Source organism: Comamonas trifloxystrobinivorans, assembly GCF_043359985.1.
Taxonomy (GTDB): Bacteria; Pseudomonadota; Gammaproteobacteria; order Burkholderiales; family Burkholderiaceae_C; genus Comamonas; species Comamonas trifloxystrobinivorans.
Window position 1 is genome coordinate 238,869 of the sequence record NZ_JBHZGV010000007.1, and the last position, 45,665, is coordinate 284,533.

Sequence of the window (45,665 nt, forward strand, 5' to 3'; positions counted from 1 at the left end):
GTCATCAGCGGGTTCAGCGCCGTCATCGGCTCCTGAAAGATGACGGCAATCTCATCGCCGCGCACCGCCTGTATCTCCTTCTCGGAGATTTGCAGCAGATTGCGCCCGCCCATCAAGGCTTCGCCGCGCAACTGGGCATCGCCCACCAGGCGCAGCAGCGACAGCGCTGTGACGGTTTTGCCCGAGCCCGATTCGCCCACCAGGGCGAGCTTTTCGCCGGGCTGGATGCAAAAGCCCACGCCTTTGACCACATCTTTGCCGCCAAAGCCCACATGCAGATCGCTCACCTGCAACAGCGGCGCTGGCACGCCTTGCGAAATTTCAGCCATGGTGCACCTCCGGGCCGGCAGCTGCCGTGCTGGCCGTGTGGGGCACAGCGGCCGCGGCTTTTTTGTCTGTGGAGGGCGGCGTGCTCAGCTGTTTGCGCGGGTCCAGCGCGTCGCGCAGCGCATCGCCCATGAAGGTGAGCAGCAGCAAGGTGATCACCAGCACGGCAAAGGTGGACAGCGAAATCCACCACGCATCGATATTGTTCTTGCCCTGGCTCAGCAGCTCGCCCAGGCTCGGTGTGCCGGGCGGCACGCCGAGGCCGAGAAAATCGAGCGAGGTGAGCGTGAGAATGGCCGAGCTCATCTGGAAAGGCAAAAACGTGACCACCGGCGTCATGCTGTTGGGCAAGATGTGGCGCCACATGATCGAGCGGCTCGAGACGCCCAGCGCCTGCGCGGATTTGACGTAATCCATCTGCCGGTTGCGCAAAAACTCCACGCGCACATAATCGGCCAGCGCCATCCAGCCAAACAGGCTCAGCAGCACCAGCAGCAAGGCCGTGCTGGGCGCCAGCACCGCGCTGAAAATGATCAGCAGGTACAAGGTGGGCATGGCGCTCCAGATTTCGGTCAGGCGCTGGAAGACCAGATCCACCTTGCCGCCAAAAAAGCCCTGGATCGCGCCGGCCAGAATGCCGATGGCGGTGCCTATCGCCGTCAGCGCCAGGCCAAACAGCACGCTGACACGAAAGCCGTACAGCAGCTGCGCTAGCAGATCGCGCCCACGGTCGTCGGTGCCCAGCCAGTTGGCGCGCGAGGGCGCAGAAGGGTTGGGCGCCTTGGCAAAATAATTGATGGTGTTTTTGCCGTAACGGTTAGGCGGGAAGATGGCCCAGTTGCCGTCTTTGGCCAGTTGCTGCTCGATGAAGGGATCGAGGTAATCGGTGGTGGTGTGGAAATCGCCGCCAAACGTGGTTTCCGGGTAATCCTTGAACAGCGGGAAATAGGTTTCGCCCTGGTAGCGCACCACCAGCGGCCGGTCGTTGGAGAGCAAATCGGCCAACAGGCTCAGCACCACCAGCACGGCGAACAGCACCAGGCTCCAATAGCCCAGGCGGTTGGCACGAAAACGCCGCCAGGCGCGGGCGGCGGGTGACTGGGCGCTGGCTCGGCGGGCCGTGGCGGCGGGGGCGACAGGCGTAAGACTCATGGCGGGCACTCAGTCAAATTTGACGCGCGGATCCACCCACACGTAGCACAGGTCGCTGACCAGCTTGGTGAGCAGGCCGATCAGCGTGAACAGATACAAGGTGCCGAGCACCACCGGGTAATCGCGCCGGATCACGCTTTCGTAGCTGAGCAGGCCCAAACCGTCGAGCGAGAACAGCGTCTCGATCAGCAGCGCGCCGGTAAAGAAAGCGCCAATAAAGGCCGCCGGGAAGCCCGTCACGATCGGCAGCAGCGCATTGCGGAACACATGGCCCCACAGCACCTGGCGCTCGCCCAGGCCTTTGGCGCGGGCCGTCACCACATATTGCTTGCGGATTTCTTCGAGAAAAGCATTCTTGGTGAGCATGGCCGTGACGGCAAAACTGCCCGCCACCATGGCCGTCACCGGCAAGGTGATGTGCCAGAGGTAATCCACAATGCGTGCGCCCCAACCCATCTCTTCCCAGCCCGACGAAGTCAGCCCGCGCAGCGGAAACCAGGCCAGCTGGCCACCAAACACCACCAGCAGCGCCACGCCGAGCACGAAACCGGGAATCGCATAACCGACCAGGATGATGATGGTAGTGACCAGATCAAAGCGCGAGCCGGCGCGCACCGCCTTGGCAATGCCCAACGGCACCGCTATCAGGTAGCTGATGAAAAAAGTCCACAGCCCCAGGCTGATGGAGACCGGCAGCTTGTCCTTGATGAGCTGCCAGACGCTTTTGTTCTGGAAAAAACTGCGCCCCAGATCGAACTGGGCAAACTGGCCGAGCATCTGCACAAAGCGCTCAATGGGCGGCTTGTCAAAGCCGTACAAGGCCTTGATCTCGTCGAGCCGCTTCTGGTCTATGCCCTGCGCGCCGCGGTAGCTCATGCCGCCGCCCTCGGCACCGCCGCCAGCGCCGGCCTTGGCCTCGGCCAGGTACTGCTCGACCGGGCCACCGGGCACAAACTGGATCACCACAAAAGTCAGCAGCAGCACCCCGAACAAGGTCGGGATCATCAGCAACAGGCGTTTGAGAATATAGGCAAACATGCGGTGCGGGCTCCGGCATCAGGCGACTGGCTGGCCGCCGCTAAAACTATGAAAAACATAGCTGTCAGCGCTGGTTGCACCATGGCAAACGGCTTTTTTGATCATAGCATCAACGCTTGGCGGTAGCGGCGGTGAGCGGCGGCAGTTGCGCCCACCACTGGTTGATGACCCAGGTTTCGCCCGGCACATAGGGCGGCGTCTGGGCCGGCATGGCCAGGCGCCAGGCGTCGTACACCATGCGGTGGTTGCCCGCGTAGTACTGCGGGATCAGGTAATTGCCTGCAACGATGATGCGTTCGAGTGCGTGGCAAGCGGGCAGCAATTGCGCTTCGGTCTTGGCGCTGGCCATCTGGGCAATCATGGCATCGACGGCCGGGTTTTTCAGGCCAATGAAGTTGCCCGAACTCTCGATATCGGCCGCGGCACTGCCAAACAGATCGGCGTATTCCTGCCCCGGGTTGTGCGTGCCGGGGATATTGAGCGTGATGATGTCGAAATCGAACTTGTCCAGCCGCTGCTGGTAGAGCGCAAAATCCACCACCCGCAGCTTGAGCGTGATGCCCAGTTTTTCGAGGTTGCGCGCCCAGGAGCTGATGAGCTTGGTGCCGCCTTCACTGCTGTCCAGATACTCCAGCACCAAGGCCTCGCCCTTGGCATTGCGCAGTACGCCATCGGCGCCCACTTTCCAGCCAGCCTCATCCAGCAGTTTTTGCGCCTTGCGCAAATTGGCGCGCAAGCTGCTGTCGCCATCGGTGCGCGGCGGGTCTTGCATCGGGCCCAGCGTGCCTTCGGGCAAATCCTTCTCAAACGGCTTGAGCAGCGCCAGCTCGGCCTCGCTCGGCGAGCCATGGGTTTCGCAAGCGGTATTGCCAAACAAACCATGCACGCGTTGGTAGGCGCCATAGAACATTTGGCGGTTCATCCACTCGTAATCGTAGGCCAGGCCCAGCGCCTCGCGCACGCGCTCGTCTTGCAACAAGGGGCGGCGCGTGTTCAAGAAATAGCTTTGAAAGCCCGAGGGCAGCTTGTGCGCAAACTCGCCTTTGCGCAGCTCGCCGCTGTCAAAGCGCTTGCCGTAAAGGCGGCGCGCCCAATCGCCAGCGCTGAAAAAACGCATCAGATCGAACTCGCCGGCCTTGAGCGCCTCCAGCTTGGCGGTGTTGTCGCGGTAGATCTTGACGGTGACCTTGTCAAAATTGTTGCTGCCCACGCGCACCGGCAGGTTCTTGCCCCAGTAGCCCGGGTCGCGCACATAGGTGATGTCCTTGCCAAAGTTCACCGGCCCGATCTTGTATGGCCCGCTGCCAATCGGGATGTCGGTCACTATCTGGTCGAACTGCTTGGTCTTGCCGTCCTCGCCCTTGCCCCAATCACGGCTGAACACCGGCAGGCCGCCCACGGTCAGCGGCAGATCGCGGTTAGGCTTTTTGAAGCGAAAGCGCAGCGTGCGCTCGTCCAGCACATCGCAGCCGTCCACCTCGGCCAGCAGGGTTTTGAAGCCGGGCGACGCGTATTTGCTGATCAGTGTTTCGTAGCTGTATTGCACATCGGCCGCCAGCACCGGCTTGCCGTTGTGAAAACGCGCCTCCGGCCGCAGCCGGAAGGTGGCCGACAGGCCGTCTGGCGCGACCGTCACATCTTCGGCCAAGAGCCCGTAGCCGGTGGCGGTTTCGTCCAGGCTGCCGGTGAGCAGGCTCTCGAACAGCATGTCGCTCAGGTAGGCCGGCGGGGAGCCCTTGATGGTGAACGGGTTGTATTTGTCGAAGGTGGAATAGCGCAAACCGCTCACCAGCCGCAGCTCGCCCCCTTTGGGGGCCGCCGGGTTGGCATAGGCGAAATGCTTGAAATCCGCCGCATAACGCGGCTCGCCCCACAGGGCATAAGCGTGGCCCGCCCAGGCCGGTGCAGCCAGGGCGGCAGACAAAATCAGCGGGAGACAAAAGCGCATGCGACAATTCTGCCCTAGCCGGGCGCCTGCGCCACCGTTTTGTCCGACAGCACGGTGGCAGATTGGCGCTCGCCGCCCTTTGTATTGTTGTTTCGCAAGCAGCGGAACCTACCAGGAGAATAAAGAATGGGATTTCTGACCGGCAAGAAGCTGTTGATCACGGGTGTGCTCTCCAACCGCTCCATCGCTTACGGCATCGCCAAGGCCTGCCACGAGCAAGGCGCCGAGCTGGCTTTCAGCTACGTGGGTGAGCGTTTCAAAGACCGCATCACCGAATTTGCCGCCGAGTTCAACTCCACGCTGGTGTTCGACTGCGACGTCGCCGACGATGCCCAGATCGAAGCCATGTTCAAGGGCCTGGGCGATGCCTGGGGCAAGTTCGACGGCTTTGTGCACTCGATCGGCTTTGCACCGCGTGAAGCGATTGCCGGCAACTTCCTCGAAGGCCTGAGCCGCGAATCCTTCAAGATCGCCCACGACATCAGCGCCTACAGCTTCCCGGCCATGGCCAAGGCAGCCCTGCCCTACCTCAACGACAAATCCTCGCTGCTGACCCTGTCGTACCTGGGCGCGCTGCGCTCCATCCCCAACTACAACACCATGGGCCTGGCCAAGGCATCGCTCGAAGCCTCGGTGCGCTACCTGGCTGAAGCCGTCGGCCGCACCGCTGATGGCCGCGCCATCCGCGCCAACGGCATCTCGGCCGGCCCGATCAAGACCCTGGCTGCCTCGGGCATCAAGGATTTCGGCAAGCTGCTCGGCCGCATGGCCGACGCCGCCCCGCTGCGCCGCAACGTCACCATCGAAGACGTGGGCAATGTGGCCGCCTTCCTGCTGAGCGACCTGGCCTCGGGCGTCACCGCCGAGATCACCTACGTGGACGGCGGCTTCAGCCAGACCGCCGGCCTGTCGGCTGACCAGGTGTAAAAACCCCGCGCGCAAAAAACAAGCCCGCCGGCTTTGCAGTCGGCGGGCTTTTTTGTATTCAAACGCAGTGCTGGGCAGCGGCTTGCGAACAACTCATGCGCCAAATAGCTCGGCATGCGTGCCTGCTCGCACAAAGCAGATGGCGTTGCCTTGCACGCGGTAAATCAGCAAAAAGTCGCCGCCAATGTGGCATTCCCGATGGTCTGCCCACTCGCCTTTGAGCGCATGGTCCAGCCACTCAGGGCCCAACGGTGCATCGTTGGCAATCAACAGCAACATGGCCGCTTTGAGGGCGTGCAGATCGTAGCGGCCCGAGTGCGCCAGCCGCTCCCAGTCCTTGACAAAAGTTTTGGTGAAGTCTGACTGCCGCGGCAGCGGCGCACGCTTAGCGGCGGCTGTTTTTTTCGAGGGCATCGAACAGCTCAGCGCTGGAGCCAAAGCGCGCCTGACGCTCGGCCATCATGGCGCGAGCCTCGGCCATGGCAGCCTGGGTTTCGGCATTGGGCACTTTCAGCTCCAACGGAAAAGCCTGCTCTGCCACCACCCGGTGCAAAAAGAGGCGCACTGCATCCGACATGGTCAAACCCATGGCGGCCAAAGTATCGGCGGCTTGCGTTTTGATGGCGTCGTCGACACGCACATGGAGCATGGAGGAAGAGCTTGTCATGACGCCATTTTGTATCTCAAATGAGATATTGTCAATTTTTTCGCACTTTTCCGTGCCTTCAAGCAGCCACTGCATGTGCCAGCCCAGAGCACACTGCGGTCCGCCCTTAACCCTTGAAGCTCCGCAGCCGCAGCGCATTGCCCAACACAAACACGCTCGACATGGCCATGGCGCCGGCCGCGAACACCGGCGACAGCAGCGTGCCATTGATCGGGTACAGCAGCCCAGCGGCCACCGGGATCAGTGCCACGTTGTAGGCAAAGGCCCAGAACAGGTTTTGCTGGATGTTGCGCATGGTGGCGCGCGAGAGGCCGATGGCGGTGACCACGCCGCGCATGTCGCCCCCCATCAGCACCACGTCGGCCGACTCGATGGCAATGTCGGTGCCCGTGCCAATGGCTACGCCCACTTCGGCCTCGGCCAGGGCCGGTGCGTCGTTGATGCCGTCGCCCACATAGGCCAAGGCGCCATGCTCGGCGCGCAGGCGTTTGACGGCTTCGACCTTGCCGTCGGGCAGCACTTCGGCCACCACTTCGTCAATACCCAGTTGCTTGGCAATGGCCTCACCCGTGCGGCGGTTGTCGCCAGTAATCATGGCCACCTTCAAGCCCATGGCGTGCAGACCGTCGATGGCAGCGCGCGTAGTGGCTTTGATCGGGTCGGCCACGGCAATCATGGCGGCGAGCTGGCCGTTGATGGCGGCGTACAGCGGCGTTTTACCTTCGCTGCCGAAACGGGCGGCTTCGTCGGCAAACACGGCTACATCGGCACCCAATTGCGCCATCATGCGGTCTGCGCCCACTTCTACCTTGTCGCCGCCCACCATGGCACGCACGCCATAGCCGGTAACGGATTCAAACTGGCTCAGCGCTGCCGGCTGCAAGCCTTCGGCCTTGGCCGCTTGCACAATGGCCTGGGCAATCGGGTGTTCGGATTGGCTCTCCACCGCTGCCACAGCGGCCAATACGAGCGCACGCTCAAAGCCCGGCGCCAGCACCAAATCGGTCAAGGCAGGCTTGCCTTCGGTCAGCGTGCCGGTCTTGTCCACGGCCACCACCTTGGCATCGCGCAGCGACTGCAGCGCCTCGCCCTTGCGGAACAGCACGCCCAACTGCGCAGCGCGGCCCGTAGCCACCATGATCGAGGTTGGCGTTGCCAAACCCATGGCGCAAGGGCAAGCGATGATCAGCACGGCCACCGCGTTCACCAGCGCAAAGCTCAAAGCGGGCGAAGGGCCAAATACCAGCCACACCAGGAAAGTCAGCAGCGCAGCGGCCATCACAGCCGGCACAAACCACATGGTTACCTTGTCGACCACAGCCTGGATCGGCAGCTTGCCGCCCTGCGCCTGCTCCACCATGCGGATGATCTGCGCCAGCACCGTGTCGCCGCCCACCTTGGTGGCCTCCAGCGTGAGCGCGCCCTTTTGGTTGACGGTGCCGCCCACCACTTCGGCGCCAACGGTTTTCTGCACGGGCACGGGCTCGCCGCTGATCATCGACTCATCAACAAAGCTGTCGCCTGCCGTCACCCGGCCATCGACCGGAATACGCTCGCCCGGCCGCACTTGCACGGCATCGCCTTGCAGCACTTCGGCAATCGCCACTTCTGTCCATTCGCCGCCACGCTGCACCAGCGCCGTTTTGGCCTGCAATTGCACCAGGCGCTTGATGGCCGCCGAGGTATTGCCTTTGGCCCGCGCCTCCATATAGCGGCCCAGCAAAATCAGCGCAATGATGACGGCTGCCGCCTCAAAGTACACGTTGACCGTGCCCGCAGGCAGCAAATTGGGCGCAAACGTAGCCACCACCGAGTACAGATATGCGGCCGATGTACCCACCGCCACAAGCGAATTCATATCTGGCGCGCCGCGCAGCAGCGCCGGAATGCCCTTGATGAAAAAGCGCCGCCCCGGCCCGGCCAGCACCAGCGTGGTCAGCACAAACTGCAACAGCCAGCTGGCGTGCTGCGGCAGCCACTGGCTGACCCAATGGTGAAAACCGGGCACCATGTGGCCGCCCATCTCCAGCACAAACACCGGGCCGGCCAGCGCGGTGGCAATGGCCAGATCGCGCTTCAAGGTTTGCAGCTCTTGCTGCTGGCGTTCGCTGTGCTGATCGGCGGCCTGCGCGCCATCCGCCACCAAGCGCGACTCATAACCCGCTTTGGCCACGGCAGCGCGCAAGGCTTCGGCGCTGACGCCAGCGCTGGCACTGACAGTGGCGCGCTCGGTCGCCAGGTTGACGGCTGCGCTCTGCACGCCAGGCACGTTCTTCAAGGCGCGCTCTACCCGGCCTACGCAAGAGGCGCAGGTCATGCCGTCTACCGCCAGTTCTATCTGCTGGCTGGGCACGTTGTAGCCCGCCTTGGTGATGGCGGCCACGGCGCTGTCGTTCACCGTGGTGGCCTGAGCATCGTCTGCCAATTGCAGGCTTGCGCGCTCGGTGGCCAGGTTCACCGTGGCATTGGCAACGCCGGGCACCGCCTTCAAGGCGCGCTCTACGCGGCCCACGCAAGAGGCGCAGGTCATGCCCTCAATAGGCAGTTCCAGCAATGTATGGGAGTTGGGCAAATGGCTTGCTGCAGTGCTCATGGCTTTGTTCTCTTTCTAGGTTTGCATTGTGTTTGCCAAGACTGTAAAGATTGCCATGGTGTGAAGGTCAAGCGCAAGGCTTCTTGATGCACCGCAGAGCGCTGACAAATGCACGCACCGCCTGCATGAGCGGCCACTACGATGCTTTTCAGCGCTGCATTCCTGCTGCGACGAAAGGCAAACATGCGCCGCATTCTGCACAATTGGGCACGCGCCAGCTGGCTCGCATTCTGGCTGCTGATGGTAGCCGCCACCGGCCACGCAGCCGACAAACCCGCGCTGTGGTTGGCGCAAAGCTATCCCGGTGGCCTGGATTTGTCGCAATACTGGGTGAGCGAAAAATACGATGGCGTGCGCGGCTACTGGGACGGCCAAGCCTTGTGGACGCGCCAGGGCGAGCCCATCAACGCGCCCGCCTGGTTCAATGCCGGCTGGCCCGCCACTCCCATAGAAGGTGAGCTCTGGGCCGGGCGCGGCCAGTTCGCGCAAGCGCAATCCACCACCCGCAAGCAGCAGCCTGTCGATGCCGAATGGCGACAAATTCGCTTCATGCTTTTTGATGCGCCCACTGCGCCCGGCTCTTTCGACGCACGCTTGCCCGTCATTGAGCAATTTGCCCGCGCTGCGCGCCAGCCCTGGGTGCAAGCGGCCCCACAATGGAAAGAGCCCGACGAAGCCGCCTTGCTGCGCCGCATGCAGCAAATTGTCAAACAAGGCGGCGAAGGCCTGGTGCTGCACAAAGCCAGCGCGCCCTACCGCAGCGGCCGGGGCGACGATGTGCTCAAACTCAAACCCCAGGAAGACGCAGAAGCCCAGGTGATCGGCTACCTGCCCGGCAAAGGCAAGTACGAAGGCCTGACCGGCGCTTTGCTGGTGCGCACGCCCGCCGGCCTGCAGTTCAAACTGGGCAGCGGCCTGAAAGACGCCGACCGCCGCCACCCGCCGCCCATAGGCAGCTGGGTCACCTACCGCTACCGGGGCCTGCACGCCAGCGGCTTGCCGCGTTTTGCCACTTACTGGCGTGTGCGGGAGGAAGGTGTGCCGTGATTTTTCTGAGCGCAGAAAACTTCTTCGGCCTTCCATATTTTTTTGCTGACAGCGCAGGCTTGCAATAGCAACAGCCGAAATCCCCAGCGCACCACGTAATCAAGCCGCATGCAACGCCCCAGCAGCTGCATCTACAACGCAAATCTGCTGCATCTGCCATTTTTTGCCGATTTGGCACAGCTGCGTAGCGCTTTTTGAACCTGGTCCAAAGACAATCAAAACGCAACACAAGTACAGCGCTGTCCAATGTAGCGGCAGCCCCAAGCGTCTCAGCTACAGCCGAAACTGTTCCAGCAGGCGGCTTTTCTAACCGGCGTTGAACTGATTCGCTTGCAATGGCTGGTCGGTTTGGCAACAGATGCTGCAAACAATAAAAAAGCAGCACCGCAGCGCTGCTTTTGCTTCAAGCCAGCCAAGCCAGAGCTTGGCTCAACCCAATCACACCTTCGGCGTACGAGGCTTGGTGCTCTTGCGCGCCTTAGGCGCGGCCTCGGGCGTTTTGGCCACGGGCGAGACGATGCCGGCGCTGGCATCGCCCACAGGCTTTTCGGCCTTCAGGGCTTTTTTCATGCCGGCTTCGGTCTTGATCTTGCTCGACTTGGGCGGGGCCTTGCTGGCCAGCAGCGGCGCCGCTTTTTTGGCAGCGGCCACGGGCGCAGACACCACCTGGGTTTGCACCGCCTTGTCGTCCGAGCTCAGCGCCACGCAATCGGCGTAGTAGCGCACTTCGCCGTCTTCGTCGACCAGCTCCACCAGGCCGTGGATGTCGGTTTCAAAGCCGGGGCAGAGCTTGGAGAACTCGCGGGCGAAAATCAGGTAATCCACAATCTTCTTGTTGAAGACTTCGCCCGGAATCAGCAGCGGAATGCCGGGTGGGTAAGGCGTGACCAGGCCCACGGTGACGCGGCCTTCGAGCTTGTCGATCTCCACGCGCTCGGTCTTGCGGCGAGCGATGTGGGCGTAGGCGTCCGAAGGCTTCATGGCCGGCGTCAGATCCGACAGGTACATGTCGGTCGTCAGGCGGGCAATGTCGTACTTGGCGTAGAGCTGGTGCACGTGCTGGCACAGGTCGCGCAGGCCCATGCGTTCATACACTTTGTGCTGCTTGCTGAACTCCGGCAAGATGCGCCACATCGGCTGGTTCTTCTCGTAATCGTCCTTGAACTGTTGCAAGGCGGTCAGCATGGTGTTCCAGCGGCCCTTGGTGATGCCGATGGTGAACATGATGAAGAACGAGTACAGACCCGTCTTCTCCACCACCACGCCGTGCTCGGCCAGGTATTTGGTGACGATGGACGCGGGAATACCGGTCTTGTCGAACTTGCCGTCGAGGTTGAGGCCGGGCGTGACGATGGTCGACTTGATCGGGTCGAGCATGTTGAAGCCGTCGGCCAGCTCGCCAAAGCCGTGCCAGCTGTTGGAGCTGGCCTTGCCGCTCTTGCTCTTCTTGCCGCGGATGATCCAGTCATCGGCGCGGCCAATGCCTTCGTCGGCCAGCTCTTCGGGGCCCCAGACCTTGAACCACCAATCGTTCTTGCCGAACTCGTCTTCCACCTTGCGCATGGCTCGGCGGAAGTCGAGCGCCTCGACAATCGACTCTTCCACCAGCGCGGTGCCGCCGGGCGGCTCCATCATTGCGGCAGCCACGTCGCAGCTGGCGATGATGCTGTACTGCGGGCTGGTCGAGGTGTGCATCAGGTACGCCTCGTTGAACAGGTTGAAGTCGAGCTTCTGGGTCTGGCTGTCTTGCACCAGCACGTGCGAAGCCTGGCTGATACCGGCGAGCAGCTTGTGGATCGACTGCGTGGCATACACCACCGAATGCTTGGGGCGCGCGCGCTTCTTGCCCATGGCGTGGTAGCTGCCATAGAAGGGGTGGAAGGCGGCGTGCGGCAACCAGGCTTCGTCAAAGTGCAGGTTGTCGACATAGCCATCGAGCTTTTGCTTGATGGTTTCGGTGTTGTAGAGCACGCCGTCGTAGGTGGACTGCGTCAGCGTCAGCACGCGAGGCTTGACGGTCTTGGGGTCCACGCCCTTGAGCAGCGGATTGGCGGCAATCTTGGCCTCGATCGTCTTGGGCGAGAACTCGCTCTCGTGGATCGGGCCGATGATGCCGAAGTGGTTGCGCGTAGGCTTCAGGAACACCGGAATCGCACCCGTCATGATGATCGAGTGCAGGATCGACTTGTGGCAGTTGCGGTCCACCACCACCACATCGCCCGGAGCAACGGTGTGGTGCCACACCATCTTGTTCGAGGTGGAGGTGCCGTTGGTCACGAAGAAGCAGTGGTCGGCATTGAAGATGCGGGCCGCATTGCGCTCGCTCTCGCCAATGGCGCCGTTGTGGTCGAGCAGCTGGCCGAGCTCTTCGACCGCGTTGCACACGTCGGCGCGCAGCATGTTCTCACCGTAGAACTGGTGGTACATCTGGCCGATGGGGCTCTTCAAGAAAGCCACGCCACCGCTGTGGCCGGGGCAGTGCCAGCTGTAGGAGCCGTCTTCGGCGTAATCGAGCAAGGCCTTGAAGAAAGGCGGCTGAATGCCTTCGAGGTAGTTCTTGGCCTCGCGGATGATGTGCTTGGCCACGAACTCGGGCGTGTCCTCGAACATGTGGATGAAGCCATGGAGCTCGCGCAGAATGTCGTTGGGCAGGTGGCGGCTGGTCTTGGTCTCACCGTAGATGTAGATCGGCACATCGGGGTTCTTGCGGCGCACTTCGGTGATGAAGTCGCGCAGGTCGTGCACGATCGGATCGTCGCCGCCGCCGAGCTGGAACTCTTCGTCGTCGATCGACAAAATAAAGGCGCTGGCCCGGCTTTGCTGCTGCGCAAACTGGCTCAGATCGCCGTAGCTGGTAACGCCCAGCACTTCAAAGCCTTCCTCCTCGATCGCATGGGCCAGATCGCGGATGCTCAGACCGGAAGTGTTTTCCGAACGGAAATCCTCGTCAATGATGACGATGGGAAAGCGAAATTTCATGGGCGGTGCCTCACAATGAACAAAGCTAACAACAGACGAAACAGGCGCGAAGTGTACGGAATTTCAAAGGGCGCTTGATGTATCCGGCGTCAATTGCCGCAAAATTGATCGAGATATTGCACAATCAAGCAACAATGCCTGGTTGATAGGGGGAAGCAAGATGGCACTTTCAAGCATTTGGTGGTTGATGGCGGGGGTTGCCGTGATCGCAGAACTGGTCACCGGCACCTTGTATTTGCTGATGGTCGCCATCGGCCTGGCCGCCGCGGCGGTGGCCGCCCACCTGGGTGCGGGCGAAGCCGTGCAGTTTGTGGTGGCAGCCGTCGTGAGCGCGGCCACCGTGCTGGCCTGCTACATCCGGCAAAAACGCCGCGGCGTGCCTCACAACACCCAGGGCGACCGCAGTATTCACCTCGATATTGGCGAGCAAGTAAGCATCGAAGCCTGGCAAGCCGACGGCACCGCACCTATTCGCTACCGCGGCGCGCAATGGACGGCCGTGCTGCAACCGGGCGCTGAACCAGCCGCCCATGGCCGCTACCAGGTGGTGCGCATGGATGGCAACCGCCTGATGGTCACGCCACTCGTCAGCTGAAACTGCAGGCGCAAGCCTGCATGGTTTAATCAAAGGCCCGTCGGCGCCGCCTGCCCCAGCCGCGCCAGCACCCGGATACCCAAAAACGAGGAGAAAGCATGGAAGTTGCCATCATTATTTTTGTCATCGTCGTGATCTTTGTCGCCATGGCGGTCAAGATCGTGCCGCAACAGCACGCCTGGGTGAAAGAGCGCCTGGGCCGCTACGCCGGCACGCTGGCACCGGGCCCGCGCTTCATCATTCCCTTCATCGACAAGGTGGCCTACAAGCACAGCCTGAAAGAGATCCCGCTCGATGTGCCCAGCCAGGTCTGCATCACGCGCGACAACACGCAGCTGCAGGTAGACGGCATTCTGTATTTCCAGGTGACCGACCCGATGCGCGCCAGCTACGGCTCGTCCAACTACATCATGGCCGTCACGCAGCTGGCCCAGACCTCGCTGCGCAGCGTGATCGGCAAGCTGGAGCTGGATAAAACCTTTGAAGAGCGCGACATGATCAACGCGCAAGTGGTCTCGGCCATCGACGAAGCCGCGCTGAACTGGGGCGTGAAGGTGCTGCGCTACGAGATCAAGGATTTGACGCCGCCCGCCGAAATTCTGCGCTCCATGCAAGCCCAAATCACCGCCGAGCGCGAAAAGCGCGCCCTGATCGCCGCCTCCGAAGGCCGCCGCCAAGAGCAGATCAACATCGCCACCGGCGAGCGCGAAGCCTTCATCGCCCGCTCCGAAGGTGAAAAACAAGCCGCCATCAACAAGGCGCAAGGCGAAGCCGCCTCCATCACCGCCGTGGCAGACGCCACCGCACAGGCGCTGGAACGCATCGCCAGCGCCATCCGCCAACCCGGCGGAGAGCAAGCCGTGCAGCTGAAAGTCGCCGAACAAGCCGTCAGCGCCTACGGCAAGCTGGCCAGCGACGCCACCACCACCTTGGTGGTGCCCAGCAACATGACCGAAGTCTCCAGCCTGATCACCTCCGCCATGAAGATGATCCAGACCACGCAGCGCAATCCCTGAGCGCCCTGCTTCCCCCATCCCGCCAAGCAGCTATTTTCAATAGCTGCTTTTTTTCGCCTTCTCTGCGCATGAGCCGACGCAAATGGGCAAATTCTCCGCGCCATCGGTCAAGCGCTCTTGCCGCTTCGGCTTCTACAGTCGCTCTCCATGACACTGGCGCAACCGCGCCGCCGCACCCGTGGCAAAGCTGGATCGGCCAGTGTCTTTTCGCTTACCAGGAGACACGACATGAACTTTCTCGACGGCCACTTGTTCCCCGAAAACCAGCAACCGCTGATCATCACCGCCGCGCCTTACGCGCCCGGCTGGCTGCCCTCCGACTTTCCCGAAGACATTCCGGTGACCATGGAAGCGCAGATCCAAAAGGCAGTGGACTGCTACAACGCCGGCGCCACCGTGCTGCACCTGCATGTGCGCGAGCTCGACGGCAAGGGCAGCAAGCGCCTGTCCAAGTTCAACGAGCTGGTAGCCGGCGTGCGCAAGGCCGTGCCCGAGATGATCATCCAGGTAGGAGGATCGATCAGCTTCGCGCCCGAAAACGAAGGCCAGGCCGCCAAGTGGCTGAGCGACGACACGCGCCACATGCTGGCCGATCTCGACCCCGTGCCCGACCAGGTAACGGTCACCGTCAACACTTCGCAAATGAACGTGACCGACCAGGCCGAAGATGCCGATTTTGCCGGTACCTCGCGCGCCAACCCCACACTGTTCAACGCCTATAAGGAAATGACCGTGCCCGCGCAGCCCGGCTGGGTGGAAGAGCACGTGCGCCGCCTCACCAAGGCCGGCATCCAGAGCGCTTTCCAGTGCTACAACCTCAACAGCTTTGAATCGGTGGAGCGCCTGATGCGCCGCGGCCACTACATGGGCCCGCTGGTGATGAACTGGGTGGCGATTGCCGGCGGCATGGACACGCCCAGCCTCTACAGCCTGGCTAATTTTGTGCGCGCCGTGCCCGATGGCGCCGTGCTCACCGTTGAGAGCAATGTGCGCAACGTGCTGCCCGTCAACATGTGGGGCATTGCCGCCGGCCTGCATGTGCGCTGCGGCACCGAAGACTGCCTGTGGAACCAGACACGCACCGAAAAAGCCAGCACCGTGTCGCAGATCGAGCAGCTGGTTCGCATCTCGCGCGAGTTCGGCCGCCCCATCGCCACCGCCCAAGAAGCGCGCGACATCAGCAAGATCGGCGTGTTCTACGACAGCGTCGAAGAAAGCTTGGCCGCCAACGGCTTCGCCCCCAACCGCAACGGCGGTAACCAGGGCTTCTTGCGCAAGAGTATGTGATGCGGCACTGAGCTGATACGCCCAAATAAGAACAGCTGGCAGTGGATCGCTCCACGCCAGCTGTTTTTTTGCCTCTGTCGTTGCTAGAGGCAAGTGCTACCCATCACCCCAAACGCGCCAGCAACCCATGCGCCTGCGCCCAAGGGCCGTAGCCGGCGGCTGGGTTGAGGTGGCCGACATTCCCTATGTCTACCAGCTCGCTGCCCCAATCTTGGGCGTATTCGCGCACGCGCTCGAAGCTGGCCAGCGCGTCGTTGCGGCTCGCCGCCAGCAGGCTGCGGAAAGGCAGGCGCGTGCGCGGCACGGGCAGCCAGCCGCCCTGCTCCAGCGCTTCCAGGCTCGGGTAGCCTGCGGGCAGCGGCCGCTCCATGTCGGAAGGCGTTGCCAGCAAGGCCGCGTGGATGCGCTGCGCATGCTGCGGGTATTGCAGCGCCCAGTGGACCAGCGTTATACAGCCGGCGCTATGCGCCACCACGATGATGGGGCCGTCGATGGCGTCTACGGCCCGCTGCAAGGCCTCCACACGGGCGGCGCGGCTGAGTTTGTCTTGCTCCAGCGGTGGCACGGTTTGCGCGCCCGGCAGCTCGGCTTGCAGCAAGGTTTGCCAGTGCTCGGCTACATGGTCACGCAGGCCGGGCAAGATCAGGTAAGTGGCTGCTGTTGTCTCATTCATTGCATTCCTCCAAAGAAAAATGCCACGCAAAGCGCGTGGCGCTGGTGCCGGCCAGCAGCGCCAGCCTTTGCTCAGGCAGCGCGGCTGGTTCGGCGCAGTGGGCCGCTGTCAAAAGTTGTGGCGAATGCCCAAGTCGAAGCCCGAGGCCGCGCCGCCGGGTACTGGCGTAGGCCCCATTTCGGCGCTGGAGCTGACCGGCAGCTGCAGCGAGCCGCCGTTGTGGATGTACGCCAGGTTGCCGTACAAGGCGGTGCGGCGCGAGAGCGCGTGCACAAAGCCGATGGACAATTTGTGCGCGGTGCTGCCCAGGGCGTCGTTGCGTTTGAGGTAGGTGTAGCTGGTGGGGATGTAGTCGCCACCGCTGCCCACCTTGATCCAGCCGCCCACTTGCGCAAAGCGCACGCGGTTGGCACCACCCAGGCTGGTTTGGGCCTGGCCACTGCGGTTTTCGCCGGCCAGCAGCATCAGGCGGTGGCCTTGCCACAGGTAGGAGGCGCCAATATTGGTCTGCGTGAAGCTGCCCGCCACGCGGCTTTTGGTTTTGCCGCTGGCCAGCGCCACATCCCAGTTCTGCGCGCCGTAGCCGGCGCGGAAGCCCCAGTAATTGCCGTCGCCACTTTTCTCGCTGCCGCTGGCGTTTTCGCCAGAAGCAGCCATCAACTGCAAGAACGGCCCTTTGCAACTGAAGCTGCTGCAGCCCGGCGTGTAGTAGCCGACGCTGTTGGAGGCTCGGATGCCGGTGCTCGTAGTGCCATGCATGCTGAGGCCGCTGATGCCTACGCCTACGCGGTACGGGTCGTAAACAAAGGTGTTCCAGAAGCTGGGCGTGTAGTCGCGCCCCAGGCGCAGTTCGCCAAAAGCGCCGCGCCAAAACAGGTAGGACTTGCGGTTGAAGGTGAGCCCGCCGCCACCAACCGCACCACTGGGCTGGTTGTTGGTGTTGGTGCCCAGGCCGGCACCGGTGTCGACATTGAGGCCTGCCTCCAGATCAAAACCGGCCTGCATGCCGCCGCCCAGGTCTTCCAGGCCGCGAAAACCGACCCGGCTGGCCTGGTTGCCGCTGGAGGTGATCATGCTGCGCGTGCCCGCGCCTTCGCCGTGGTAGGCCGACAAGGCCATGTCGACAATGCCGTAGATCTGCAGTTGCGAGCTGCTGGCAGGCTGGGCCTGCGCCACGGCCCAGGGGCTGAGCAAGGCGGCAGCGGCCAGCCAGCGTTGTGGTGCGTTCATTTTTGTCTCCTTCTTGGTGGTGGTATCCGGGCCTGCAGGCACGCTGGCGCGCAGCAGCCCACCGGCCAGGTCGTCGCCTGGCTTGTGCTTTGTGCTGTTGGTTTTTGGTGGGTGCGGCCGTGCAGCCGCGCTCAGCCGCCTGGGCTGCGGCTTGCGCCTGCGATGGTGTTCAGCGCGGGTTATTCAGCGCTGGTTGTTCCGCACCTTATTGCGGCTGGTAGTTGATGCTTTTGAGCACCTCGGCCTGGGCCTGGTAGGCCACTTTCAGCTCGGCGCTGAGCTCGTCGGGCGTGGCTTTGCCTGCGGGCTCCATGCCCATGTCGCGCACTTTTTTCTGAACCTCCGGCTGCGCAAAGAATTGCAGCGAGACATCGCGCACCACTTGCTGCGCTTCGGCCGGCGCGTCAGGCCGCGCCCATACGCCAAACCAGCTGGTCTCAGCCAGACGTGGGTAGCCCAGTTCCTTGAAGGTGGGCACATCGGGCAGCTCGGTAATGCGCGTCGGGTAGTTCACCGCCAGCGCCTTGATCTTGCCGTTCTTGATCAACGGCAGCGAGGTCGTCAGCCCGTCAATCATCAGCGGCACATGGCCGCCCATCAGATCGGTGAGCGCCGGGGGTGAGCCTTTGTAGGCCACATGGTTCATCTCCAGCCCCAGCAATTGGCCCAGCACAATGCCCGAGGTGTGGCCGCGCATGCCGGGCGCATAGGTGGCAAACATGACGCCGTCTTTTTGCGCCTTGCCCCAGCTGGTGAGCTGCTGCAGGTTGTTGACCGGCACCTCCTTGTTGGCCACCAGCACCAGGCCGGTGCGGCTCAGCTGGGCCAGCGGCTTGAGGTCTTTGAACGGCTGGTAGTGCACCTTGTAGGCCAGCGGGGTTTCGCTGACGATGCCCGCCTGGATGACGAGGAAGGTCGAGCCGTCCTTGCCGTTCTGGGCCAGGTCGTTCACCGCCAGCGCACCGGCAGCGCCGGCCTTGGATTCCACGATCACCGGCTTGCCCAGCTTCTGGTGCAGGCCTTCGGCCAGCAGGCGGGCCAAAGAGTCGGCATTGCCGCCGGCCGGGCCGCCCACCACCAGGCGGATGGGTTTGTTCGTCCAGCTTTGCTGGGCCTGAGCGGCGGGCGCGGCCAGGGCCAGCAAGGCGGTGCCGAGCGCGGCAGCCATGCCGGTGCAGAGCTGGCGGCGCAGAGGTTGAGGCAGGGAGTTGCGGCGTGGGTCGGGGGTCATGTTTGTCTCCTGTTGTCGGGTCGCTGGGGCTGGGCGCGGCTTAGAACGGGCGGTCACCCACGATGGCGGCGCGCTCCATCTTGCGCGGCGCGGGCCAGTAGTCCTGCACGGCGTAGTGCTGGGTGCTGCGGTTGTCCCACATGGCCACGCTGTTGGGGCGCCAGCGAAAGCGCACCTGGTACTCGGGGATCGCGGCCTGGCTGATCAGGTAGTTCAGCAGCAGGCTGGCACCAGGCGTTTTGTCCTGGCCATAACGCACGTTCTCGGGCGTGTGGTAGTTGGCAAAGTGCGTGGCAAAGCTGCAGACGTAGAGAATTTTCTCGCCCGTCTCGGGGTGGGTGCGCACCACCGGGTGCTCAACCATCGGGTTCTTGCGGCCCAGCTCCAGGCGCTGCGCCTCGGGCATGACCGCGCCAAAACCGTGCTCGATGCTGCACTTGACCTTGAGCCCGTCGATTTTCTGCTTGATCTCATCGGGCAGGTTGCGGTAGGCCTCGACCATGTTCACCCAGATCGTGTCGCCGCCCACCTCGGGCGCTTCCACACAACGCAACACACAGCCCATGGCCGGCGTCTCGCGCCACTGGCCGTCGGTATGGTAGGTGTTTTCGTAGTTCTCGCGCTTGTCGCTGCGGTAGATCTGCACCAGGCCGGGGTGGTCCGGGTCGCTGCCGGCCACGGGGTGGTCTTCCAGATCGCCAAAATAGAGGGCAAAGCCCACGTGCTCGGCACGGCTGATGTGCTGGTCGTGGAAGAACAGCACCTTGTGCTCCAGCAGCAATTGCTTGATGGCTTCGGCCAGGCCGCTGTCGCGCGAGGCATCGCCCAGGCTCACGCCCGAGACTTCGGCACCAATGGTGCAGGTCAGTTTTTGTACTTTCATCACTCGCTCTCCTTACACCACAAACACCGAAGCGCCGACCGTCTGGCGCGATTCCAGATCGCGGTGCGCCTGCGCCGCCTCTTCGAGCGCGTAGCGCTTCTGGATGTCGATACGGATGCGGCCTGCGCCGACATGCTCGAACAGCTCGCCCAGCAAGGCCTGTTTCTCGGCCGGGTCGGCAATGTAATCGGCCAGCGCCGGGCGGGTGAGGTAGAGCGAGCCCTTGCGCGCCAGAATCTGCGGATCGAAAGGCTCGATCGTGCCCGAGGCCGTGCCCACACACACCATCAGGCCACGGCGCTTGAGCGAGTCGAGCGAGGCCATGAAGGTGTCGCGGCCGACGCTGTCGAACACCACATCAACGCCACGCCCGTCGGTCAGCGCACGCACCGTGGGTGCTACGGCTTCGCGGCTGTAGTTGATGACGTGGTCGCAACCATGTGCCCGAGCGATCTCGGCCTTGGCATCGCTGGAGACGGTGCCAATCACCGTCAGCCCCAGCAGCTTGGCCCATTGCGTGACGATCAGGCCCACGCCGCCTGCGGCGGCATGCAGCAAGATGGTCTGGCCAGGCACAAAATCGTAAATACGGCGCATCAGATAAGCGGCGGTCAGGCCGCGCATGGTGATGCAGGCGGCTACCTCGAAATCCAGCGTGTCCGGCATGCGGATCAGCGCCGCCGCCGGAACCAGGCGCTCAGAGCTGTATGCGCCCAGCGTATTGGTAAAACCGGTGTAGGTCACGCGGTCGCCCACTTGCACGTTGCTGACGCCTTCGCCCACTGCCGTCACCACGCCCGCGCCTTCCACGCCCATGCCGCTGGGCAGCGGCACCGGGTAAATGCCGCTGCGGAAATAGGTGTCGGCAAAGTTCAGGCCCACCGCCTTTTGCGCCAGGCGCACCTGGCCGGGACCGGGCTGGCCTACGTCCATCTCGTCGAGGTACAAAACCTCGGGCCCGCCGGTTTGATCGAATCGCACTACTTTTGCCACCGTGGCTCCTTTGTCTGTTGTCCAGCGGCCGCTGCCCGAATGGCGCGGCGTCATGACAAAAATTTTCGAGGGAGCTTTGACAAAGCAGCTTGACAAATTACGACGCAGAATTAGCCAGTAGCGCTGCATGCGGGCAAACCCCCAGGCCCGACGCAGCCGCCAACCACGGGAAAACCCGCAAGCCTGGCGCTCCCAGGCCCTTGCAGCAGCCACTAACATAGGCGCTTCGTGTGCCCCAGGCCCCGCCTGCGCCGGTACTGCCCTTGCCCGCTTCGCCTTTGTTTGCCATGCCCGCAGTGACTGTTCCCCCGCAAATCCGCAGCGTCAGCCTGAGCAAGTTCTCCCAGGTTGCCCAGAGCTTTGGCCAAGACCCGTATGCGCTGCTGCGCCAGGCCGGACTGGACCAAAGCTGCCTGGTCTCCCCCGATCTGCGCGTGCCCGAAAACGCTTTTGCCGGCTTGCTGGAGGCATCGGCCGCACAAACACCGCATGCCGCCATCGGCTTGCAGATGGGAGCGAGCTGGCGCTTGTCGGACTTTGGCCACATCAGCCTGGCGCTGCAGCACCAGGCCAGCTTGCAAGCACTACTGGGCACGCTCAAGGAATACCAGCACCTGCTCAGCAGCACCGTGGCAGTGGAAACCGTACAGCACGGCGAGCTGGCCATGCTGCAACTGCAGCTGGAAACCGGCCGCAGCGACCCAGGCCGCCACCCGGTGGAGCTGGGCGTGGCCGCCGTGCTCAGCCTGTGCAAGCACCAGCTGGGCAGCGCCTGGGCGCCGGCCAGCGTGCACTTCAGCCACGCCGCGCCTGCCAGCAGCAGCCAGCACCGGCGTGTGTTTGGCTGCGACGTGGTGTTTGGCGCAGATTTTGACGGCATCGTGCTGCGCCGCGACGATCTGCAGCGCCCGCACCAGCAGCACGACCAGGCCATGGAACAGCATGCGCGTTTTCTGCTGGACAACTTCCGCCCGCCCGAGCACCAGCCCGGCATGGCGCAGCAGGTGGAGCGCACCATCCGCGCCCTGCTGCCGCACGGCCGCCACAGCCTGGCGCAGGTGGCGCAAGCCATGGGCTGCACCGTGCGCGCCTTGCAGCGCCAGCTCGAAGAGCGGGGCACCAGCTACCAGCAGTGCCTGGACAACGTGCGCACACACGCCGCCAAGCGCGGTCTGAGCAATGCGCGGTTGAGCATCAACGAAGTGGCCGTGCAAGCCGGCTTTGCCGAGAACAGCTCATTCACCCGCTGGTTCCAAAGCCGCCACCAGCTCAGCCCGAGCCAGTGGCGCCAGCAACAGGGGCAAGGCTGAAAGCAAACAAAAAAGGAAAGTGCCAGCTCAGAGCGTGTCGTCGCTGGCAAAGCGCTCGGGCGGGCAGCCCATGCGCAGCGAAATACGCTGGCTTGCCGCCTTGAGCAGTGCGCCATAGCGCTCGGGCGTATCGGCCTCGCAGCGCATCACCGGGAAAGATATCGACAGCGCCGCCAGCACTTTGCCAAAGCGGTCGTACACCGGCACGGCCATGCAGCGCAGGCCGGGTTCGGCCTCTTCGTTGTCTTCGGCCAAACCGTGCTTCCACACGCGTGGCAGCAGCTCCATCACTGCTTCCACGCTGCTCAAGGTCTGCGGCGTAAAAATCTTCAAGGGCTGAGATTGCAGCAAGGCGCGTGCCTTGTCTGGCGCCATGTGCGCCAGCAGTACCTTGCCAATCGCCGTGCTGTGCAAAGGCTTGCGCCGGCCAATGCGCGACTGCATGCGCAGGCCGAAATCGGAATCGATTTTGTGGATGTAGATGATGGCGTCTTCATCGAGCGCGCCCAGGTGGATGGTCTCGCGCGTCAGCTCACCCAGGGCGCGCATTTCCTCGTCTGCTTCGTGCACCAGATCGGTGTTCTCCAAAACCTTGCCGCCCAAAGCAAACAGGCGCAAGGTAGCGCGGTACAGCTCCGAATCGCCGTCTTGCGCCACATAGCCCAGCGCCTTGAGGGTTTGCAGCAAGCGATGCACCGACGATTTGGACAGCGACAGCTGCTGCGCAATCGCGGTCACACTGATATCGCGCTGGTTGCCCAAGCATTCGAGAATGGCGAACGCCTTCTCCACCGCGGCTACGGTATCGGCCTTGTCCAGCGCTGCGCCGGTTTCGCTCATCGTGCTGTCCTCTGGCTGGGCTGAAAGCGCCAATTATCGGGCCAACCAGCCGCCATCGACGGCCAGCGTGTGGCCATGCACGTAGTTGGCCGCCGAAGAAGCGAGAAACACCGCTGCCCCGCCCAGATCGGCGGGCTGGCCAAAATGGCCGGCCGGAATACGGCCCAGCAGCTCGCGCATGCGCGCCGGGTCTTGGCGCAGCGCCTCGGTGTTGTTGGTCTCGATATAACCGGGCGCGATGGCATTGACATTGATACCCTTGGCCGCCCATTCGTTGGCCAGCAAACGCGTCAGCCCCAGCACGCCGGATTTGGCCGCCGTGTACGAAGGCACGCGGATGCCGCCCTGAAAAGACAACAGCGAGGCGATATTGATGATCTTGCCGCCGCGCCAGGCCGCGCCTTGCTGCGCGCCCCGCTCCAGCATGTGGCGCGCCACCGCTTGCGACAAAAAGAACAAGGTCTTGAGGTTGGTGTTCATCACCGCATCCCAGTCCTCCTCGCTGAAATCCAGCGCATCGGCGCGGCGAATGATGCCGGCATTGTTCACCAGCACATCGACAAAGCCCGCACCCTCCACCGCCTGGCGCAGCACATCGGCGGCCACTGCTGGCACCGACAAATCGGCCTGCACCGCCACAAAACGCCGCCCCAAAGCACGCACTTGCGCCGCGGTCTCGGCAGGCTCGCTGCGGTTGACGCCCACGATATCGGCCCCGGCCTGCGCCAACGCCAGCGCAATGCCGGCGCCAATACCGGTATTGCAGCCGGTCACCAGCGCTACGCGCCCGCTCAGGTCAAAAGGATGGAAGGCTGTCTTGCTGCTCTCGCTCATGGGTATCCTGTGGTTGCTGCAGATCTTGGGCTGGCCAGGCCAGCGCACCAAGAAGTCGGACAAGTATAGAGAAGCCGAAAGATTTTTAGAACGGTGTTCCGATTTTTTCCAATCAAAACTTTCATTTCAGAAAAAACAAGGGTTTACCAGATATAAAACCTGCAATTTTCATGGAACACTGGCGGCCACCCAGCGGTAGTCATCCGACCACCTGCTCCGCTTAGCAACAGGTGTGGCACGCCCTGCCCGCCTCCCTCCACCCTTCGCAGGAATCTTTGCATGAGCTCTTCCCTGGTTTCCCAACGCCTGGCCGGCAAGGTCGCCCTCGTCACCGCTGCCGCCCAAGGCATTGGTCGCGCCAGCGCTGAACGCCTGGCCGCCGAAGGTGCGCGCGTGATCGCCACCGACATCCATGTGGAGTCCCTGGCCGGCAGCGGCCTGGAAGTGCGCCGCCTCGATGTGCTGGACAACGTGCAAGTGCAGGCACTGGCCGCCGAGATCGGGCCGGTCGACATTCTCTTCAACTGCGCCGGCTTTGTGCATGCGGGCTCCATCCTCGAATGCAGCGAGGCGGATTGGGACTTTGCCTTCGACCTGAACGTCAAGGCCATGTACCGCACGATCCGCACCTTTCTGCCCGGCATGCTGGAAAAAGGCGCGGGCAGCATCATCAACATGTCGTCGGCGGCCTCCAGCATCAAAGGCGTGCCCAACCGCTTTGCCTACAGCGCCTCGAAAGCAGCGGTCATCGGCATGACCAAAGCCATCGCCGCCGACTACTGCACCAAGGGCGTGCGCTGCAACGCCATCTGCCCCGGCACGGTGGATTCGCCTTCGCTGGCGCAGCGCATCAGCACACAGGCACAGAACGAAGGCCGATCGGTAGAAGAAGTGCGCGCCGCCTTCATCGCCCGCCAGCCCATGGGCCGCGTGGGCAAGCCCGAAGAAATTGCTGCGCTGGTGGCCTATCTTGCATCGGACGATGCAGGCTTTACCACCGGCCAGGCACACGTGATCGACGGCGGCTGGGCCGCCTGATGGCGATGGCTGCGCGACAGCCGCGCAGCAACGACTTGCATAGACTGAGAAGCTGGTTATCGACTCAGCCCTGAACCTTTGATATTGGAGATTGCATGAAACTGCTGCGCTACGGCCCTGTGGGCCAGGAAAAACCCGGTTTGCTCGACGCCAACGGCCAGTTGCGCGACCTCTCTGGCCAGGTGGCCGACATCAACGGCGACAGCCTGAGCGACGCCGCTCTGGCCAAACTGCGCACCATCGACCCGAACTCTCTGCCGCTGGTGGGCGGCAACCCGCGCATCGGCCCTTGCGTGGGCCGCGTGGGCAAGTTCATCTGCATCGGCCTGAACTACGCCGACCACGCTGCCGAATCGGGTGCTGCCATCCCCACCGAGCCGGTGGTGTTCAACAAATGGACCAGCGCCATCTGCGGCCCCAACGACAACGTCGAAATCCCCCGCGGCTCCACCAAGACCGACTGGGAAGTGGAGCTGGGCGTGGTCATCGGCAAAAGCGCCAAGTACATCAGCGAAGCCGAGGCGCTGGACCATGTGGCCGGCTACTGCGTGGTGAACGACGTGTCCGAGCGCGAATGGCAGATCGAGCGTGGCGGCACCTGGGACAAGGGCAAGGGCTTTGACACCTTTGGCCCGATCGGCCCCTGGCTGGTCACCCGCGACGAAGTGCCAGACCCGCAAAACCTGGCCATGTGGCTGGATGTGGACGGCAAGCGCTTCCAGAACGGCAACACCAAGACGATGATTTTCACGGTGGCGCAAATCATCGCCTACCTGAGCCGCTGCATGAGCCTGCAACCGGGCGACGTGATCTCCACCGGCACGCCGCCTGGCGTTGGCCTGGGCATCAAACCTGTGCCGGTTTACCTGAAGGCGGGCCAGACCATGCGTCTGGGGATTGCTGGCTTGGGTGAGCAAGAACAGCGCACAGTAGACGCTTAATACGGCAGCTGCTTTACCGCACAACCCGCTCGCAACATGGTTGCGCAGCGGGTTTTTTGTATCTGGCGAGAAACGAAGAACGGGATAGCGTCGTGGACTCAGGTCGGTTGCAAACGATATATGTGTTTCAGATTGCGGCGCGGCGCTCGGTCGCCTCGCGCACCACCACGGTCGGCTCAGGCCCTGGCAGCATGGATTGGCTGGTGTCGCCATCGAGCCGCGCCAGCAGCAGCTCGATGGCCTGGCGAGCTACTTCTTCGAGGTGCAGATTCACGGCGGTCAAAGGCGGCTCGCAGGTGCGGGCGCGCAGTCCGTCGTAGCGGGTGGCCAGCATCACGTCTTGCGGCACGCGCAGGCCCGCTTGTTGCAAATACTGCGCTACGCCCACGGCCAGCACGTCAACCAGCACCAGCATGGCGTCGATCTGCGGGTGTGCGCTGAGCAGGCTTTGCGCGGCACGCCAGCCGCCGGCTTCGCCTTCGCTTTCATCCACGCGCATGGTGATGGGTTCCATGCCAGTGGCTTGCGCCATCTGCGCATAAGCGGCAGCGGTTTCGGCATACGAAGTGCGCTCGGCCGCGCCCAATACCAAAGCAATATGCCTGGCGCCCTGCGCCCGCAGATGCTCCAGCAGCAAACGCGCCGTGGCTGCCGAGCACAGGTCGACGTACGGCACCTGCGCGTAGGCCGTTCCGCCGGGCTTGCCTATCGATACCACGGGCAGACCGCGAGCCGTCAGATCAGCCAACTGGCGGTCGTCTGCCGAAGGTTCGATCAGCAAGGCGCCGTCTACATCCAAAAAACTGAGCGGCGAAGCGCCCGACTCCAGTGGCGGCACCAACACCATGGCCAGGCCGCGCTCCAGCGCTGCAGCAGCTGCTACCGAGGCCACTTCCATCAAAAAACCCAGGCGCGATGCGCCGCCTGCCACCGCAAAAGGCATGGACGTCATAAGCGCCACCATGCGCGTGCCGCCGCCGCGCAAGCGCTGCGCGTGGCGGTTGGGCCGGTAATCGAGCGCAGCCGCAGCCTCTTGCACGCGCTGGCGCGTTGCCGGGTCGACCTGGCCACGGCCGTTGAGCGAGTGCGAGACGGTGGTGACGGAGACGCCTGCCGCACGCGCCACGTCAGAAATGGTGACGCGGGCACGGCTGGGCGCGGGCTGTGAGCTGGGCATGGCGGAGAGACGCCACATGTCCGAGTGGCATCAAGGTGTAACACGATGCCCTATACTTTAGCCCAACCAAAACGTTTTGGGGCCTGCATTGACACCGCCGCCTGCTCTGGTTTGAGCACTTGGCGGTTTTTCTGGCCTCTCGCCCAAATCGTTTTGGGAGATACCCGCAACCCCGCTCATCCCCTGCGCCATGACCGATTCCCCCGCTCCCGAAGCCGACCCCAGGCTGCCTCTGCCCCAACTGCTGTTGTTTGCCTTGCAGCATGTACTGGTGATGGCGGCCGCGCCCATCACCTCGGTCTTTCTGGTGGCCAAGGCGCTGGATCTGCCGGCCGAGCTGACGGTGAACCTCATCAGCGCCACCTTTTTGCTCTGCGGGCTGGGCGCAATCCTGCAATCGCTGGGCACGGCCGGCATGGGCGCCAAGCTGCCGTTTGTGATGGTGCCGGGCGGCGCGCCGGTGGTGATGTTTTTGGGCATAGCCCAGGCCCGCGATTTGCAGACCGCCAGCGGCGCGGTGATTCTGACCTCGCTGTTCTACTTTCTGGTGTTGCCGCTGTTCACCCGGCTGCTGCGCTTTTTCCCCAAGATAGTGATCGGCACCTTGTTGCTGCTGGTGTCGATCAACCTGCTCAAGGTGTACGGCGGCATTGTGGTGGGCAAGCCCGGCACGCCGGATTTTGCCAGCCTGATGCATATTGGCCTGGCGCTCGCCACCATTGCTTTCACCTTGCTGTTTGCTCGCTGGCTCAAAGGTACGGGCAGCCAGTTGGCCGTGTTGCTGGGCCTGATTGCCGGCACCTTGTTGGCCGCTGCGCTGGGCCAGACCGATTTCAGCGCCGTGGCGCAAGGGCCGCTGCTCAGCCTGCCCACGCTCCTGCCTTTTGGCGCGCCCAAGTTTGACCTGGCGGCTACCGTGCCGCTGCTGGTTTTCAGCGTGATCTCGATGGTCGAAGCCACCGGCCAGACCATGGCGGTGGCCGAGATGGTGGGCAGCAAAGACAGCGCCCGCACCCTGGTGCCACGTACCGTGCGCGGCGATGCGCTGGTGTCGCTGGCCGGCGGCTTTCTGGGCACCTCGATGATCATTACCAGTGGCGAGAACATTGGCCTGGTGCGCGCAACGCAAGTACGCTCGCGCTATGTGACTGCCGTTGCCGGGCTGATGCTGGCGATTGTGGCCGTGCTGGCACCGCTGGGCCGCCTGGCCAATGCGATCCCGGCATCGGTGGTCAGCGCTACCGCGATCATCATTTTTGCCATCATCGGCACCATCGGCATCGACATGCTGCGCAAGGTCGATCTGCACCAGCGCGGCAACATGTATGTGCTGGCCGGCGCGCTCACCATGGGCCTGCTGCCGATTCTGGTGCCGGGCTTTTACAGCCAATTTCCCAAAGCATTGCAACCCATTCTGGGCAACGGCCTGGCCATGGGCGCCATCACCGCCGTGGTGCTGAACATCGCCTTCAACATGGGCCGCGCTGGCAGCAGCGAGGCCTCGCAACAAGCATGATGCATTCCGATATCCACCCCGCGCAGCTGCAAGCCGAAACGCTGCTGCTGCACCCGCAATATGTGCTGCTCAAAACCGGCATGGTCAGCGACTACGCCGTGCTGGTGCAAAACGGCCGCTTCCAAGATGTAGGCCCGCGCGCCCTGCTGGGCCAGCGCTATGCGCATATCCCGGCGCTGGCTTTGCCCGGCCAACTGCTGATGCCGGGCATGATCGACGGCCACCACCACCTGACGCAGTCGTTCGGCAAATCGCTGGCTTATGGTGAGCCTTCGGAAATTTTCCGCCGCGTCTGGGTGCCGCTGGAGGCCAGCCTAGACGACGAGTTCGTCTACCAAAGCGCCAAGCTGGCCGCGCTCGAATCGCTGCGCGGCGGCTTTACCACCGTGTGCGATGCCGGCACCCGCGCCAAGGGCGAGATCAGCGCCGTGGCCAACGCCACCAGCGAAGCTGGCTTGCGCTGCGTGCTGGGCATCATCTGCAACGACGGCGGCAACCAGAGCACGCCCGAGCAACGCCAGGCCACGCTGCAATTGGCGGACCGCTTTATGGCCGATTACGCCAGCCACGCGCTGGTTCACCCGTCGCTGGCGGTATCGCTGCCCGAAGTGGCTTCGGACGAGATGCTGCACGCCGTGGCGCGGCGCTGCGCCGAGGCGGGCATCATCTTCCAGACCCATGTGAACGAGCACCTGGCATCGGTCGAGCGCTCGGTGGTGGCACGCGGCATGCGCCCACTGGAGCATTTGGCCAGCGTGGGCGCACTCGGCCCGCAAACGCTGATTGCGCACGCCACCTTGCTGATGCCGGCCGAGTTGGCGCTGCTGCAGCGCAGCGACACCGCCGTCAGCTACAACCCGGTGGCCAGCGCCTGGAAAGGCAATGCAGTGGCCCCGGCCGGGCTCATGGCGGAGCTGGGCATTCGTTTTGCGCTGGGCACCGACGCCACGCGCAGCGATGCTTTCCGCCTGATGGACGCGGCCGAAGCCGCGCAAAAGCTCGCCTTTGCCATGGCTGCGGGCGACACCTCGGCCGGCGCCGGCTGGACCTGGCTGAACCATGCCACGCATGAAGGCGCACGCGCGATTGGCCTGGGCAAGCGCATTGGCGAAATCGCCGTAGGCAAACAGGCGGACTTTTTGCTCGTTGATGTGGACACGCCCGAGCTGTGCACCAGCGTCGACATCACCTGGGACCTGGTACGCCTGGCCCAGCGCGACCAGATTGTTGCCAGCTTTGTCGATGGCCAACTGCGTCTGTTCAAAGGCTGGCCGGTCGATTGGGATGCCCGCCAGCTGATGCGCGAAGTTGCCAGCAAAGCCCACGCCGCCATTGCCCAAGCGCCCGTTCAACGCCTGCACCCCACGGCAGACGCACACCGCGCCCGCACCGTAGCAGGTAACAGCGTGTACCCGGCCCGGAGCGATCTGGCATGAGCGGCCAGGAATGGTTGCTGGCCTCGCTGGCCGTGCTGGCGGGCTCGTTCGTGCAAGGCGCCAGCGGCATGGGTTTTGCGCTAATCGTGGCGCCAGTGCTGACGCTGCTCGCCCCCAGCTTGCTGCCGGTATGCGTGCTGATCTTGATGCTGCCGCTCAACGCCTACGTGGCCTGGCGCGAGCGCCACGCGCTGGACAGGCGCGGCGCGGCCTGGATCAGCGCTGGCCGACTGATAGGCACCTTTGGCGGCCTGGCGGTTTTGGCGCTGCTCAGCGCGCAGGCTTTGGCGGTGTTCGTAGGCGTCTCCACCATTGCGGCAGCGGCGGTGACCTGGTTCATCCCCGCGTTTGCGCCCGGTTTGCTGGCCTTTGTCTGCGCCGGCCTGATCACCGGCGTCACCGAAACCGCCACCGGCATAGGCGGCCCGCCCTTGGCGCTGACCTACCAGCACCGACCGCCGGCCGAGATGCGCGCCACACTGGCGCTGTGCTTTTTGGTGGGCGAGCTGATCTCGCTGGTGTTTCTGTTCTTCATGGGCAAAGTGCAGATGCTGCACCTGAACGCCGCCATCGAACTGCTGCCCGCCCTGGCCATAGGCGCCGTGGCCAGCCGCTTTGTGCACACGCGCATCAATGCCAAGGCGATGCGTGTTTTTGTGCAACTGTTTGCCATTGCCTCTGGCTTGGTGCTGCTTCTCAAGGCCTGGTAAAAACTGTCAATCAAAACCATTGATTCGATTGCCAAAACCAGTGGAAACGCTGATGCAGCAAGCAACCATTGCTCATCTTTTGATACAAGTTTCTACGCTAAGCTTGGCGCTCTTCGCCACGATCGAGATTTGTTTATGAACCGTTTGCTTGCCCAACTCTGCCTTCCCTTGGCCCTGGCCGGCTGGAGCGCCGGCGCCTGGGCCGACGACCACCACCATCGCCACCACCGCAAAGACCACAAAGAGGAATACTGGGACGGCCAGTGCAAGGTGGAGCGCAAGTGGAAGAAAAACGGCGAATACAAGGAAAAGCGCAAGTGCCGGGAGCGGCCCGTGGTCTACCAGCAGCCACAGCCCGTGTACGTGGCGCCACCGCAACCGGTGTATGTAGCCCCGCCGCAAGTGGTGATACCGCGCCCGGCGCGGCCCGAAGTGGTAATCAGTCCGCAGATCGTGATCCGGCCTTAAGCCTGTGAGCCTGGGTAAGCCCAGGCTGTTGGTCCCCGGCGAGCGCTGTCAGACACTTGTTTGACAGCGCTTTGTTTTTTGCGACAGCGGCACAGGCCTGCTTGGCCGACAATCGGCCCATGTCGTCATCAGCATCCCCATTTCCCGCCAGCGGCTCGATCACCCTGGTGCAAGGCATCGAGGTCGGCCACTTTACCGATCCGCGCCGCCCTACCGGCTGCACGGCCATTCTGGCCCAAGCCGGCGCCGTAGGCGGCGTTGACGTGCGCGGCGCAGCGCCCGGCACACGCGAGACCGACCTGCTGCACCCCACCAACCTGGTCGATCGCGTACACGCCGTCATGCTGGCGGGCGGCAGCGCCTGGGGCCTGGATGCAGCCACCGGCGCCATGCGCTGGCTGGAAGAGCAAGGCGTGGGCCTGGACATTGCCGTCGGCCGCGTCCCCATCGTGCCGGCCGCCGTGCTGTTTGATGTGATGCTGGGCGATATGCGCGTGCGGCCCGATGCCGCTGCCGGTTACGCCGCTTGCCAGGCCGCCAGCGCAGCCATGCCGGCCCAAGGCAATGTGGGCGCGGGTGCGGGTGCGGCGGTGGGCAAAATATTCGGTATTCAGCGGGCCATGAAGGGCGGCATTGGCACGGCCTCGGTCACCGTCGATGGTGTCACCGTCGGCGCCATCATTGCCTGCAATGCCTTGGGCGATGTGATCCACCCCGATACGGCGCAAGTCGTGGCCGGCGCCCGCACCGCAGACGGCAAAGCCCTGGTGGATACGCGCCGCGCCTTGCTGCGTGGCGATGCGCCCAAACCTTTGCTTGCCGGCACCAACACTACCATCGGCGTTATCGCCACCGACGCCAGCATCAGCAAAGTGCAGGCCAACCGGCTTGCCACCGTCGGGCACGACGGGCTGGCGCGCGCCATCAACCCGGTGCACACCATGTCGGACGGCGACACGCTGTTCTGCCTGGGCACCGGCCTGGCGGGCCGCAACCCCGGCATGATGGTGCTGGCCACCATGGCCGCCGAGGCCGTGGCCCAAGCCACCTTGCAGGCGGTATTGGCCGCGCAGGGATTACAACTGGATGCAGGCGAAAATCACGCTGCTTTGCATTTGCCAAGCGCCGCTGATTTACAGTAAGCCGTTTTTCAACCAAGCTCCAATTCCATGGGTGACCGTTCCGCCGCCATGCGCCGCAAGGCCTTTCAACTGCGCCAAAGCCTGGTCACCCTGGTGCTCAATATCCGCGACGCCCTGGTCTCGGGCGGGCCTTTTGTGGTGCTCGCAGTGGCGTTGGTGGTGCTGGCCTATTGGTGGCTCAAGCCCAACCCGCCCACCGAAGTGAAACTGGCCACCGGCCCGGCGCAAAGCGCTTATGCCAGTTTTGGCGAGCAGTACCGCAGTGCCTTGGCCAGCAACAAAATCCGCGTCGATCTGGAAGCCAGCGAGGGCTCGTTCAACAACCTGCAACTGCTGCGCGAAGGCAAGGTGGACCTGGCCTTTGTGCAAGGCGGCACGGCCACGCTGACCGAAGACGATCTGGAAAACCTCACCTCGCTGGGCGCGCTGTTTGTGGAGCCGGTGTGGCTGTTCTACCGGAGCGACGCGGTGCAGCGCCTCAACAAAAAGCCGCAACTCAGCAGCCTCAAGCAGCTGGCAGGCTGGCGCGTGAACGTTGGCACCAACGGCAGCGGCGTGCCCACGCTGTTCCATCAGCTGCTCGAAGCCAACCACCTCACGCCCAAGCAGCTGACGCTGACGCACCTGGCCGAAACCCCGGCCACGGTGGATTTCCTGGCCGGCAAGCTCGACGCCATGGTTTTCGTCTCCGCACCCGAATCGCTGATGGTGCAGATGCTGCTGCAGACGCCAGGCGTGCAGCTGATGGATTTTCCGCAGAACGAGGCCTATGGCCGCAAGTTCAAGTTTCTCTCGCCAGTCACCCTGCCGCGCGGCATTGTTGATTTGGCCGGCAACGTGCCGCCAGACGATGTGCACCTGCTGGCCTCAACCACCTCGCTGCTCGTGCGCGACGATACGCACCCGGCCATCAAGCAGCTGTTTGCCCAGTCTTCGCAGAACATCCACAGCAATGCAGGTTGGTTCAACCGCGCCCGCGATTTTCCCAACACCAAGAGCAGCGAGCTGCCGGTGGCGCAGGAAGGCGTACGCGCCATCAACGAGCCATCGCCCTGGCTGCAGCGCTACGTGCCGTTTTGGCTGGCCAACCTGATCGAGCGCATGTGGCTGGTGCTCGGTGTGCTGATTGCGGTGCTGCTGCCGCTGTCGCGCATCGTGCCGCCGCTCTACCAGTTCCGCGTACGCTCGCGCGTGTTCAAGTGGTATGGTCGGCTGCGCGCTATCGAGTATGAGATGGAAGAGCCCCAGGCCGACCTGGCCAGCATTCGCAAGGAGCTGAGCGAGCTGGCGCACAAGGTCGAGCGGGTGAGCGTGCCGCTGTCTTATGCCGACGAGCTGTACGCGCTGCGCAGCCATATTCAGGGCGTGCTGCTGAAATTGGAGCAGCGGGAGAGTTCTGCGCCAGCGCCAGCGCCAGCGCCAAGTGTGGCGGCTTGAATCTGGCCCGCCTGCGCCTGTCCTTTGCCTCCCCAAACCGCTCCAAACGCATGGCTGGCGGCTTTCTCTCTTATGGTTTGAGCATATGCCGGATTAACTCAGCCCTGGCATGATTATCTGCAGCAACTCAGCGCATAAAGCCCTCGGCGCCTGATGCAGGAAAAAACCGCCAGCAAATACTCGCAGCACCATACAGCTGCCATACGTATTTCCCACATGCAAGCTGCTGTTCTCACAGCCAATTCAGAATCTTTTTAAAATTTCAGGATTTACTGAAATTCAATAAAACAGCATTAAGGGTAAACACCCTCCAGCCATGTAAGGACATATTCAGTCTTATACAAGAGTGCTTGGCATTTTGTTTACTATGCAACCATATTCATCAATGGAAACAATATGTCAAACCCTGACAACAACGCGCGCAGCCCGTGGTGGCCTCGTGCATTTGGTGTGGTGCTGGCCCTGGTGGGCCTGGCGCTGGCCATCGGCGGCGTGCGTCTGGCAACGCTGGGCGGCTCCTGGTACTACCTGATCGCCGGTGTGGTGACCCTGGCGTCCGGCGTGCTGCTGCTGCGCGCCAAGGCGCTGGGCGGCGCGCTGTACCTGCTGGTCGTCATCGGTACCGCGCTGTGGGCGCTGGCCGAGGTCGGCACCAGCTTCTGGGGCCTGGTGCCTCGCCTGGCACCGGTGCTGGTGTTGGGCCTGATCGCCGCGCTGGCTCTGCGCAGCCTCAGCCGTGGCAGCAGCAAGATCGCCTTGCCTGGCGCTTTGTTGCAAGCACTGGTGCTGCTGGCCGGTGCTGCTTCGCTGCTGACGCCGCACGGCACCGTCGAGAACAATGCGAAACTGGGCGCACCAGCCAAAGACTTCCCCGTGGTGAGCGATGCCAAGAGCGAAGCCAACCGCTGGACCCAATATGGCCGAGATGCAGACAGCACGCGTTTTGCCCCGTTTGACCAGATCAAGCCCGAGAACGTGAACCAGCTGGAAGTGGCCTGGACTTACCGCACCGGCGCCCAGACCGGCGGCGGCAACGAAGACCAGAACACGCCTATCCAGGTGGGCGACTCCGTCTACCTGTGCACGCCCCAGAACAAGGTGATCGCGCTGAACGCCGAAACCGGTGCTGAAAAGTGGGTGTTTGACCCCCAACCCAAGGAAAACAAGTGGTGGAGCCGCTGCCGTGGCGTGGCCTACTACGAGCTGCCCGAGTTCAAAGCCGCCAAAAGCAATGGCAGCGAACCCCAGGCCTGCGAAGCCCGCATCATCACCAGCGACAAGCAAGGGCGCCTGTGGGCGCTGGACGCCAAGACCGGCGAGGTTTGCCAAAGCTTTGGCGACACCGGCAAAGGCTATACCGACCTGAGCAAGGGCATGGGCGAGTACCCCGACTTTTACTACATGCCCACCTCGCAGCCCCTGGTGGCGGGCGATCGCGTGATCATCGGCGGCTGGGTCTGGGACGGCAAGAAAACCAACCAGCCCTCTGGCGTGGTGCGTGCCTTCAGCCTGAAAGACGGCTCGCTGGAATGGGCCTGGGACCTGGGCAATGCCTCGATCACCAAGTTGCCCGAAGACGGCAAGACCTACACCAACGGCACGCCCAACTTCTGGTCGAGCGGCGCCTATGACGACAAGCTGGGCCTGATCTATCTGCCTTTGGGCAACGCCACGCCGGATTTCTGGGGCGCACACCGCACCGAAGACATGAACAAGTACTCCACCACCGTGGTCGCGCTCAAGGCCGACAGCGGCCGTGAAGCCTGGCACTTCCAGTCGCTGCGCATGGACACCTGGGATTACGACAACGGCACGCCACCCACGCTGGTGGATGTGCCTAATGGCGACGGCACGACCAAACCCGGCCTGGTGCTGGCCACCAAGACCCACCAGCTGTTCTTGCTGGACCGCAGCAACGGCCAGCCACTGGCCAATGTGGAAGAACGCCCGGCACCGCAAACCACGATGCAGGGTGACGCACCCGCCTCGCCCACCCAGCCCTGGTCTGCCGGCATGCCGCAGGTGGCCAAGATGGAGCTGGCCGAAAAAGACATGTGGGGCGCCACCATGTTTGACCAGCTGTACTGCCGCATCCAGTTCAAGCAACTGCGCTATGAAGGCCCCTACACCAAGATGACCGAGCAGATGACGCTGATCTACCCCGGTTACTACGGCGGCTTCAACTGGGGCGGCCACAGCTACGACAAGCGCTCGGGCCTGTTGATCGTCAACGACATGGTCATGCCGCAAATCGGTTTCCTGCACCCGCAAGAAGGCGCCAAGGAAAAGCTCGACGAGCTGAAAAAGAACGACATCACCAATGCCTCGTGGGGCAGCCATCTGCAAGAAGGCACGCCTTACCAGTCGATCCGCGGCGCGTTCAACTCCTTCCTGGGCCTGCCTTGCCACCAGCCTTCGTGGGGCAATCTGACGGCCATCGACATGCAGTCCAAGCAAATTGCCTGGCAAGTACCACTGGGCACGGTGGAAGACAGCAAGCTGCATGGCGTGCGCTTTGGCCTGCCGGTGCCCGTGGGCATGCCTTCGCTCTCGGGCCCGTTCTCGACCGCTGGCGGCCTGACGTTCTACGCCGGCACGCAAGACTACTACCTGCGCGCTTTTGACAACCAAAGCGGCAAGGAACTGTGGAAGGGCCGCCTGCCCGTGGGCGCACAAGCTACGCCCATGACTTATCTGTCGCCCGAATCGGGTCGCCAGTTTGTGGTGGTGTCGGCTGGCGGCGCCCGCATGACGGCCGACAAGGGCGACTACGTGATCGCATACGCCCTGCCCAAGAAATAGTTTTTGCAATCGGCGTACAGTGACGCCCCTCCGCCACTGCGCGCCCCGCCGGGAACCGGGTTCCTGGCGGGGCTTGCGCTTTTTTCCTGTTCTTTATCAGCCAGCAACTGCGGCTAGCCAGCCATGCTGCGGTTGCTGACTCATACGGACCACGCGCTCCGACGGAACTGACAACAAAATGAAAACCTACCGCCTCACCCCCATCGCCCGCAGCATGGCCCTGCTGGCCGGTGGCTACGCCCTGGCTGCCGCATCGGCCTCGGCCCAAACGGCTGCAACCGCGGCCAACGCCCAAGACAAAGACAGCGCCGACGTCACCCTCGGCACCGTGGAAGTGCGCTCTGCCGCTGGCGCGCCCAGCCTGCAGGCGCTGCCCGCATCGGCCACCGTGGTCGATGGCGAGCAAATGCGCGATCGCCAGCTGCAGGTGAACCTCAGCGAAAGCCTGGGCGGCGTGCCCGGCTTGCAACTGCGCAACCGCCAGAACTATGCGCAAGACTTGCAGTTGTCGATGCGCGGCTACGGCGCCCGCTCCACTTTTGGCGTGCGCGGCATTCGCCTGTATGTGGACGGCATCCCGGCCACCATGCCTGACGGCCAGGGCGCGCTCTCGCACATCGACATCGCCAGCCTGGAGCGTGTCGAAGTGCTGCGCGGCCCGTACTCGGCCCTGTACGGCAACTCGGCAGGTGGCGTGGTCAGCGCCTATACAGAAACGCCCGAAGGCCGGCCCTCGGTGGAAGGCGGCTTTGCTGTTGGCAGCAACGGCCAAAAGCGCATCTCGGCCAAGGCCAGTGGCCAGACGGACAGCGGCATCAGCTACGTACTCAGCAGCAGCCGCTTCCTGACCGACGGCTACCGCGACCACAGCGCCGCCGACCGCAACATCGCCAACGCCAAAATCTCCACCAAAATCGGCGACGACGCACGCCTCACCATCGTGGCCAACACCATGAACGTCGATGCCCAAGACCCGCAAGGTCTGACCTGGGCGCAATGGCAAGCCGACCCGCGCCGTGCCTCGTACCGTGGCGACACGGGCGAAGCGGTGGCTGAGAAGTTCAACACCCGCAAATCGCTGGAGCAAAGCCAGGTAGGCGCCACTTACGAGCGCCGTCTGGACGGCAGCAACAGCATCGCCATCACCGCCTACGGTGGCAGCCGCAGCATGGAGCAGTACCAATCCATCCCGGTGGCCACACAAGCCGCAGCGGGCCACGCTGGCGCGGTGATCGACATGTCGCGCGATTACGGCGGCGTGGACGCACGCTGGACGGGCAAGTTCACGGATGCGCCGCTGCCAGTTACCGTCACCGCCGGTTTGGCTGTGGATTCGATGCGAGAAAACCGCAAAGGCTACAACAACTACAGCGGCAGCACGCTGGGCGTAAAGGGCGCGCTGCGCCGCGACGAGAAGAACACCGTCACCAATGTCGATCCCTATGTGCAAGCGAGCTGGCAGTTGGCCCCGCGCTGGAGCCTGGACACCGGCCTGCGCTACAGCAACGTCAAATTCGAATCGCGCGACCGCTACATCACCGAAGGCAATCCCGATGATTCGGGCGATGTCACGCACCGCAAGGCCTTGCCCGTGGTGTCGCTCGCCCACCAGCTCAGCGACACCCAGACTGTCTACGCCAGCGTGGGCCGTGGTTTTGAGACGCCCACCTTTACCGAACTGTCTTACCGCCCCGACGGCATTGGCGGCCTGAACCTGGGCTTGCAACCCAGCGTCAGCACGCAGTACGAGCTGGGCTGGCGGCAGCGCCTGTCGGGCACCGTGCAAGGCAGCTACAGCGCGGCGCTGTTCCAGTCGAACACCAGCGACGAAATCGTCAGCGCCGGCAGCGACAACGGCCGTACCAGCTACCGCAACGCCGGCAAAACCCGCCGCCGTGGCGCCGAGCTGCAGGCCGATTTGCGCATTGCCCGCCAGTGGCAAGTGCGCGCCGCCTACACCTACCTGGATGCCTCGTTCCGCCAGGCATCGGGCAATGCCGCCGTGGGCAACCAGTTGCCCGGCCTGTCCAAGCACCAGTTGTTTGCCGCGCTCGATTACCAGATCAGCCCCGAATGGCGCGCCGGCATCTCGGCCGAACATGCCAGCAAGGTATTTGTGAACGACGCCAACAGCGCCACCGCGCCGGGCTACACCATTGCAGGCGCCAGCCTGGGGTGGCGCAAAAACATCGGCCCGTGGACGCTGAACGCCTTTGCCCGCGTAGACAACCTGTTTGACCGGAAGTACGTGGGCTCGGTCATCGTCAACGACGGCAACAGCCGCTACTACGAAGGCGCGCCCGGCCGCAACTGGAGCACTGGCCTGAGCGCCAGCTACCAGTTCTGACAGCGCACCCCTCTCCCACAACGGCCAGGCAATCTGGCCGTTTTCTTTTGGCGCGCCCAACCTGGGCGCAGCATCAGCGTCTGCTACCGGCTACGCCTTTCGTCATTAAAACAACGCGAGCGCAGCGGGCGCTCAGCGACAGCCTTAGCTTGCGCTTGTCCAAGCCTCAGGGCCTTATTCCGTGGTTATTACGCACAACCCGGGTCAACCCGCAAGACTCTTGACTTACAGCAAGGTCTACTGAATCTCAGCCCGCCAGAATTCGGCCTGCATTCACGCGCATCCCCACCGCAGGCCAAGCACAACACCATCGCACAACAAAACAGCCTGTTTTTGTAACAGCAGCAGCCCGCAGCGCGGCTGCCTCCCCGGCTATGGTTGTGCAACGCAACAATCACGAGTTACAATACTTTCAAACTTTTCTGAAAATTGAAAAACTCCATTCCATGCGCGTCCTTCACCACTCCACCACCCAGCTCCCCGAGGGATGTGCTTTGGCACGCCCTTCGCGGGCCGGTGCGTGGTTGCAGGTGGCAGCGACGCTGGTGTGGTTGCCGCAGGCTGCGCTGATCGCCTGGTCGATTGCGGCCGTGCAAGCCGGCCGCCCATTCGCCGATCTGGTGCAAGCGGCCGTGGCCTTTGTGCTGCTCGGCCTCGTGCGCTCCGGACTGGAAGCCGCAGGTATTCGCCGCTCGTTCGCCAGCGCCCGCGCTTATACCCAAGCGCTGCGCATGCAAGCCTTGGCGGCCCTGGCGCAACGCTCGCCGCTCGATGCCGAGCGCCCCGCCGCCGGCACGGTGGCCAGCGTGCTCAACGAACAATCCGACCCGATCACCCCATACCACGCCCGTTACACCACTGCCCGCACCAAGGTGATGGTGGTGCCGCTGTTTATCTTGCTGGGTGTGGCTTGGTACTCGTGGGTGGCCGCCTTGGTGCTGCTGGTGGCAGCGCCACTGATTCCTCTTTTCATGGCCCTGGTAGGTTGGCGCGCCGAAGCAGCCAGCCGCCAGCACCTGCACCAGATTGGCGAGCTCAACCAGTTTCTGCTGGACCGCATCCAAGGCCTGGCCAGCATTCGCGGCCTGGGCGGCGTCGCCCAAGTCACCGAACAACTGGCCCGCACCGCCGATTTGCTGCGCAACAACACCATGGCGGTGCTGAAAATCGCCTTCCTGTCGTCCGCCGTGCTGGAGCTGTTTTCTGCGCTGGGCGTGGCCTTGGTCGCCGTCTACGTGGGCTTTCACCTGCTCGGCCAACTGCCGTTTGGCAGCTGGGGCGGCCAACTCAGCCTGGCGCAAGCCATGTGGGTTTTGCTGCTGTCGCCCGCCTTTTTTGAACCGCTGCGCGAACTGTCGGCCGTCTGGCACGACAAGGCCGCTGGCGTAGCCGGAGAAGCCGCTCTGCAAAGCTTGCAAGCTCCGGGCAAGCATTTTGTCGGCAGCGCCGAGGCATCGGTCGCTGAACAAGCCACGGCCGCCTGCACGGTAGAGCTCGAAGGCATCAGCTACCGTTACAACAGCCGCTTGCCGCTGGTCGTCGAAGATTTGGACATCCGCATCGCCGCCGGCGAAAGAGTGGCGCTCTGGGGCTCCAGCGGCAGTGGCAAATCCACCGTCATGGCGCTGATCGCCGGCTTGGCTGCACCCACTGCCGGCCAGATTCGGGTGGCAGGCCAAGCCATGGACGACGAACACGCCAACGCGCTGCGCGCCAGCATGGCCTGGGTGTCGCAAAAGCCTCACCTGTTTGCCGCCAGCCTGAAGGAAAACATCCGCCTCGGCCGCGCCATTGCAGAGTCTCATGTGCAAGCCGCCATCGATTCGGTGGCCCTGGGCGATGTGCTGCGCCAGCGCGGCAATGCCGTCATTGGCGACGGTGGCCTGGGCTTGTCGGGCGGCGAAGCCCTGCGGCTGACGCTGGCCCGCGCTGCCGTGCATCCCCATTGCGCGCTGATTCTGGCGGACGAGCCCACTGCCCATCTCGATGCCGAAACCGCCACTTTTGTGCGCGAAAGCCTGCTGGCTCTGGCTGCACGCGGCGCCACCCTCATCGTCGCCACGCACGATCCGCTGCTCGCCGCATTGATGGACCGTGTCGTATCGCTGGACGGCAGTACGCCGATGGCCGTGGACGCTGAACAAAAGGAGATCGCATGACCCGCTGGAACGCACTGCGCCCGGTACTGCAGATATTCCTGCAATCCAAGCACCGCCGCCGCCTGCTCAACGGCAGCTTGCTGGCCATTGCCACCGTGAGTTGCGGCATGGCCTTGCTAGGCCTGTCGGGCTGGTTTTTGACGGCCTGCTATGTGGCTGGCCTGTCCAGCGCTACCGCTGTGGTGTTTGATGTGTTTGCGCCCGGCGCTGGTGTGCGCCTGCTGTCGGTGCTGCGCACGGCGGCCCGCTATGGTGAGCGCGTCACCACGCACGATGCCACGCTGCGGGTGCTGGCCGAGTTGCGCGTCAAGCTCTTCGCCCGCTTTGCCCAGCCCGATGCCGCGCTGGCTCTGCGCCAACGCCCGGCCCGCTTGCTCTACCGTTTGACAGCCGATATCGATGCGCTCGATGCCGTGTATCTGCGCTTGCTCACGCCCGCCCTGGCCTTGCTGGCCAGCGCCCTGCTCACCGGCTTGGCCCTGACGATTTTTCTGGATTGGCGCAGCGGCCTGCTGGTGGCAGCCATCGTATTGGCCGGCGGCATTGCCTGCGTGGCCTGGTGCATGCGCTCGGGCTTTGTCACCTCGATCCGCCGCAGCGTGGCGGGCGAAAAAATCCGCAGCGCCGCTATCGATGCCATCGGCGGCCAGACCGAGCTGCTGATGACCGGTGCCTGGCAGCAACAACTGGTGCGCCTGCGCCGTGCAGAGCAGCAGCAACTGCAAGCCGATCTGCGCACCAACCGCCTCGATGCCCATACCGCTGCCGCCATGGCCATGGTGGGCCATATCGCCTGCGCCACCGCCTTACTGTGCGGCGCCTGGCTGGCCCAACAAGGTTTGCTGGGTGCACCGCTGGTAGCACTGGGCACCCTGATGCTGCTGGCTGCGCTGGAGCCGCTGGTAAACATCCGCCGCGGCGCTACCGAAGCGGGCCGCACTTTGCTGGCCGCACGCCGCCTGGCCCCAGCACCCGCTGCCAACGGCCGCAACGCACCAGCGCCTGCAGCACCCCAAGCCGGTTTGGCGGTGGATTGGCAGCAAGCCAGCATTGCGCCCAACCCGCACTCCGCCCCCTTGCTCAAGCAACTGGACCTGCAAGTACGCAACGGCGAATGGGTGGTGCTCGCCGGCGCCAGTGGCGCTGGCAAATCGACTCTGCTCTCCGCGTTGGCTGGCGAACTGCCTTGCGTGCAAGGCCAGCACCAGCAAGTGGCAACCGCCTATCTGCCGCAGCGCACCGAACTGTTCCAGGACACGATTGCCGGCAACCTGCGCCTGGGCGCCGCAGATGCCAGCGACGAAGCCTTGTGGCAAGTGCTGGCCCAGGTGGGCCTGGCCGACAAGGTCCGCGCCCTGCCGCAACAACTCTTGACCCCGCTAGGCGCCCAAGGCGCTGGCTTGTCAGGCGGCGAATCGCGCCGCTTGGCCGTGGCCCGCACCTTGCTGCACCCCGCGCCTCTGATTTTGCTGGACGAGCCCACCGAAGGCCTGGACTGCATCAGCGCCGAGGCGGTGATGCAGGCCTTGGCCAGCTGGCAGCAGCAGCGCAGCCAGCAAGGTGCTGGCAGCCTGCTCATGGCCAGCCACTTGCAGCGCGAAGCGCGCCATGCCGACCGCATTGTCTGGATTGACCAGCACGGCATTGCCGCCCAGGCGCGCAAGGGCAGCGCCCAGTTTGAGCAATTGTTGCAACGCCTCAGACCAGGCTGAGGCCCGCACCATGAACCCTGTTTTCTTCACGATCGAGCACTCTTAAAAAACCGGAAAGGATCACTCCATGGATCTCGACATTGTTGGGCTATCACGGTTGCAGTTCGCAATCACGGCCCTCTACCACTTCTTATTCGTGCCGCTGACGCTGGGCCTGTCCGTGATGATTGCCATCATGGAGACGGTCTACGTCATGACCCGGCGTGTCATCTGGCGCCAGATGACCAAGTTCTGGGGCACGCTGTTCGGCATCAACTTCGTCATGGGCGTGGCCACCGGTGTGGTGATGGAATTCCAGTTCGGCATGAACTGGAGCTACTACAGCCACTACGTGGGCGACATCTTCGGTGCGCCTCTGGCGATTGAAGGCCTGATGGCCTTCTTCCTGGAAGCCACCTTTGTCGGCCTGTTCTTCTTTGGCTGGGACAAGCTCTCGCCCGTCAAGCACCTGATCGTGACCTGGCTGACGGCATTGGGCACCAACCTCTCGGCACTGTGGATTCTGATCGCCAACGGCTGGATGCAAAACCCGGTCGGTGCGGTCTTCAACCCCCAGACCATGCGCATGGAAGTCAATGACTTCGGCGCCGTGCTGAGCAACCCCGTGGCCCAGGCCAAGTTCGTGCACACCGTCTCGGCCGGCTATGTCTGCGCCGCGCTGTTCGTGCTGGGCATTGCCGCCTGGTACTTGCTCAAGGGTCGCCATATCGCCCTGGCCAAGCGCTCGATGACGGTGGCTGCCGCCTTCGGCCTGGCAGGCGCGCTGTCGGTGGTGGTGCTCGGTGACGAATCGGGTTACCTCTCGGGCGAACACCAGCGCATGAAGCTGGCCGCCATCGAAGGCATGTGGGAGACCGAGCCTGCACCGGCCTCGTTCACCGCCATCGGCTTCCCCGACCAGGAGGCACGCGAGACGCACTACGCCATCCATATTCCATGGGTGATGGGCCTGATCGGAACGCGCTCGCTCGACACCGAGCTGCAAGGCATCAACGATCTGGTCAAGCACGCCGAAGTGCTGATCCGCGACGGTATCAAGGCCTACGATGCGCTGGAGCAAATCCGCGCCGCCGGCTCCACCACCACGATCGCGCCCGAGCTCAAGGAACAGTTCGAAGCCAATGGCAAGGCCCTGGGCTACGCACTGCTGCTCAAGCGCTATGTGGACGACCCACGCCAAGCCACCGATGCACAGATCGCCAAGGCCGCGTCCGACACCATTCCGCAAGTCTGGCCGCTGTTCTGGAGCTTCCGCATCATGGTGGTGCTGGGCTTCTTCTTCATCGCGCTGACGGGCGTGTTCTTCTACCTGGCTTCGCGCCACCAGCTCGACAAGCACCGCTGGCTGCTGCACGTGGCCGTGTGGTCGATCCCCCTGCCCTGGGTGGCCATTGAGTGCGGCTGGTTCGTGGCCGAGTTCGGTCGCCAACCCTGGATCATCGAAGGCGTTCTGCCCACCGCCGTGGCGGCCTCGAACCTGGGCGTGACCACACTGCTGATCACCTTGCTGGGCTTTATCGCCATCTACACGGTGCTGCTCATCATCGAGATGAAGCTCATGCTCAAGGCCATCAAAAAAGGCCCCGAGCTGGAGCCCGAGCAGAAAGAAGAGCAGCCACTGAGCTACGCCTCGGTCGCTACCGCACAACCTACCTACGCGGGGAAGTAACACCATGATCTTGCATACACTTTTAGACTACGACGTCTTGCGCGTCATCTGGTGGGTGCTGCTGGGCGTGCTCCTGATCGGCTTTGCCGTGATGGACGGCTTTGACCTCGGCACCGGCATGCTGCTGCCCTTCCTGGGCAAGAACGATGTGGAGCGCCGCGTCATCATCAACGCGGTCGGCCCCACCTGGGAAGGCAACCAGGTCTGGCTGATCCTGGGCGGCGGCGCCATCTTCGCCGCCTGGCCACAGCTGTACGCGGTGTCCTTCTCGGGCTTTTACTTGGCCATGTTCGTGATTCTGATCGGCTTGATCCTGCGCCCCGTCGCCTTCAAGTACCGCAGCAAGAACGAATCGCCCGCCTGGCGCAATGGCTGGGACTGGGCTCTGTTTGCCGGCGGCTTCATCCCCTCGCTGATCTGCGGCGTGGCCCTGGGCAACGTGCTGCAAGGCGTGCCCTTCCGCCTGACGCCTGAGCTGTTCATCCACTATGACGGCAGCTTCTTCGGCCTGCTCAACCCGTTTGCCATCCTTACCGGCCTGGTGTCGGTTGCCATGCTCACCATGCACGGCGCTGCCTGGCTGGGTATCAAGACCGAAGGCGCTGTAGCGGCCCGTGCCCGCGCCGTGGGCAGCATTGCTGCCGTGGTAACCGCTGTGCTGTTTGTGCTGGCTGGCTTTGTGCTGTGGAAGTTTGTTGATGGCTACACCATCACCTCGGCCGTCAACACCACCGGCCCGTCGAACCCGCTGTTCAAGACCGCCGCCCACACGCCCGGCGCCTGGATGACGAACTACAGCCAGCACCCCTGGACCATGATCGCGCCCGTGCTCGGCATTGCCGCCTGCCTGCTGACCGCCGTGCTGATGCGCGCCCGCAAAGAAGGCCTGGCCATGATCACCAGCGGCCTGGGCATTGCCGGCATCATCTTGACCGTCGGTGCCTCGATGTTCCCGATGATCCTGCCCTCGTCCGTCGATCCCCGCTTCAGCCTGACGGTCTGGGATTCCTCGTCCAGCCACATGACGCTGTTCATCATGCTGGTCTGCACCATCGTCTTCCTGCCCATCGTGCTGGCCTACACCACCTGGGTGTACCGCGTGCTCTGGGGCAAGGTCGACGAAAAGGAAATCCGCGACGGCAGCGGCCACGCCTACTAAAGCAGGCGCAACGACAAGAAAGGAACAAACAATGTGGTATTTCTCCTGGATTCTCGGCCTGCCCCTGGCTGCCGCCTTTGCGGTACTCAACGCCATGTGGTTTGAAATGACCGAAGACCAAAAACTGCGCGAGCAACTGCTGAACGACCCCAACGCCAGCAAGCCCCAGTAAACCGGCCCGCTAAAGCCGCCACCAAGGCCTCAGCCCCCACCAGGGTTGAGGCCTTTTTTGTGGCCTTCAGGACTCTCTGAATTGGCGCGCCTGCTCTTGCGAACAATGAGAAACACGTCGCCACTGCTCTTGCTGGCTGTTGGCTGTTGGCTGTTGGCTGTTGGCTGTTGGCTGTTGGCTGTTGGCTGTTGGCTGTTGGCTGTTGGCTGT

At 63.4% G+C, this 45,665-nt stretch carries 37 protein-coding genes (1 of these 37 only partly in view); 21 read left to right on the forward strand and 16 right to left on the reverse strand.

What is annotated here, in order from left to right:
* From ACFIQF_RS10395 to ACFIQF_RS10410, 4 genes are all read right to left on the reverse strand, one after another.
* Positions 1-329, reverse strand: the beginning of a protein-coding gene (locus tag ACFIQF_RS10395) for an ABC transporter ATP-binding protein (RefSeq protein WP_393942563.1). The gene continues 1,303 nt to the left of window position 1, outside the view; only the first 329 of its 1,632 coding nucleotides appear in the window; its start codon is at positions 327-329; its stop codon lies off the left edge, out of view.
* On the reverse strand, positions 322-1,479 hold the full coding sequence (locus ACFIQF_RS10400; RefSeq protein ID WP_393942565.1) for an ABC transporter permease: 1,158 nt from the start codon (positions 1,477-1,479) through the stop codon (positions 322-324). The genes ACFIQF_RS10395 and ACFIQF_RS10400 overlap by 8 nt, the downstream gene beginning before the upstream one ends.
* A 9-nt stretch (positions 1,480-1,488) precedes the next feature.
* The gene (locus tag ACFIQF_RS10405; protein ID WP_393942567.1) at positions 1,489-2,517 is read right to left on the reverse strand and encodes a microcin C ABC transporter permease YejB; all 1,029 of its coding nucleotides are present in this window, start codon (positions 2,515-2,517) and stop codon (positions 1,489-1,491) included.
* 109 nt (positions 2,518-2,626) lie between these two features.
* Entirely contained in the window at positions 2,627-4,465 is a 1,839-nt protein-coding gene (locus tag ACFIQF_RS10410) for an extracellular solute-binding protein (RefSeq protein WP_393942569.1), read from the reverse strand.
* Positions 4,466-4,591: 126 nt separating this feature from the next.
* Between ACFIQF_RS10410 and fabI the strand changes: the two genes are divergently transcribed.
* A complete protein-coding gene (gene fabI / locus ACFIQF_RS10415) occupies positions 4,592-5,392 on the forward strand; it encodes an enoyl-ACP reductase FabI (protein WP_393942570.1) in 801 nt (266 codons plus the stop codon).
* A gap of 93 nt (positions 5,393-5,485) precedes the next feature.
* Here the strand turns inward: fabI and ACFIQF_RS10420 are convergent, their stop codons facing one another.
* The 3 genes from ACFIQF_RS10420 to ACFIQF_RS10430 form a co-directional block, all read right to left on the reverse strand.
* A complete protein-coding gene (locus ACFIQF_RS10420; RefSeq protein ID WP_393942571.1) occupies positions 5,486-5,806 on the reverse strand; it encodes a type II toxin-antitoxin system YafQ family toxin in 321 nt (106 codons plus the stop codon).
* On the reverse strand, positions 5,778-6,059 hold the full coding sequence (locus ACFIQF_RS10425) for a type II toxin-antitoxin system RelB/DinJ family antitoxin (RefSeq protein WP_393942572.1): 282 nt from the start codon (positions 6,057-6,059) through the stop codon (positions 5,778-5,780). The genes ACFIQF_RS10420 and ACFIQF_RS10425 overlap by 29 nt, the downstream gene beginning before the upstream one ends.
* A 106-nt stretch (positions 6,060-6,165) precedes the next feature.
* Positions 6,166-8,652 (reverse strand): heavy metal translocating P-type ATPase, encoded by a 2,487-nt coding sequence (locus ACFIQF_RS10430; RefSeq protein WP_393942574.1) that lies wholly within the window; start codon positions 8,650-8,652, stop codon positions 6,166-6,168.
* Positions 8,653-8,835: 183 nt separating this feature from the next.
* On the opposite strand from ACFIQF_RS10430, the gene ACFIQF_RS10435 reads away from it, so the two are divergent.
* Positions 8,836-9,699: a DNA ligase gene (locus ACFIQF_RS10435; protein WP_393942576.1), complete on the forward strand. Its 864-nt coding sequence runs from the start codon at positions 8,836-8,838 to the stop codon at positions 9,697-9,699.
* 438 nt (positions 9,700-10,137) lie between these two features.
* Here ACFIQF_RS10435 and ACFIQF_RS10440 read toward each other — a convergent pair whose 3' ends face one another.
* Complete coding sequence (locus ACFIQF_RS10440) at positions 10,138-12,678, reverse strand: Orn/Lys/Arg family decarboxylase (protein ID WP_393942578.1); 2,541 nt, start codon at positions 12,676-12,678, stop codon at positions 10,138-10,140.
* A gap of 202 nt (positions 12,679-12,880) precedes the next feature.
* Here ACFIQF_RS10440 and ACFIQF_RS10445 point away from each other — a divergent pair, with 202 nt between their 5' ends.
* The 3 genes from ACFIQF_RS10445 to ACFIQF_RS10455 all read left to right on the forward strand — a co-directional run bounded on the left by ACFIQF_RS10445 (position 12,881) and on the right by ACFIQF_RS10455 (position 15,576).
* Positions 12,881-13,273, forward strand: coding sequence for an NfeD family protein (locus ACFIQF_RS10445; protein WP_393942579.1), 393 nt, complete (start codon positions 12,881-12,883; stop codon positions 13,271-13,273).
* Between the two features lie 98 nt (positions 13,274-13,371).
* The gene (locus ACFIQF_RS10450; RefSeq protein ID WP_393942581.1) at positions 13,372-14,289 is read left to right on the forward strand and encodes an SPFH domain-containing protein; all 918 of its coding nucleotides are present in this window, start codon (positions 13,372-13,374) and stop codon (positions 14,287-14,289) included.
* A 228-nt stretch (positions 14,290-14,517) separates the two neighbouring features.
* On the forward strand, positions 14,518-15,576 hold the full coding sequence (locus tag ACFIQF_RS10455) for a beta-keto acid cleavage family enzyme (RefSeq protein ID WP_393942583.1): 1,059 nt from the start codon (positions 14,518-14,520) through the stop codon (positions 15,574-15,576).
* A gap of 103 nt (positions 15,577-15,679) precedes the next feature.
* On the opposite strand, the gene ACFIQF_RS10460 is transcribed toward ACFIQF_RS10455, so the two are convergent.
* From ACFIQF_RS10460 to ACFIQF_RS10480, 5 genes are all read right to left on the reverse strand, one after another.
* Positions 15,680-16,249 carry an RBBP9/YdeN family alpha/beta hydrolase gene (locus ACFIQF_RS10460; protein ID WP_393942585.1) on the reverse strand — a complete coding sequence of 190 codons (570 nt, stop codon included), beginning with the start codon at positions 16,247-16,249 and terminating at the stop codon, positions 15,680-15,682.
* Between the two features lie 108 nt (positions 16,250-16,357).
* A complete protein-coding gene (locus ACFIQF_RS10465) occupies positions 16,358-17,479 on the reverse strand; it encodes a porin (RefSeq protein WP_393942587.1) in 1,122 nt (373 codons plus the stop codon).
* 205 nt (positions 17,480-17,684) lie between these two features.
* Positions 17,685-18,647 carry a tripartite tricarboxylate transporter substrate binding protein gene (locus tag ACFIQF_RS10470; RefSeq protein WP_393942635.1) on the reverse strand — a complete coding sequence of 321 codons (963 nt, stop codon included), beginning with the start codon at positions 18,645-18,647 and terminating at the stop codon, positions 17,685-17,687.
* A gap of 103 nt (positions 18,648-18,750) precedes the next feature.
* Positions 18,751-19,593, reverse strand: coding sequence for a TauD/TfdA dioxygenase family protein (locus ACFIQF_RS10475; protein WP_393942588.1), 843 nt, complete (start codon positions 19,591-19,593; stop codon positions 18,751-18,753).
* 12 nt (positions 19,594-19,605) lie between these two features.
* Positions 19,606-20,586, reverse strand: coding sequence for a quinone oxidoreductase family protein (locus ACFIQF_RS10480; RefSeq protein WP_393942590.1), 981 nt, complete (start codon positions 20,584-20,586; stop codon positions 19,606-19,608).
* A 230-nt stretch (positions 20,587-20,816) separates the two neighbouring features.
* Between ACFIQF_RS10480 and ACFIQF_RS10485 the strand changes: the two genes are divergently transcribed.
* Complete coding sequence (locus ACFIQF_RS10485; protein ID WP_393942592.1) at positions 20,817-21,896, forward strand: AraC family transcriptional regulator; 1,080 nt, start codon at positions 20,817-20,819, stop codon at positions 21,894-21,896.
* A gap of 27 nt (positions 21,897-21,923) precedes the next feature.
* Here ACFIQF_RS10485 and kdgR read toward each other — a convergent pair whose 3' ends face one another.
* Both kdgR and kduD read right to left on the reverse strand, forming a co-directional pair.
* A complete protein-coding gene (gene kdgR, locus ACFIQF_RS10490) occupies positions 21,924-22,736 on the reverse strand; it encodes a DNA-binding transcriptional regulator KdgR (protein ID WP_393942593.1) in 813 nt (270 codons plus the stop codon).
* Between the two features lie 33 nt (positions 22,737-22,769).
* Positions 22,770-23,570: a 2-dehydro-3-deoxy-D-gluconate 5-dehydrogenase KduD gene (kduD, locus tag ACFIQF_RS10495; protein ID WP_393942595.1), complete on the reverse strand. Its 801-nt coding sequence runs from the start codon at positions 23,568-23,570 to the stop codon at positions 22,770-22,772.
* A gap of 279 nt (positions 23,571-23,849) precedes the next feature.
* Here kduD and ACFIQF_RS10500 point away from each other — a divergent pair, with 279 nt between their 5' ends.
* On the forward strand, positions 23,850-24,608 hold the full coding sequence (locus ACFIQF_RS10500; RefSeq protein ID WP_393942597.1) for an SDR family oxidoreductase: 759 nt from the start codon (positions 23,850-23,852) through the stop codon (positions 24,606-24,608).
* Between the two features lie 95 nt (positions 24,609-24,703).
* Entirely contained in the window at positions 24,704-25,549 is an 846-nt protein-coding gene (locus tag ACFIQF_RS10505; protein ID WP_393942599.1) for an ureidoglycolate lyase, read from the forward strand.
* 127 nt (positions 25,550-25,676) lie between these two features.
* On the opposite strand, the gene ACFIQF_RS10510 is transcribed toward ACFIQF_RS10505, so the two are convergent.
* Positions 25,677-26,726, reverse strand: coding sequence for a LacI family DNA-binding transcriptional regulator (locus tag ACFIQF_RS10510; protein ID WP_393942601.1), 1,050 nt, complete (start codon positions 26,724-26,726; stop codon positions 25,677-25,679).
* 190 nt (positions 26,727-26,916) lie between these two features.
* Between ACFIQF_RS10510 and ACFIQF_RS10515 the strand changes: the two genes are divergently transcribed.
* From ACFIQF_RS10515 to cydX, 13 genes are all read left to right on the forward strand, one after another.
* Positions 26,917-28,242 carry a uracil-xanthine permease family protein gene (locus ACFIQF_RS10515; RefSeq protein ID WP_393942603.1) on the forward strand — a complete coding sequence of 442 codons (1,326 nt, stop codon included), beginning with the start codon at positions 26,917-26,919 and terminating at the stop codon, positions 28,240-28,242.
* Entirely contained in the window at positions 28,239-29,678 is a 1,440-nt protein-coding gene (locus ACFIQF_RS10520; RefSeq protein WP_393942605.1) for an amidohydrolase family protein, read from the forward strand. The genes ACFIQF_RS10515 and ACFIQF_RS10520 overlap by 4 nt, the downstream gene beginning before the upstream one ends.
* Positions 29,675-30,388: a sulfite exporter TauE/SafE family protein gene (locus tag ACFIQF_RS10525; protein ID WP_393942607.1), complete on the forward strand. Its 714-nt coding sequence runs from the start codon at positions 29,675-29,677 to the stop codon at positions 30,386-30,388. The genes ACFIQF_RS10520 and ACFIQF_RS10525 overlap by 4 nt, the downstream gene beginning before the upstream one ends.
* A 135-nt stretch (positions 30,389-30,523) precedes the next feature.
* Positions 30,524-30,856, forward strand: a complete 333-nt coding sequence (locus ACFIQF_RS10530; RefSeq protein ID WP_393942609.1) for a hypothetical protein — start codon at positions 30,524-30,526, stop codon at positions 30,854-30,856.
* A gap of 119 nt (positions 30,857-30,975) precedes the next feature.
* Positions 30,976-31,998 (forward strand): P1 family peptidase, encoded by a 1,023-nt coding sequence (locus ACFIQF_RS10535; protein WP_393942611.1) that lies wholly within the window; start codon positions 30,976-30,978, stop codon positions 31,996-31,998.
* 27 nt (positions 31,999-32,025) lie between these two features.
* Complete coding sequence (locus ACFIQF_RS10540) at positions 32,026-33,435, forward strand: TAXI family TRAP transporter solute-binding subunit (protein ID WP_393942613.1); 1,410 nt, start codon at positions 32,026-32,028, stop codon at positions 33,433-33,435.
* Between the two features lie 396 nt (positions 33,436-33,831).
* On the forward strand, positions 33,832-36,237 hold the full coding sequence (locus ACFIQF_RS10545) for a membrane-bound PQQ-dependent dehydrogenase, glucose/quinate/shikimate family (RefSeq protein WP_393942615.1): 2,406 nt from the start codon (positions 33,832-33,834) through the stop codon (positions 36,235-36,237).
* 214 nt (positions 36,238-36,451) lie between these two features.
* A complete protein-coding gene (locus ACFIQF_RS10550; protein WP_393942637.1) occupies positions 36,452-38,584 on the forward strand; it encodes a TonB-dependent siderophore receptor in 2,133 nt (710 codons plus the stop codon).
* Between the two features lie 446 nt (positions 38,585-39,030).
* Positions 39,031-40,743: a thiol reductant ABC exporter subunit CydD gene (gene cydD / locus ACFIQF_RS10555; protein ID WP_393942617.1), complete on the forward strand. Its 1,713-nt coding sequence runs from the start codon at positions 39,031-39,033 to the stop codon at positions 40,741-40,743.
* Positions 40,740-42,455: an amino acid ABC transporter ATP-binding/permease protein gene (locus ACFIQF_RS10560; RefSeq protein WP_393942619.1), complete on the forward strand. Its 1,716-nt coding sequence runs from the start codon at positions 40,740-40,742 to the stop codon at positions 42,453-42,455. The genes cydD and ACFIQF_RS10560 overlap by 4 nt, the downstream gene beginning before the upstream one ends.
* Positions 42,456-42,522: 67 nt before the next feature.
* Positions 42,523-44,124, forward strand: a complete 1,602-nt coding sequence (locus ACFIQF_RS10565) for a cytochrome ubiquinol oxidase subunit I (RefSeq protein ID WP_393942621.1) — start codon at positions 42,523-42,525, stop codon at positions 44,122-44,124.
* A gap of 4 nt (positions 44,125-44,128) precedes the next feature.
* Entirely contained in the window at positions 44,129-45,283 is a 1,155-nt protein-coding gene (gene cydB, locus ACFIQF_RS10570) for a cytochrome d ubiquinol oxidase subunit II (RefSeq protein ID WP_393942623.1), read from the forward strand.
* A 31-nt stretch (positions 45,284-45,314) separates the two neighbouring features.
* Positions 45,315-45,455 (forward strand): cytochrome bd-I oxidase subunit CydX, encoded by a 141-nt coding sequence (cydX, locus tag ACFIQF_RS10575; protein WP_393942625.1) that lies wholly within the window; start codon positions 45,315-45,317, stop codon positions 45,453-45,455.
* Positions 45,456-45,665 lie beyond the last annotated feature (210 nt).

Bases quoted from the DNA above. Each gene is read 5' to 3' on its own strand.
- ACFIQF_RS10540 (WP_393942613.1), top strand. From the start codon at position 32,026: ATGGGTGACCGTTCCGCCGCCATGCGCCGCAAGGCCTTTCAACTGCGC.
- ACFIQF_RS10560 (WP_393942619.1), top strand. From the start codon at position 40,740: ATGACCCGCTGGAACGCACTGCGCCCGGTACTGCAGATATTCCTGCAA.
- ACFIQF_RS10465 (WP_393942587.1), bottom strand. From the start codon at position 17,479: ATGAACGCACCACAACGCTGGCTGGCCGCTGCCGCCTTGCTCAGCCCC.
- kdgR (WP_393942593.1), bottom strand. From the start codon at position 22,736: ATGAGCGAAACCGGCGCAGCGCTGGACAAGGCCGATACCGTAGCCGCG.
- ACFIQF_RS10425 (WP_393942572.1), bottom strand. From the start codon at position 6,059: ATGACAAGCTCTTCCTCCATGCTCCATGTGCGTGTCGACGACGCCATC.
- ACFIQF_RS10510 (WP_393942601.1), bottom strand. From the start codon at position 26,726: ATGCCCAGCTCACAGCCCGCGCCCAGCCGTGCCCGCGTCACCATTTCT.
- ACFIQF_RS10475 (WP_393942588.1), bottom strand. From the start codon at position 19,593: ATGAAAGTACAAAAACTGACCTGCACCATTGGTGCCGAAGTCTCGGGC.
- cydD (WP_393942617.1), top strand. From the start codon at position 39,031: ATGCGCGTCCTTCACCACTCCACCACCCAGCTCCCCGAGGGATGTGCT.
- ACFIQF_RS10530 (WP_393942609.1), top strand. From the start codon at position 30,524: ATGAACCGTTTGCTTGCCCAACTCTGCCTTCCCTTGGCCCTGGCCGGC.
- ACFIQF_RS10505 (WP_393942599.1), top strand. From the start codon at position 24,704: ATGAAACTGCTGCGCTACGGCCCTGTGGGCCAGGAAAAACCCGGTTTG.
- ACFIQF_RS10440 (WP_393942578.1), bottom strand. From the start codon at position 12,678: ATGAAATTTCGCTTTCCCATCGTCATCATTGACGAGGATTTCCGTTCG.
- kduD (WP_393942595.1), bottom strand. From the start codon at position 23,570: ATGAGCGAGAGCAGCAAGACAGCCTTCCATCCTTTTGACCTGAGCGGG.
- ACFIQF_RS10450 (WP_393942581.1), top strand. From the start codon at position 13,372: ATGGAAGTTGCCATCATTATTTTTGTCATCGTCGTGATCTTTGTCGCC.
- ACFIQF_RS10545 (WP_393942615.1), top strand. From the start codon at position 33,832: ATGTCAAACCCTGACAACAACGCGCGCAGCCCGTGGTGGCCTCGTGCA.
- ACFIQF_RS10420 (WP_393942571.1), bottom strand. From the start codon at position 5,806: ATGCCCTCGAAAAAAACAGCCGCCGCTAAGCGTGCGCCGCTGCCGCGG.
- ACFIQF_RS10410 (WP_393942569.1), bottom strand. From the start codon at position 4,465: ATGCGCTTTTGTCTCCCGCTGATTTTGTCTGCCGCCCTGGCTGCACCG.
- ACFIQF_RS10550 (WP_393942637.1), top strand. From the start codon at position 36,452: ATGGCCCTGCTGGCCGGTGGCTACGCCCTGGCTGCCGCATCGGCCTCG.
- ACFIQF_RS10500 (WP_393942597.1), top strand. From the start codon at position 23,850: ATGAGCTCTTCCCTGGTTTCCCAACGCCTGGCCGGCAAGGTCGCCCTC.
- ACFIQF_RS10520 (WP_393942605.1), top strand. From the start codon at position 28,239: ATGATGCATTCCGATATCCACCCCGCGCAGCTGCAAGCCGAAACGCTG.
- cydX (WP_393942625.1), top strand. From the start codon at position 45,315: ATGTGGTATTTCTCCTGGATTCTCGGCCTGCCCCTGGCTGCCGCCTTT.
- ACFIQF_RS10525 (WP_393942607.1), top strand. From the start codon at position 29,675: ATGAGCGGCCAGGAATGGTTGCTGGCCTCGCTGGCCGTGCTGGCGGGC.
- cydB (WP_393942623.1), top strand. From the start codon at position 44,129: ATGATCTTGCATACACTTTTAGACTACGACGTCTTGCGCGTCATCTGG.
- fabI (WP_393942570.1), top strand. From the start codon at position 4,592: ATGGGATTTCTGACCGGCAAGAAGCTGTTGATCACGGGTGTGCTCTCC.
- ACFIQF_RS10515 (WP_393942603.1), top strand. From the start codon at position 26,917: ATGACCGATTCCCCCGCTCCCGAAGCCGACCCCAGGCTGCCTCTGCCC.
- ACFIQF_RS10470 (WP_393942635.1), bottom strand. From the start codon at position 18,647: ATGGCTGCCGCGCTCGGCACCGCCTTGCTGGCCCTGGCCGCGCCCGCC.
- ACFIQF_RS10455 (WP_393942583.1), top strand. From the start codon at position 14,518: ATGAACTTTCTCGACGGCCACTTGTTCCCCGAAAACCAGCAACCGCTG.
- ACFIQF_RS10435 (WP_393942576.1), top strand. From the start codon at position 8,836: ATGCGCCGCATTCTGCACAATTGGGCACGCGCCAGCTGGCTCGCATTC.
- ACFIQF_RS10535 (WP_393942611.1), top strand. From the start codon at position 30,976: ATGTCGTCATCAGCATCCCCATTTCCCGCCAGCGGCTCGATCACCCTG.
- ACFIQF_RS10565 (WP_393942621.1), top strand. From the start codon at position 42,523: ATGGATCTCGACATTGTTGGGCTATCACGGTTGCAGTTCGCAATCACG.
- ACFIQF_RS10430 (WP_393942574.1), bottom strand. From the start codon at position 8,652: ATGAGCACTGCAGCAAGCCATTTGCCCAACTCCCATACATTGCTGGAA.
- ACFIQF_RS10400 (WP_393942565.1), bottom strand. From the start codon at position 1,479: ATGAGTCTTACGCCTGTCGCCCCCGCCGCCACGGCCCGCCGAGCCAGC.
- ACFIQF_RS10405 (WP_393942567.1), bottom strand. From the start codon at position 2,517: ATGTTTGCCTATATTCTCAAACGCCTGTTGCTGATGATCCCGACCTTG.
- ACFIQF_RS10460 (WP_393942585.1), bottom strand. From the start codon at position 16,249: ATGAATGAGACAACAGCAGCCACTTACCTGATCTTGCCCGGCCTGCGT.